The organism is Providencia sp. PROV201 (genome assembly GCF_028479545.1).
In the GTDB taxonomy this organism is placed as follows: Bacteria; Pseudomonadota; Gammaproteobacteria; order Enterobacterales; family Enterobacteriaceae; genus Providencia; species Providencia huaxiensis.
In genome coordinates this window covers 1-57,671 of sequence record NZ_JAMPNW010000008.1, presented here as the reverse complement: position 1 = coordinate 57,671, position 57,671 = coordinate 1, and the positions used below count along the sequence as shown (strand labels likewise).

Here is a 57,671-nt window from a genome sequence, read left to right as displayed (position 1 = left end):
AGAAGACAGTACTGGTAAACCAACTCGGTCTTCAATTAATTGTATTGAGGGTAGCGAAGGCATTTGTACACATGCAGAAGCCACAATTGCATCTACTTGGGTGTTGAGTTTTTTCGTAATTTCCACTGGTGCTAATGGGTTTTGCCGCCCCACGTCTAAATTATCTGGAATTTCCAATGAAATACTATCTACCACTTCGATGCCTTCGCTTTCAATATAATCAATCACTAACTGCGTCAACGGCTTCATATACGGCGTTAAAATAGACACTTTTTTAGCCCCTATCGCATGTAGGCCATCAACTAATGCCCCTGCACTCGTCACTACAGGTGCTGGATGGCCGTTATCTACCGTACGTTGAAATAAACGTTTTTCTGAAATGCGATGGTAACCTTTCCCCATGCTCATAATCGCAACTAAACAGGCATATCCCAGAACATCAACTGCAGCATCTGACAATTCAATAGCGCAGCGGTCACTATCGGAGTCCATTTTTGCCAACTCCTCTTTGGTAACTTTTTGCATACGCATACGGCTTGAATGAAAGGTAAAGCGCTCCGCAAACAGCGCTTCTCTTGCCCGTAATATAGCCGGAATTTCTGTTTCCATCGTGGTATTTGATGACGGGACAATCTGCCCGATACGATATGTACGTGCTAAACTCATATCTCGTTCTCCCCAAATGACTCACTTGATTCTGGAAATGTGTTTAAAGCTTCACTTTCTTGCCCATTACCGTGAAAACGTGCTGCCGTTAATGGTCGGCGGTTTACTTGTAAATCAAAGATATCAAAACGGTTATAATGCCCTGTAATATCATGCATTTGTCGTGGCTGAATACAGCGGTTCAAATCAATTTCACCGTAAACAATCCCTTCTTTGTCAATCAAAGGTTGGCCTACAACCCGCCCATCAGGACCGATGATCCCTGAGAAAGCACTGTTTGGTCGAGCCAGTAACTCACGTGCTTCTGGATGAGTTGCAGACATTGCATCAATAATTTCTTCTGACACTGTCGAACACGAAACAACCGTAAAGACTTTGCCTTCAAAACAGTGGGCTGAAGCACGTAAACGGATCGCCTCGGCCATGTCATAATCTTTTGGTGCAACGGGTAAGGCGATATAGCTCGCAATATGGACTAACTCGCCTTGCGCCAATAAGGCAAAGCGGGCCAATGTATTGGTATTTTCCCCACACGCCAACGCCCCAAGTGGCCCAATACTGGTTTGGTGAACTTTTAGTGAAGAGGCATCTCCATTTGCCCACGTCAATTTTTCTGCCCATGTTGGGACTAATTTACGATGACGTCCCAGAATTCTTCCTTCATCAGAAATTGTCACTAATGTATTATATAACGTAGCAATGCCATTAGGATTTCGCTCATTCACACCAATCACAACATTGATGTGATGGCGTGCGGCAGCTTGAGCAATTTTTTGTATTTCAGGCCCTGGGACTTCAATGGCAGATTTGCACAGTTTTTCAAACCATGGGCTGCCATCTATCGGGTTCATCACCCAACTCCAATAAGGGTAACCAGAAATAAAAACCTCTGGAAATGCCACCAATTTTGCTCCGTTATCAGCCGCCTCTTCAATTAAATGGCAAACTTTATCTACCGTCGCATTGGTATCAAGAAACACCGGAGCAGCTTGTACTGCAGCGGCTTTAAATGTCTGCAAATTAAGCATGCTTCCCCCTTAAACGGCGACAACTGGATGGCGCAATTCACCAATATTCTCAACATATGCTTCAATCACATCGCCTGGCCATACCCATTCTTGTGGCGTTCTCCCCGCGCCGACCCCTTCAGGGGTACCTGTGGCAATAATGTCACCGGGTTCTAATGTGATCCCTTGGCTAATATCTTCAATCAATGTATTCACATTAAATAGCATATGGCGTGTATTTGAGGATTGTTTGGTTACACCATTCACCTTCAAGCTTAGCTCTAAGGTGTGAGGATCTGGGATCTCATCAGCAGTCACAATGCAAGGCCCAAATGGCGCATAGGTATCTTGCCCTTTTGAGTAAATCCACTGCCCTGCACGGCGGCAATCACGCGCACTCATATCAATCATCAAGCTGTAGCCAAACACATAATTAAGCGCATCTTTTGCCGCGACACTTTTCGCACGCGTGCCGATAATCACTGCCAACTCGACTTCCCAGTCTAATTGTTGGGTAATTTTGGCATTATGTTCAATAGCATCTCCCGGTCCAATCACTGTGGTTGGTGGTTTAGAAAAAATAACGGGTTGTTTTGGAAGCTCTTTTGAAGTGTCTAGTGTGCGGCTGGACTCCGCCACGTGTTCAACATAGTTCAAGCCAATACCAAAAATATTTTTACGTGGACGGGGGATCGGTGCCAAGATTTTCACATTTTGTACCGGCCACGCAGTCCCTGCGGGGAATTGCCCTTGATATGTATTTAGAAGTTCTGTACCAACACGCACACCTTGTGGACCTAAATCGATAAAATCCAACATGTTGTCAGGCAAGTACAACCCTTGCTCTTGAGCAAGAAGAGCTAAATCAACTACTTGATGGTTAACAATTGCTCCTAAACGAGCTGCCGCGGTCACATCAGAACGATAAGTTATTAAGCGCATTCTCTTTCTCCTTGAATGAGGTGGTTGCCTCACTCACTTCTTCACGTAAATTGGAATAGTAAAATAATTAAATTAATCAATAAGAAACATGACATTCACCTAGGTAACGACTTTCTGGTGCCCCTCATTTTCGACTAGAGCTTCTTCATAGTAGAGCCCCAAAGAGTGCATTACGGGTAAGTCATTAAAGCAAAACAGACATGCATCTTCGGTTTGTGAGGTATTCACATGTTCATGGAACATCCACGATGGCACGCAGAAAATATCACGCTCTTGCCAATCAAAACGTTGTCCATTAATCACGGAGTACCCTTGCCCTTTCGCCACTTGATAAATAAAACTCCCCGTATGGCGATGAGCCTTACCTACAAATCCCGGACGCAGTAATTGCATGCTTGCCCCAATAGTTGGCATCACAGGTCCGCCAGTTAGTGGGTTGGTGTAGTGCATTAAAATGTCATCAAATACTGAGCCATCCGCTGCTTTCGCCGCACGGCATAATGCCTCGTAGGTTGGCCCCCATTGGTATTTAAATAACGGTGAATAAGGTTTATCCCAGCCAATATCGTGAGGGCGTAATGCGGTTCCACCCCACATGCCAACTGGGTAGTCGATAGGTCGTGTTTGCACTTGATGCAAGTCAGGATGCACTTTATAAAACCCAGCTTCCATGGCATTGACTAAGGGGATATCTAACCCATCTTGCCAGATACAGGGTAAGCCATCCTCCGCAACACCGTGTTCATGCCATGTCCCATTCGGTGTCAGTACAAAGTCATTGGCTTCTAGCATCATTTTTTGCCCTTCGACAATAGTGTATGCCCCACGCCCTTCCATAATAAACCGCAATGCAGAGGACGAATGGGCATGAGCCGAAGCGGCTTCTCCTGGGTGCATGACTTGTAGACCTGAATATAACCAACCGACTGCAGCAGCAACATCTTGGCGGCCTGGGTTATTTAAATAAATCACGCGACGCCCCGCTTTTTCTGGTGTCACCAGTTCAACTGAGCGCAACACATGTTCGCGTAAATCACGGTAGCGCCACAACACAGGAACTGAGCTTGATTTGGGCTGCCACGGTTCAATCTTGTTTGCAACCGTCCATAATGCACCTGTCTTCAACGCATCTAGTTCTTGGTAATACGCCACTAGCTCAGGGGTGTCTGCCACATCAGCGCGCCCTGCCACATTTTCTCGATATTGGTCATGGGAGTGTGTACTCATGCTGTTTTCCTCTTTGTTTGCCAAAGCCTTTAACGCGATTTCAAGGATTGAACGAGTTGCTGACGCCCATATTCATACGATGCCGGCCAACGAGTTTCCCACCCATAACGCGCACATTCATGTAGGACCCATGCAGAGTCAGAAAGTAATGGTCGAGATAAAGCACATAAATCCGCCCGTCCAGCGGCAATAATGCTGTTGACTTGGTCTGCATCAGTAATAGCCCCTACAGCAATAACCGGTATTCCAGCTTCATTACGAATACGGTCTGCCATTGGTGTTTGGTACATCCGACCATAAACTGGTTGCTGTTGCGGTGACACTTCACCTGAAGAGCAATCAATCATATCGGCCCCCGCTTGCTTTATTGCACGACCAATTTCTACTGCGTCATCAACTGTCGTCCCACCATCCACCCAGTCCGTCGATGAAATACGAACAGTCAAAGGTTTTGACCACACTTGACGCACAGCACTAATGACGGCTAACGAAAAACGTAAGCGGTTTTCCAACGTTCCACCGTAGTTATCTGTACGCTGATTAGTTAACGGCGAAATAAAGCTTGAGAGTAAATAACCATGCCCTGCTTGCAGTTCAAGCCAGTCAAAACCCGCCATTTCCGCTCGTTTTGCTGCAGCAACAAATTGGTCAATCACCGTAGTCATTTGCGCCTCGGATAGCTCTACCGGTGTTTGTGAAATATTCGGTAAATAAGGCAACGCTGAAGCAGAAACTAACGGCCAGTTATCTGCATCCAGTGGGTGGTTTTCTTTCTCCCACCCTCGCTGAGTTGAACCACGACGTCCCGCATGACCTAATTGAATGCCAATTTTGGCATCCGTTTTTTGATGAACGAAATCAGTCACTCGCTGCCAAGCAATAACTTGTTCGTCATTCCAAATACCGGCACAGCCTTTTGTCACACGGGCATCGGGGGCTATAGCCGTCATTTCAGTCATCACTAGACCCACACCGCCTAATGCACGGCTACCCAAATGTACCAAATGAAAATCGTCGGGTACGCCCTGACTAGCGCAATACAATAGTGTCGGTGATGCAACCACTCGGTTATTAAGCGTGACACCCCGTACGTGATAAGGCGTTAGCATAGGCGGTGTTTTTGCCGTTGAAGTGACACCGGTTTGTTCTGCAAACCACTGCTCATAGTTTTCCAACCATACAGCATCACGCACACGCAAATTCTCATGGGATATACGCTGTGAGCGTGTTAAGAGGGAATAAGCAAATTGCTCTGGTGCTAAGTTTTCATAACGACAGACATTTTCAAACCATTCTGTCGAATTGCGTGCCGCATTCTGAATTTTTAGTACTTCGACACTGCGAACCTTCTGGTAATGCTCAAGCCCTTTACGTAAATCACCCCCTGAAGTTTTCAAGCTTTCACACAGCTCGATAGCATCTTCTAGTGCTAATTTAGTTCCAGAGCCAATAGAGAAATGGGCGGTATGAGCGGCATCGCCCATCAATACTACGGGAACGTCTTTACCTTGTGTGGGCTGCGTCCAATGCACCCAATTTCCACAAATGACCCGAGGGAAGCGGATCCAAATTGCGGCACCACGTAAATGCGCTGCGTTAGCAATCAGTTTTTCACCATCAAGCCACGGCGCAAATAGTTTTTCACAATAAGCGATGCCATCCTCTTGGGACATTTGGTCAATACCAGCTTTAAGCCAGGTTTCTTCCGTCGTCTCCACAATAAAGGTCGATAACCCTTCTTGAAATTGATAGGCATGAACTTGAAACCATCCGTGCTCATTTTTAGCGAATAAGAAGGTAAAGGCGTCAAAAATCTTCTTTGTACCTAGCCAAACAAAACGGCAACGACGTTGGTCAATATCGGGGTTAAATACGGTTTCATAACGCGTACGTACCGCACTATTAATGCCATCAGAAGCGATAAGCAAATCAGCTTGGTACTCACGAGCAATCGCTTGGTCATCCGTTACTTGGGTTTCGAATACCAGCTCCACCCCCAATTCCACACAACGGTCTTGTAATATATTGAGTAATTTTTTACGCCCAATGCCGATAAACCCATGACCACCGCTGCGGTTACATACACCTTTAAAGTGCACATCAATATCATCCCAGTGACTAAATTCTGCAGAAATCGTTTTGGCAGAAACTGGGTCCGCTTGGCGCAAATTACTGAGCGTGGCATCAGAAAATACCACTCCCCAGCCGAAAGTGTCATAAGGACGATTACGTTCCACCACCACTACACGGTTCTTTGGGTTCTGTAATTTCATCAGCAACCCGAAATAAAGCCCTGCGGGACCACCGCCAATACACACAATATTCATGGAATTTCTCCTTTACTTACACTGGTTGCTGAGCGGTTAATGCCTGATACAAGGCGTCTGGAATGGGGATGGCTTGATGCGTTTCTAATGACGTCGTGACATAAGTTTGCGTCACTTGCATGCGCAGTACTCCATCAACACCGACACAGCGTTGATGTAACGTCAGAGACTTGCGACCAATACGCTCTACTTGCAGCTCTAGCATCACGTTATCCCCCATTTTGCTAATGGCCTTGAACTCCGCTTCTAGGTGTACCGTCGGCAAACCAAAGCGTTGTTCCATGATGTAACCCGCAAAGCCTTGAGGGACTAATTCATCAACCCAACGTTCAAGTAAATTGTTAAACATCACGAAATACTGGGGGTAAAACACAATCCCTGCGGGGTCACACTCCGAAAAATGAATTTTATGTGGCTTAGTAAATGTCAGTAAACTCATGATGTTATCCTTAATTCATCGCTAAACGTTGACGGCATTTTTCCAATTCTTTCCCATGTTCATCGGCCAATGCGGCTTCACGTAGTTCACGTAAATTAATGGGGGTGAGTTTGTTCCCTTGCTGCGCAACGATGTCCATTAAGATTTTAAAATTACGCAACCCTCTCGCATGAGTGTCGCTATACCCCTTAACCACGCGTTGGCATTGGGTAATTTCGGTTGCAAGTGCAGGGTTAGCTTTCGCTGCTTCAATTACAGCCGCTAGCCACTTTTCAATACGCTGCGTTTCTAGTTGATAACGTAATGTCGAACGCCGACCTTTTCGCCATGTGGCTAATACATACAACTGTAAAAAACCAAATAAAGAACTGGTAGTGATCGTGCGCCCTTTTTCGGTCATTTTGCGAAGCGCTTTGTGTAACCAATGTGGACGCATTAACCAACGACCTAAATTTTTGGGAAGCGTTTCGCAAATCTCTTCAATTCTTGGATGCATGAATTCATTGATATCCAACAATTGGTTATCTTTTGCCTGTACTTCATTACGAACGCGAGCAAAACGGCTATCACGAATTTTAAGATCAGCCACTCGGATAGTGTCTTCATAGGACATCCAAAGGGCTAAGTGGCGCGCAAGCGCACGTTGCAAACGCTCATCTTGCCCACCTTTTTGGGCAAAGAGGTTATTGAGGCGTTCCAAATACAAAGTGGCATAAGCAAGGTCTTGGTAATCGATAAGTCGTCGAGTCCCTTCAATCACGAGATACTGCACATGAGGAGAGAATTCATGTTGGATACGAGCTAATAATTGCGATACCTGTTTATTTTTTGGTGAATATATGATGTTCTTTGTGGATTCAGGCTGATATGCATCTTCGGGTTTAGCTGCTTTTTCTGCTCCTAATGTAAAAGCTCGCAAACTTGGTTTTACGCCAACGCCCCCACGTACAATCGTTTCTTCAAATTGTGCACGGCTAAATGGTAAAACACCGGAACCAAACAGCGCACCAAATAAAACAGCACTAATCACACTGCCACTTTCTTGTGCTGCTTGAGCCATATCAAAGTGAATAAACTGACGCGCAGATGCCGCAGTGTGGCGAATTAATGCTTGGCTATCGACTCGCCCATCGCCCATAGCGGATTTTTCCGCGATGGAGTAAACGCGGTGTGTTGAACTAATCAATGTTGTGCGCTCTGGGGTAACAAAACCGCGCTGTACTGCTCTGCCTGCTTCCATTAACTCAGAGGCCAAAACGACATCAACATCACCGGGCATCGGCATAAGCGCTAATACAGGAGAAGGCGTTTGTGGGTTGTCAGCACCTGGGAATAATTCCACATAATAAATTGTGGCCCCCGTGCGCTGTGCCACGCCAGGCACTGAAGTCGTTTGAGCAAAATAACCGTTTTCTTCACCTAGGTTGACAACCCAGTCGGCAAGTACTCCACCACCTTCGCCGCCCATGGCTAAAATGGCAATTTTAATCGGCTGTAATGTGACTTTTGTTGATGGTAATGCAGTTGATAACGAATTCATGCATCCCCCTTAGAAACTAAATTGTTCACGACGACGTGCGTCACGACGCTGTAAATAGCCAATAAACCAACCGCGTACACGATGGCGCAATTTGTCCCAACCATTAGGGTTAGTAATAATTTGAGCCTTAAAAAAAGAAGGGCACAAAACAGCAGCGTGAGAGACTTCGCCACATAGCCCACAACCAACACAGCTATCCATCACTGTTGCAACCGGGTCTGTTCTTAATGGGTCTTGGCTGGGTTTAATTGATAAAGACGGGCAACCAGATAAGCGAATACAAGAGTGATCGCCCGTACAGGTGTCAGGGTCGACACCAAAACGCTCACGTACCACTCGTTTGCCTGCGGCAACATCACTACGCACTTTTTTCTTTTCGCGGCGTTGTTTGTTCAACATACATTCGCTTTGCGCAATCAGAACCTTGGGCCCTTGCTCATCGGTTGTTAAAGCTTCACGTAACGTATTTGTCATGGTTTTTAAGTCATAGGTGTGTTTAATGGTTTTCACCCAATTAACACCCACGCCTTTCACTGCTTTTTCAATTTCATGACCAGTACTACGGGTTGGATTCAACGCCGTCGAAGAGAGAATATCTTGCCCTCCTGTCGCAGAGGTATAGCTGTTATCAACCACAATAGTTAAGTTATCACTGCGGTTAAAAACACTATTGGCAATACCACTGGTTAAACCGTTATGCCAAAAACCACCATCTCCCATCACTGAAATCGCGCGTTTCCCAGCTTTTGCATTCAAAGCCGCAGCCCCTGCGCCTCCTAACCCATAGCCCATAGTGGTATTCCCCAAATTAAAGGGCGGTAGAATAGAGAATAAATGACAGCCGATATCTGCACTGACATGGTGTTCACCTAATTCACGCTCCACCAACTTCATCGCAGTGAAAATAGGCCTTTCGGGGCAGCCTGTGCAAAACCCTGGTGGGCGCGCATGGACAGACTCGTCTAGCGTTGGCTCAGCTGCATTCACATATTCAGGAAAGGATCCTTCAGATTTTTGAGTGGCAATATTAATCGTTGGAATACGGATCTGTTTTGCAGCCGCCTTGACTTGTGGAGCTATCTTTCCATAGCATTCAAAAAACGAACGTAAACCCGCAAGCACTGTTGCAGTATTATATTCCCCCGCCATTGGCAGCATATCTTTGCCATGTAGGGCAATATCAATCTTGCGTTGACGTAAAATATTCGCCACATTTTGCTCAACAAAATTTGGCTGGCCTTCTTCCAAGACTAAAATGGCTTTTTTGTGGCGACAAAAACGTTCAAATTCATCATCAATCAATGGATAAGCCACATTCATCACATATAAAGGAATTTGGCTATTACCAAAAACATCCGCTAGCCCTAGCTGATTTAATGCGCGGATCAACGTGTTGTAACAACCGCCTTGTAGCGCAATTCCAACATCATCCGAGTCTTCTGCAAAAAATTCATTTAACTTATGTTGTTGAATAAATTTAATTGCAGCGGGCCAGCGAGCTTCAATTTTTTCTTTTTCATGTAAGAAACTAGCAGGGGGTAATACTATGCGACTGACGTCTCGAGTTGGGTTCTCGAGTGCATCTTTCACTGTAAATTTAGGGGGGTGATTATCTGCGCAAACAAATTGTCCGTGAACATGACAAGAACGAATACGCATTTGTAACATAACAGGTGTATTACTGGCTTCAGAGAGCTCAAAGCCGTCTTTCACCGCTTGAACAATGGACGGCAAGTTGGGCCGAGGGTCGAGTAACCACATCTGCGATTTCATTGCGAAAGCATGGCTGCGCTCCTGCATAATAGAAGAGCCTTCACCATAGTCTTCACCAACAATAATTAAAGCCCCACCTAACACGCCACCAGAAGCTAAGTTAGCTAAGGCATCAGATGCGACATTCGTTCCCACGGTTGCTTTAAACGTCACAGCGCCACGTAGTGGATAATTAACTGAGGCAGCCAAAGTTGCCGCTGCAGTTGCTTCACTTGCGCTATTTTCAAAACGAATACCATATTCGGATAAAATATCTTGTGCATCAGCAAGGACATCCATCAAATGGGAGATAGGAGCACCTTGATATCCCGCAACGTAAGATACACCAGACTCTAACAGCGCTTTTGTGACAGCAAGGATCCCTTCACCGCTGAAGGTTTCACCTTGCCCTTGCCGTAATTTTTGAACTTCTTGTACAAACGATCGCTCAGCCATTTTAACCTCACCAATCAACATCAGAACGTTTTTATCTTTTTTGTGTTTCTTATTTGTATATCTTTTGTTAACACAAGGTCAATCCATGATTAATCATGGAAATTAGATTTATGCAGAGAGTGGATAAGGCTTGCAGATTGGGGACAAAACGAATTGAAACAGCTAGAAGGTAATCTCTTTCACAAAAATAGAGAAGAAAAGTTACCCATAGAAAATAAGTGAAAAGCATTCAAAATTATAAAATAGTAAGGGCTATACCCTACAAAAATAAAGGTTTCAGTTATTAAAACCTACATAAGCAAATTAAATAAATTATTGATTCAAAATATAGGCGAGTGACTAGGCAAATAGAAGCAACAATATGATAAATCATGAATATTTTACTATTCAAAAAATAAAATAACTTTATTTTTTATATTGTTATCAATGTCACAATAACCATACAGTTTCTATTTTTTTGCATTATTTGGATAGTTTCTGCACACTTTTAGCTAGGTAACAAAAGTTGTTTATGTTATGTTCACCTCACATTAGGTTACACAATAATTAACAAAATGTTAAAAAACAAAGAGGGTTCTTAGATTATTTAGGCATCCCCTTACCTCTAACATAATCAGTCACTAAATTCTTTTCTACATATAATAATTATTTGAATTCATTGAGAAAACATATAATAAGCAATAAAGTCAGGCCAATACATGATCTTCTATGAAATAGGGCTGGCAAATAATTTTGGAGGTATCTCCGATGTTGAGCAACTCGTGGTCCCATTCAGCTGCACCTCAGATTGAAAATCAGCTCTGTTCTTCAGAGCGTTTACTATTTACATCGGCCGATCCTGAAGAGATAAAATCAATGGTTGGCCGAGTGATGAAACCACATCAGTTTAACTTACTCAATCCACACCAACGTCTCGATGCTCGGATGCACTATATTCCTATGGGGGATATTTCTCTAAGCCGTTTACGATACGGTGCTGATGTCTCTATTGCTCCGGGGCAATTACAAGATTTCTTTCTAGTTCAAATGCCGCTTTCAGGTAGCGCAATCATAGAAAGTGGTGGAAAATGCATAGAATCCACCCCACAAATGGCTTCATTACTCAGCCCTGAAGAGCCAACTACGATGCGTTGGAATAGCGATAATGATCAGTTGATGTTACGCATCTCTCGATCATTATTAGAGAGATCTTTAGTTGGCCAGCTTGGTCATACTTTAGATAAACCATTGGTTTTTGAACTTGGATTTGCATGGCAATCTTGTATTGCGTGGCGAACATTGATGAATTACCTCATTGAATGTGCTACTCGAACCCCCAGATCTTTTACAGCATAAATTGATCGCCACACAAGTAGAGCAACTGGTCTCGGTGACACTTCTTTCTACTCAAGGTCATAATTATACTGAAAATCCCAGTTTGAGGAGAGCCACTATCCGACCTCGCCATGTTCGACGAGTTCAAGAGTATTTAGAAGCTCACGCACATGAACCTATCACTGTAGAGCAGTTAGCTCTTATTGCTGGTGTCAGCTTGCGTAGTTTATATGCAGGATTTAAAGAGTTTTTAGATATTAGCCCAATGCAATATTTACGTGATTTACGGATGGAGCGAGTCCGTGCTGAGTTACTTTCAGGAGAAGCTACCAGTGTCACTGGCGTTGCACTACGTTGGGGCTTTACACATATGGGGCGTTTTAGTGCTGAATATAAACAACGTTATGGTGAAACGCCGAGTAAAAGCATGAAAAAAGCCTAATTAGATATAAGCCTAATTAGGTATAACAGTCATTTAACAACATAAAATTATTAATATCAAAAATACCATATATTATTTTCTATTTATAATATTAGTTTAAAAAACATCCCCCCCTTTCTAATTTATAGATTAAGGGGGGGATCTAAATGAAGGCCAAAAATGAAAAAAGACAACGTATATTCTTTATTTACTGGTATTATTACCTATATGAAATAGTCGTAATTGCAGAATTCATTGATATCTTAGATAAATTAATATCAGAGATTTTAACTGAATCAATCTTAGTTTCATTTTCATTTAATGAAGAAATTTGATAATAATGTTTTTTATTATTATCCCTCTCATTACAAGTTAATACTATATGGCTAACTGTTTTTTTATAATTACAAGGTTCTTCAAAGACATACCCACCGAAATAAACCTTCCCTCCACTACTTTCCATGCTGCATGTAAAAAAAGAAAACAAAAAAGAGAATAACATAACGATAACTTTCATTGTAACCCACTCTATTCATTGAATTAATTTTAAAAATTAGTTTGTAAAGGCCGTATACAATCACATATAAAATTAAAAAAATAAAATTCAATGGTTTGAAAAAAACATTGCTGTGAAATTAAATTAACCAACAACCAAAAACGTATTTAAAAACTAAGTAATAATACGCTTTAAAATAGATTATATTTGACCTTAGTTAAGGCGAGTGGAATGATACTAAGTTAAATTTTCATGTCAACACACTTTTTAATAAATAATTACACTCTGTCGATTTAATTTATTTTTCAGAAGTAAAAAACACATTTATATTCAAATTACTAGACAAAAAAACATGCCTAAAAATAATTAAAAAAAATGGTTCTCTAATAAAAAGCTAGAGAACCACTCTCATTTAATTAATATAGATATATTTACTATAGATATATTTACTAATCGTAAGAAATATTAAAAATCATCTTAGCTTGTATTTTCCCTGGTGTTATTTCTTTTTTATATTGATAATATTTAGCTATGTAATTAAGATTTATTGCTTTTTCTTGAAGTATTCCCACGCTTCCTACCAAATATTTTTTATCCCATTCCAATGGTTTATCTTCTTTAGTCAGAACCTGTACCCCGACCCCATCCGCAGCTTGAAGCTCTGTTGAACTATTTTCAAGTACACCTTGAGTTTTATTTGTATCTGGTGCAAGTTCCCCATTAAATGACATATAAATATTAGATGTATTGGACGCATTAACACCGCCACTACATAACATAGTAATCGCAAATGGTGTTAAACCTGCGGTTGATCCTAAACCTGTAAACTCACTTTTTTTCACTGATTTCATTATTACATTTTGGTTTACGCCAGAGGTTATTTTGCAGGAAGGAGAAACAATCGTGATAGCATCGGCATTCAAACGTGTAATCAATGCAGGAGATATCGAATCAGGTAAATAACCATAGCGGGTGTACTCTCCTTGATGGATTGACCCCGAGCCAGTGACATCTGCAATTTTAATCACTTGAATAGTAAACGTAGATCCCGCTAGTACAACATTTTTTGTACCTTCCCCAGGCACGGTATAATGGCCGGGATAAGTGATTTTTATCTTCCCGCCATCAGCATCACGAATAAACCGTAAGCCAATTCCAGGAACATTCGTTTCGATAATATTATCCCCAGACATAGGCTTACTTGCGACAACTTTCGCATCTAATACCGTACCGCCGCTACATTCGGCCCATACAGCTGTTGCCATATCCATATTCCATGTTCGCTCCCGAATTATAGTACCAACGGGTAATTCAGGGCTCACGACCACTCGACCTAACTCCATGTTAATATCTACGGGAGGCACTGAGGTACGAACACAGTCAGCCATCACAGGAGAGCTAATGCAAAAAATAGCGGAAAAATAATATAAATAAACTATTCGCATATTATGTTCCTATTCAATTCAATTTGTTTGTTAAGCAAGAATGAACACTCCCCCTCATGCCAAACAACCGTTGCCTTACCTTCATATTCATCATTAACAAATATATTACTACCTTGCCCAACACTGCCTATCGATGCACCCGAGTCCCCTTTGATTTCAGCACCAAATGGAAGCGGTTGATTGTTAATGCGTTTAACTTCAAATACTTTGCTCTTTTCAACTTTCGTACCAAAGCTGACTTTAACGATACTCCCTTCATAAGGGACTACGTTTTTAAGTGTATTTTGAAAAACAATATCTTCTGAGCTTCCTTTAGGATCGAGTTCAATAGTATTGACGCGATATGGGCGCATATAAGATGCGAGTGCATAGCCTTGACTATCGATATGAGTCCCCGGAGATCCTACAATTGAAGCTCCCTGAGCATCTTTCGCTTCTATCAAAGCCATCGTTTGGGATGTATTTGGCGAAAAAGTTACGCCATCAGCATGAAGCACCATTGAACCATTAGCCCCTAGGGCATACTGACGATAACGTTTTCCATGGCTATAACTTGCATTTAAAGAAGAGTAAGGGGTTCGATAAGCAGTATTTAATGCAATGTTATTATTACTATTATTTGAGAAAGAAGAGTTTATACCATAAACCCAATTGTTATCTTCATCGAGAGAGCCATTAATACCTAGTTGGGTTGCATCGAATGATGAGTTATTGAAGATAGTATTTGATGTCAATGAGATATGTTGGTTATCACCAAAATATAATGGATAACTAAGGTTAATACTTATCCTGTCGTCTTTACTGTTTTTATAATTGTCGGAATAAAGCCGTATAAAAGAAACGGAGTAAGATAACTTATCAAAATGATTATAATAGTTAAATTGGTATTGTTTTTCAGTGTCCCTATCATCCCAATAATCAACTATCCGCCCGGTAAAATAAAAACCGCCATAGCTTTCGGGAAGTTCTTGGTTAATTGTGTAATTGAGACTTTTCTTTTCATGCCGTAGTTGGCTAGTTGTTTGGCGCTTTTCATTATCAATAAGGTAAAGTGATTCATTCAGATCATAGTAAGACTCATTTGAGCGAATATTACCGCTAACAATAAAATTGGTTTTTGTATCTGAAAATAATTTATTTAGTGTTAATTGATGCTTAAAACCATTTTCTCGATGGTTTTGTGTTTTCACTCTTGCACTCGTAATGTCGTAAGCCAAAGCCCCGACTTGTGTATTAATAGCAGTACCCAGCATGTATGCTTGATAATCATCATACGCATTAACACCCGTATAGAATGTGAAATAATTATTGTAGCCATGCTGTAATGTCCCTTGAATAATATAGGGGCGATGGCGATAACTATTTTGATCTAACTTACCTGTTGCAACTTGGTAGCGGGTAAACTTAGGTCTTAAGAGTTGGGGTAATGAGGAATACGGAACAAAGAAAGAGCTTTCACTTCCATCCGCTTCTTTGATAGTCACTTCAAGGTCATTACCATAGCCTGACGGTGTCACATCTTGTAAATTAAATGGCCCGGGAGGAACAGTAGTTTGATAGATAACGGTGTTATTTTGTCGAACGGTGACTAGTGCATTACTTTGGGCTATTCCACGTATTTCCGGTGTATAATTTGTAACACCATCAAGGTACATACTGTCATCCGTTGTTATTTTCACCCCCCGTAAACTCACACTATCAAATAAGTTACCTTCGGTATAAAATTGCCCCACCGTCATGGTTGATTTCATAGAAACTAATGGCGCTTGGAGATAAGTTTGATTGCTATCCCATCGAAAACTGTCACCTTCCTGCCACGCGGCATTACCGATGTGTTTTAATTGCCAACCGTTATATGAAAAACCCGAATTAATGCCAAGATACATCGTGGAATAGCGTTCAATGGATGAGTCTGAAAGGTTATTACTATAAAAGTTAGCTTGATATGCTGTATTTAATGCAGGAATTCCTTTATCCCAGAATTCAGGCGGCACATAGCCAGCTTGCGACTGTATAATATAGAGTTGAGGTAGCGTTAAATCTAACCTGAGGCTGGTCGGGTCGAACGTTTCCTTAATATTTCTATCGTTGTTCCATTCCTTCAGAAAACCACACGACTGTTCACTACGACTAAGTGTTGGGTTCAATGCGGCAGTGTTAATTGACAAGCTCATTAGCAAAGTATTTGAATAACATGCTGCTATATTTTGCTTACCTCTTTTGCTTAATTGAATTTCATGTCGACCTTTCCAATAGCCATTAACATAAAAATCAATCGAGTAAACCCCTTCCCTTAATTCATTTTCATTAAAATGGGTAAGATCGATACTTTCCTGGCTGCCTACAATAAAACCACTATTGAACTCATATATTTCATCTGAACTTTGCTCTTCAGCATGAGCCTCACTGGTTACAACCAATATAGGTATAATCGACAATGTGAAAAAAATAGTTTTATTTTTTTTAAATCGCATATTCATCCTTGCATCCGATCATTTCACTTTTATTTTTGCTGGAACCTCTGCACCATAATCATTGATATTATTGATTATTATATTATCTCCTGGATTTACGACTCCATTAATCTTGATAGTTTGAGATTCTCCCGGTGCTAACATAAATGCTTCGGTATTAAGTGTTGTCTTTTCGTCATTGATAGCAGTGATTGTAATAAAAAAGGGAGTGGGGTTTTTAACTTGGATATTTTGTTTACCTGCAAAAATCTGTAACTGTTCAGGAGCTAACTCTCTACTACCCAAATTTTTCGGACGATACATAAATTTAAAGCGAGAGCGGATTGCTAGTTGCAGCATATTTTGTTCAGCGTTTTTTTCTGATTTTGTAATTGGTGGAATATCCAATAAATTCAGCCAATATAAAGTCTCCTTATCTGTCGACAATAATGTTCTATCAACCAATTTTATTCGAATTGTTTGCCCGCCACTTGCAGAGATTTTTGATATTGGCGGTGTTATTTGAAAAGGAGTTTTAATTGTTTCAGGAAGGGCCTTTGGGTCACCTTCATCAAGCCAAACTTGAGCAACCGCAGGTCTATTTGCTGTATTATTTAGCTGGACCGTAATTTCTTTGTCATTTTCAGCGTAAATAAACCGAGTACCATTAACAATAATATTATTGGCAAAAGAAAAGTGACAAACAAATAACAAAAAAACATTTAATAAACTCAGTACTTTCATTTTCACCTCTTTTAAAGGCGGTAGTAAAACTACCGCTTGTTATAACAAAAATGCAAAAATTACTTATACGTTATTTCATAAGTTGCATAGCTATTAACTAAACCCGTTGTCACAATCGCAGGGTTTGGTGCCGAATAACCAATAAAATAAGTAAATCGAGCACCATCTTTAATCGATGTTAAGTCTGTAACAACTTTTGCTTGATTTGGATCACCAGGGATAATTTTAGTGCTGGATAAAGAAGAATCACCTTTTGTTGCTAACACAAGCTGGATATTTTTAGCTCCTGTTGACTCTGTATTTGCTAAATACCCTTCAGCTCCTGTAGGCGGATTCTGTAATATATTACCGCCATTCCAATATACACCAATTCGTTTCATATCTAATTTAACATCAACGTCTGCACGTGTTGATGTTGCTGTTTGAGTACAGTTTGTTACATCAATAACAAATGATTTCGGTTTTAAATATGTCAAAGCTGCGGCTGCTTTCACTTCTTTAATTGAAACTGGCGCTAAATATACGCTAGCGTTACTTCCTTGACCATCGACTGAAATAGTACAAGAAATATCAGTGACTTTACCAAAGAAATTCACCTGACCACCACCAACAGTATCTGTTGCGGCAAATGAATTTAATGAAAAACAACTTGTTGTAATCATCGCAGCTAATAATAGTTTTTTCATGATATGTTCCTCTAATTAAAGAGCAGTATTTACATTAGATTTTAATTAAACAAACTGAAGCAGGGTGTTTAATTATTAATAAATGTTAGCAAATGTTTCTTTATTAATACTTTGAAAACTAATACTAGATATTACTTCATGATAAAAAACCAGATTTAAAATAACCAGCGTCTGGATGACATTAATCATAATACATAAAATTACATCAAATAAAATGTTTTATTTGATATTTAATATTTATTTAATAGAATTTAAAAAATAACCAGAATAAACATAAAGATAAAAACTTAATTATTTAAGAAAATTAAATAGCGGAGAAAAACCCAGACAATAAATACACTAAAAACGGGTATAAGTTTAATATATCATTTAAGTTTTTATACATATAAAACACGTATATATACTTTATATTTAAAATAAGAATAAAGGGGATTTAAAATGCGTAGAATTACTATAAATTTAAGTATTAATAAGCATAACGCCGTATAATATTAAAACTATAAGGCGTTATAGAAAAAAGGAGTGTCTATAATTAGTTAGAATGGAATTGATGCTTTCAAATAAATTTGTGAACCTTCAGGCCGGTTTCTAACTTCAAAATCTTTTTCCCATTTTGCAGTAAATAACCACCCCTGAGGGTTTGCATAACGAATCGAAGGCCCTACTGAGTATGCGCGAGCTTTGCCTTGAGCTGAATTCGGGCCGCTATCATCAGTCATTTGCAAAAATGCATAGCCACCAATACCTGCCACCCAACCATTTCCAAACCCCCACCCTAGTGCATAATCAGCGTGAAATGCTTGCCCTGAGCGGGTTTTCGTATCGTTATTACGGAAGTTAAAGTCATACATCATTTTCAAATCTGCATTTACACCAACAGGCGGTATATAACTGATTGCCCAAACCGGTTGCAGCGCCCAATAATTTTTACCTAAACTTGATGGGTCTGTCTTGCTGTATTTACCTGTTGGGGCATACGCATCTAGCCCAACTACATAGTGTAAATCCGCCGATGGATGAAACCCTAATGCAGGGCCAAATGTAATATCGCCGAGACCCCGACTAGTCTCTTTTTGGCCTGCTGCTTTTGCGGTTACATCTAGCAACGGCACAATGGTATGGAAAGCCAGATCACCACCGAAAACTTTTTGATCAGTCACCCAAATAAAACGCGGTGCCAATACGTTAACATTCACACTAAAACCTGGAACCGGTATTTTATCCCCTTTATTATCACGAACGCTGTCATAATGTGCATTTCCCCCATACATCAGTACATGTACCCCTTGCGGTGGCAGTGCCCCTGACATAAAGTTTTCTAGCCCATCGGGATATACCCCTAAACCGCCACCTTCAGTGGCAATCGCACCAAACGAAAGTACGCTGAGACACGAACCTGCTACAAGCTTACTGATTGTTATTTTTTTCATCATATTTCCTGCCATAGTGGGTTGTCTTACTGTGTGTGCTTTACCTGTTATGTCGCAAATCCTTTGTCGATTTATTATGTCCTGCGTTTGACTGCTAATTTTTGGGCAACAAGGTAACCTGAACCGCCACCCAAACCGGGGCCGGGGTGCGTTGAAGCGCCAATATGAAAAAGGTTTTTGACTGCAGTTTGATGTGTTTTTGTCTGGCCAGTCGCTGCGAAAGGCCGCAACCAGAAGAACTGATCGGGGGAGCACGTTCCTGAATAAGGATCGCCACCAACAAGGTTACAGTTGTCGTTTTCTAAGTCAGCGGGAGAGATTGCCTTACGTCCCACTATCAAATGAGAAAAGCCAGGCATTACCAGCTCTAAACGCTGTTGAATTCGATCGGCAACAGCCTCTCGCACTTGCTCATTCCAGCGTCCATCATCGGGTATTGAAATTTCACCAGCAGAATCCCCTTTTAAGACTCGAGGTAACTCTTGCATCTGGATCCATAAGATCCACCCACCATCGGGGGCTCGACTGGGATCAAGTGCGGTAGGTTGGCCAATACCAAATGTCGGTTTATCGGGTAAATAACCATTATTTGCCTGTGTCACCGACAAACACACCTGCTCCATGCTTTCAGTGAAATGCACCAGTGGTACATTTAACAGCTCAGGATTGCACCAAGGGAGAGGGGCGCTTAAAGCAAAATGAATTTGCATACCTGCACGCCCATAACGGTAACCTCTCGCTTTTTCCCTCACTTGTGGCGAAATATTTTCGAGTAATGAACCATACAACTGTGTTGGGGTAACGTTACAAACCACGCTTTCAGAGGCTGCAATGACTTGCCCATTCACCTTCACACCTGTTGCCCGTTGGTTTTTCCCCTCACCTGTGGTGATGATTTTTTCAACGTGCATACCCGTTTTTAACTGACCGCCGTGCGCTTCAATAACCTTTGCAAACGCTTCCACGATACGAGCGCTACCGCCTTTCACCACAGGCATGCCACCAGCGACCACCGCGGCAAAAGTCAATTTGCCAATTAATGCAGAACTGGCTTCATCCGGCCCAAGTCCGGTATGTAATACCCATGGCGCCATCAAAGCTCGGCTAAAATCGTGCTGTAATTCACGTTCTGACCAACGGCGAAAGCTTTCTATTCCGGCTTTTGCAAAATCAAGCAAGCCATCGACCCCACGTTTTCGCCATTCTGAAAATAATAATTTCAGCATATTGGCGCTGTATGGGTTTTGCCCTAATAAGCCAAATGTGAGCGCTGCATCTTGTGTAAATAGCTGTTCCGCCATCTTACGAAATGCAAGGCCATCCCCCGGAGCCAACTGGTCGAGCTGCTTGGCCGCTTCAGAAATATCGCGTTTTAGCGCTATTGATTGGCCATCCGGTTGCACTAGACCCGTTGAATAATCACATTGTGCAAATTCTAATCCATACTGCTTTAAATAGGGTTCGAGCTCTTGGTAGCCAGGGCTACCAACAAATAAGGAGTACCAACAAGAAAGGAGATCGTGGGTATAGCCCTCAAATAAATTCTCAGTGCGGATACAGCCCCCTAAGCGATCATTTCGCTCAAGAACGAGGACGGATTTTCCACGTACTGCCAACAAGGCAGCACACATCAAGGAGTTCATCCCACTGCCCACCACAATGACCTGAGGGGTTGAGTTTGTTGTCATACCTCACCCCACAAGTGCGAGTACACGTAATGGGCTGCCTGAGCCACCTTCAATTTTAAGTGGCGCAGCAACAATCACGACACCAGTCGCAGGCAGTTTGTCGAGGTTCGTCAAACATTGCAGGCCATATTTATTGTGACCATGCATTAAAGTATGGCAAGGGTAAGGTACTGGCCAACTATATGACTGCCCTGCATCCGTATTTATAGTTTCAACACCAAACCCTTTAACATCACGCTGGTGAATAAGCCATTCTACCGCTTCTTGAGATGGCCCCGGCGTGTGCGCACCATCTTCACGCATACTGACATAGGCAACTGGGTCATTCGCCTTTTTCGACCAATCAGTTCTAAAAAGTACCCAAGCGGCTTTAGGAATTGTGCCGTGCTTTTCTTCCCACTTTTGCAGAAACTCGACAGTTAATACCCAGTCAGGGTTTTGAGCCACTTCCGCACTGGCATCGACCACAACAGCTGGCGCTACAAAGTTTTCCACTGGAATGGTGTCCACCGTATTATTGATTTGGTCTTTACCGCTAATCCAATGAATTGGCGCATCAAAATGCGTCCCAGTATGTTCTCCGCAACTAAAATTATTCCAATACCATGCAGGGCCGTTATCATCGTAGCGAGAAATCTGTTCCATGCTAAATGACCAGACTTGCCCGAACTGTTCAGGCAATTGCAGAGCTGGAAATGAAGGCGATAACGTTTGTGTCAGGTCAATAACTTGAATGTTCCCTTCCTGCAATTGTGTTGCGAATGTCATTAATACTTGCTGGTTCATAGTCTCTTCCTCACTTAAGGCGCGTCATGTAATGCAGTAAAACTACCGCCATGGAACACTAGTGGCTTACCCGTTTCACTGCCGATACGGCGAACATGCCCCACCATCAATAAGTGGTCGCCAATCGTGTCTTGTTTATGGTTTTCACATACCAATGTCGCTATCGCTCCGTGCAATGCGGGAATACCTTCTGGTGTAAGGTGAATCGCCACATCTTCAAATTTATTTTCGATACGCGGGTTCGCAAAACGCATTGCAAGTTCTTGGTGCCCGTGACCTAAGATATTGATAGTGAAATGAGAGCAATCACGAAATACGGATAAGTTTGGTGAATGGTTAACTAAGCTCCATAGCACTAGCGGTGGGTCAAGTGATAGCGATGCAAACGAGTTGATAGTCAACCCAACATCACGGCCATCTGCAGTTCGAGTGGTAACAATCGCAACCCCTGTTGGATAGCACCCCAGCAGATTACGCAATATTTTTGATTCAAATTCGGTATCGCCCCATTCCCTATCACACATGAGTGTATCCTCTGCAATCATAGACATACTGATATCCCCCATTAAGCTCGAGCTTCTTCCATCATTTGCGATTGAATATAGGCCTCACAGGCAGCCCCATCTTTCCACCAAGGGAATAATACAGGCGGGTAATTAAAGGCATTGGCGATGGTGTGTGCTAAGGATGGCAACTGCTGGGCTGCATCTAATAAGTGTAAAATATGGGGCTCAGGAGGGGCGAGTAAGGAATTGGTCCATTCCACAACATGGCGGCCATACTTCCAGAACTGCTCAAATGTGTCATTCATCCACTCGGCAGTGTAAGGCTTGTCACCATGGGCTAAAATAGCGTCATAATAGACTTTACAAGCCTTGGTGGCATTATTTGAACCTTGCCCCGTTAGTGGGTCATTGGTTACTAATGCGTCTCCTAGACCAAACACAATGTTGCCTGATGGTAGAGTTAACACCGGTTTTCTCACTGTTGGTGCAAATCTTCCGGCTAAGATGCCATTATCATCAGTTAACTCAACATGATGACAGCGCTCTGCTTCCCAAGGTAAATAGGTATTGAGAATTTTTTTACTGTAAGCCAAGTGTTCCTGTGGAGTACGTGCGTCATTCCACTGATCCATCGGCCCGCCGGGGATCCCTTCAAACACCATAATGTGGCAATCACCGCTATTCGTCAGTGATGGGAATACAAAATACTCACCAACACCGGGGATCAAGTTGAAAGAAACTTGTGAGAACTCTGGCGTTGGTAACATGCCATGCACATAAGTCAATGCCAAGGCGCGTTGTGGTTTGTCATAAGGTGAGCGGCTAGCATCGCGCTCAAGCAGTTTAACAATTTCCCCTTTTCCACCCGCTAACACGACTAAATCATGCGTTTGCGCTAAGTGTTCCAGTTCTGCGACACCAACATCTTCAATACGTAAATTACCGCCACGAGCAGCAAATAACTCCATCCAGTAAGGCATTTTGATACGTTGGTCGACCGCTTGGGCATAATTATCGAGGCGCGAACGCCAAGAAATCACTTTTTCCCCTGCTTTTTCGGGATGAGGAACGGTAAAACCAATGCCTTCAACTGGAGGGCACTGTTCTTCCCAAAAATTAATCCCTAAATCACGTTCAAATTGCAGTGAAATATCGAACATGCACTGGCTCGACATCACTCGGCCATTTTTAACATCATCTGGAGTGCGGTTTGTTGCAACCGTGACTTCATAACCTTTATTGAGTAGGCCTAAAGCTAATGGCATACCCGCTTGACCACCACCGACGATAGCAATACGACGCATAGTATTTTCCTCTACAAAATAGTTAAAGTGGTGTCTTACTGTGCAAGACGGGGAATTGCGGGTTTAGCCTGTTCAGGCCCCATAGCGGAATAACCGCCATCGACAGCGTAATCTGCACCTGTAACAAAACTGGCCAAATCAGATAGCAGGAACGCGACAACTTGAGCGACTTCTTCCGGGTCACCGACGCGTTTTAATAAGTGGTAATCAGCGGCAACACGGTCTGTTTTTTGACGGTCACCCCCCGTGATTTCATCCATAACTCGGGACCAAGTCCACCCCGGAGAAACGGAATTCACACGAATTCCTTCAGCCGCATAATCCATTGCTTGGCTACGAGTTACCTCCAACATAGTGGCTTTAGAGGCGGGATAGAGCCAGCGGCCTGTTTGGGCGACAGAAGAAGAAATACTGGTAAAATTGACGATGGCGCCTTTGCCTGATTTTGCGAAATGCACTTTGGCAAACTGCGCTGCCATCACCGCACTCACCACATTAATATTCAACGCAGTAAGCCAATCCTGCCTTGTAGATAACTGGCCTTCATCAAGATAAGTGGCGGCCAGATTAACTAAAAAATCGAGTTGGCCATATTTTTGCGCAACACGGTCAATGCCTTGTTTAAGTTGTTGGTCGTCAGTGATATCGACAGGAAGAAAATCAATATTGGGCTCACTTTGAGCTACCTTTTCACCATTCAAGGTATCAATATCAAAAATCGTGACTTTAACGCCGTAGTCACTTAATACCTTCGCAACGGTTGCACCAATTTTGGTCGCTCCCCCAGTCACAATGGCAATCTTATTATTCAAGCCTTTCATCTTTGCTACCCTCTTTTCTTCTCACTTAGTTACAATGAGTTCACAAAAAATTAACACAACGAATAGTTACGCAAATATGTTGGAAAGGGGTAGCCGATGGACGCAAAAAATATCCACTATGTGCGGTAATTTAAATAGCAAGGTGATGATATAAATCGTTAAATAGCCACTTTCAGCAGTGGCTATCCAAATAATGAAAAGTATGATTAATCGCAGAAATTAATAAAGTAACTCATGGACGCTCTAAAATACGGGCACCGGGTCCTCTCCTACCAAGTACATCATCAGGGTTACGCAACGGGCAGTCACTGAGTGATAAGCAACCACAACCAATACAGTTATCCAATTCATTACGTAAACGAGTCAATTGCCGAATACGCTTATCTAAAGACTTACGCCACTGTGTCGACATCTCCTTCCATTGCTCTGAAGTTAGTGCGCTATTTGCAGGGAAACGCCCTAATGCCTCTTGAATTTCATGTAATGGGATCCCCGTACTTTGTGCAACTTTAATAATGGCGATATAACGAAGGACAACAGAATGAAATCGTCGCTGATTCCCTTGAGTGCGAGTACTTTGAATTAGCCCCTTTGATTCATAAAAATGGACTGTGGAGACAGGCACTCCAGCGCGTTTTGCCACCTCACCCACCGTTAATGCCCGCGTAAAATCAATTTTTCTCCCCTCATTTTTCTGAGGTTTTATCGTTTTTGTGTCTTTGTCCGCCATTTTAGCTCACCTTTGCTTGACCTCAACTTAACTTAAGGTTTTATAGTGCGACCCTGCTAGTTTGTCAATTGAGGTTATTTTTTAAAGGGGATAGGTTTATGCCATCGGTGATTACCAAAATGTTAGAAAGCAATAGCTTATGGCTTATTGCTCGCTTACTAATCTTGGTTTTATTTATTTCATCTGGTTTAGCCAAAGTTTTTGATTATGAAAATAGTCTGGCTGAAATGCGTGCTGCAGGTCTTCACCCAGATTGGTTTTTCAATATTGCTTCTGCTGCTGTCATGTTAGTTGGCTCCGTTCTTGTGCTATTTAATCGTCTTTTATGGCTTGGTACTGGGGCATTAGCCGTGTTTTTGTTCCTCACTATTGTGGTTGTCCACACCTTTTGGAGCTACACGGGAGAACAAGCTCAAATCGCGATGTTTTGGGCTGTTGAACATATCGCCGTTATTGGGGGCTTAATCGCTATCGCCATTGCAGGGCATTTTAGAGGTCTTTATTTCGCGCTAAAAGCGCAGAAATAGAAGGAAAATTTAATGAATAAAAAAACAATAATGACACTTTGTTCCGTTTTAGTTGCTGTTGGGGCGGGTAGCGCGATTTATTCGACCTATGCCCAAAATGAAGAAGACGAACAAGCAGCCTACCAGTATCCACCCGTAAAAGTGGCGTTGGCACCTGTTAGCTTAGATACCGCACCTCGCACTTTTTACGGTGTGGGTGAATTAGAAGCTGGCAGCCAAGTCTTAGTCGCGGCGGAAACCAATGGCCGTATTACGAAAATTGCATTTGAATCTGGCCAACAAGTCAAAAAAGGCCAATTATTAGTGCAACTCAATGATGCTGTTGAACAAGCTGATTTATCACGCTACCAAGCACAGTTGCGTAATGCGGCTCGCTTATACGAAAGAACCCGTTCATTATCTGCGCAACATTTAGTGGCAGAGGCTCAAGTAGATAGCACGCGTGCTGAACGTGATATTGCCCAAGGCCTGATCCGCCAAACCCAAGCATTGATTGCGCAAAAAACAATCCGCGCCCCGTTCGATGGGACAATCGGTATTCGCCAAGTTCATGAAGGGCAATATTTAAACCCCGGTGAAGCCATTGCCAGCTTGGTGGATACCCAAACCTTAAAGCTCAATTTCTCTTTAGATGAACAGGCCTCACCGGAACTGCATCAAGGACAAATTGTTGATATTACGGTGGATGCTTATCCCAATAAAACATTCCCAGCCCGTATTACGGCCATTGACCCACTCATCGGTAAGTCACGCACTATCGCCCTGCAAGCCACTCTAGAAAATAGTGATGGCACATTAAGAGCCGGGATGTACGCCAATGTGAATGTGGTTCGCCAAGCCAGTAATGAAGTCATTACGATCCCAGAAACCGCTGTTACATATACCGCCTATGGCGATACCGTGTTTATTACACAAGGTGAAGGGGATGCGATGACCGTCAAGCGCGTATCTGTGAAAACAGGGCAACGTTGGGATGGCAAAATTGAGATAGAGCATGGATTGAGTGCTAACGATAAAGTCGTTACCTCTGGGCAATTACGCTTAAATGACGGCTCTGCTGTCACCCCAGTTGCTCAAGATACATTGTCTGAACCTATCGCTAACATGGCTCAAGGTTCATAAGGAAGGCGCAATGAAATTTACTGATATTTTTGTTCGCCGACCTGTTCTGGCCCTCGTAGTCAGTGCGCTAATTGTGTTAATTGGCTTATTTGCGTTGAGTAAGTTGCCTATTCGCCAATATCCACAGCTAGAAAGCTCGACGATCACCATTGCTACGCAATACCCTGGCGCATCGGCTAAATTGATGCAAGGTTTTGTGACGCAACCCATCGCACAAGCGGTTTCCTCAGTGGAAGGCGTCGATTATCTGTCCTCATCTTCAGTACAAGGAAGCAGCCTTGTCACGGTACGAATGGAACTTAACCGAGACTCAACCCAAGCCCTTGCGCAAGTCATGGCGAAGGTGAACCAAGTTCGTTATAAATTACCGAAAGAAGCTTATGACCCTGTGATTGAGCTTTCCTCTGGAGAATCCACTGCGGTTGCTTATATCGGTTTTTCCAGTACCAATTTATCCATTCCAGCCCTGACAGACTATATTTCTCGCGTTATTGAACCAATGTATTCCTCAATTGACGGTGTCGCTAAAGTTCAAGTCTTTGGTGGCCAACAGTTAGCAATGCGTTTATGGCTGGATGCTGATAAATTAGCCGGCCGGGGGCTAACTGCGGCAGATGTTGCGCAAGCGGTTCGCCAAAACAACTACCAAGCAGCTCCCGGTAAAGTCAAAGGCGAGTTCGTAATTTCTAATGTTTATGTCAATACCGACCTCACTAATGTCGATGAGTTTCGTGATTTAGTGATCCGCAATGACGGTAACGGGTTAGTACGTTTAAAAGATGTGGGAACCATTGAATTAGGAGCCGCTTCCACTGAAACCAGCGGTTTAATGAATGGTGAACCCGCAATTTACCTTGGTTTATTTGCCACACCAACCGGTAACCCACTGGTAATCGTTGACGGCATGAATCAATTAATGCCAGACATCACCAAAACATTACCTCCCGGTGTTAAAGTCGAAATGGCATTTGAAACTTCGCGCTTTATTAAAGCGTCTATTGACCAAGTTATTAACACCTTAGTTGAAGCGTTACTAATTGTTATTGCCGTTATTTACCTGTGTTTAGGGTCAATTCGCAGCGTGATCATCCCAATTTTAGCTATTCCCCTATCAATGTTAGGTGCTGCTGCATTGATGATGGCATTTGGGTTTAGTATTAACTTACTCACGTTACTCGCCATGGTATTAGCGATTGGTCTCGTCGTCGATGATGCTATCGTGGTGGTTGAAAACGTCCATCGCCATATTGAAGAAGGGAAATCACCGGTTTTAGCGGCTTTAATTGGCGCTCGTGAAGTGGCAGGTCCCGTTATCGCGATGACGATCACCTTGGCAGCGGTATATGCCCCAATAGGGCTAATGTCTGGGTTAACGGGTGCTTTATTTAAAGAATTTGCGCTCACGTTGGCTGGTGCGGTGATTGTTTCCGGTATTGTAGCGTTAACCCTCTCCCCTGTTATGAGTTCCTTCATGTTAAACTCAAAACAGAATGAAGGACGTATGGCGCGTATGGCAGAAACTTTCTTTTCTACCTTAGCCCACTACTATACCATTGTATTGAATTTCTCTTTGAAAAACCGTTGGTTAACAGGTGTTATTGCCATTGGTGTATTCATTAGTTTACCACTGCTTTATCAATCTGCTCCTCGTGAATTAGCCCCTGTAGAAGACCAATCTAGCGTATTAACCGCTATCAAATCGCCTCAGCACGCTAACCTCGAGTACGTAGAACGTTTTTCACGTAAATTACATGATGTTTTCATGGAGTTACCGGAAACCGAGAGTACTTGGATTATTAACGGAACCGATGGCCCTTCCGCCAGCTTTGGGGGAACTAACTTGACATCATGGGAGCAACGCGACCGCGTCGCGTCTGAGATCCAAGGCGACTTACAAGGGCGTGTTGGTGATGTCGAAGGGAACAGCATTTTCGTTTTCCAATTGCCCGCATTACCTGGTTCAACCGGTGGCTTACCAATCCAAATGGTTCTCAGAAGCCCGCAGGACTATTCCGTACTCTATAAAACCATGGAAGAGATCAAGCAACAAGCACGTGAAAGTGGCCTGTTTATGGTGGTAGATAGTGATCTTGACTACAACAACCCAGTAGTAGAAATCCGCATCAACCGTTCAAAAGCGAATAGCTTAGGCATTCGTATGCAAGATGTCGGTGAATCGCTGACCTTATTAGTGGGAGAAAACTATATTAACCGCTTTGGGATGGATGGCCGTTCCTATGATGTGATCCCGCAAAGTATCCGTAGCCAACGCCTGACACCGGAAGCCCTTTCTCGCCATTATGTAAAATCGGAAGCGGGAACGATGATCCCACTCTCAACCGTGGTCGATATCAACACCCAAGTGGAGCCAAATAAACTCACACAATTTAATCAGCAAAATGCTGCCATTTTCCAAGCAATACCGGCTCCTGGCGTCACGTTAGGCCAAGCTGTTGCCTACTTAGACGAGATAGCCAATGAGCTACCCGCCGGTTTTAGCCATGACTGGCAATCAGATTCGCGCCAATATAAACAAGAAGGAAACACCCTCGCCTTTGCCTTTATGGCGGCGCTCATCATTATTTACTTAGTCTTAGCCGCACAGTATGAAAGTTTAGTCGACCCATTGATTATCTTGATTACTGTTCCACTTTCAATTTGTGGTGCGTTAATTCCATTGGCACTTGGCTATGCGACATTGAATATTTACACCCAAATCGGCTTAGTCACATTGATTGGCTTAATCAGTAAACATGGGATATTGATGGTTGAATTTGCCAATGAATTACAAACCAATGAAGGATTAGACAGGCGACATGCCATTCTCAAAGCGGCACAAATTCGTTTACGCCCAATATTAATGACAACCGCAGCAATGGTGATAGGTTTAGTTCCACTACTCTTCGCCACTGGAGCGGGAGCGAATAGCCGCTTTGGTTTAGGCTTAGTAATAGTCACCGGGATGTTAGTTGGCACACTATTTACCCTGTTTGTTTTACCGACCATTTATACCTTACTCGCCCGTAATCACAGTGCAACCGCGCTAACACCAAGGCGCTATGAGCTTGCCGAAGCGAATCGCCTAATCAAAGAAACTGAGGAGACGTCCCAATGAGAAATACGTTAACTAGCCGTCATCAACGTAACAACCGTACAATCGACGAAGTGGAAGTGAATGCGATGAGCAATAGCATGGCGATGCTATTAATTTATCATGGTCTCCCCGCGGGTCTGGAAAAACCCCATTCCACCTCAAACTCGAACACCTTAAATAAGCCTACGCGCTAAATGTAAATAGCCGCCAAACCTAAATGGTATGGCGGCTATTATCAAACAACATCCCAACCTACTATCGCTATTGGCCTTCATAAAAGGCTAAAACAAGATTACCTTCCCGAATAATAATTGGGTTGCCGGGTAATGCGTCCAACAATTCACGTTGGGAATTTTCTACGACAACCGCCACATCTTTATAATGATAATTTTTTAATAAATCAGGTAGCTGTTTTAAGCTATAAAACCGATTAGCGGCATCTGGGTATTTTAACCCGTAGCCTAACTCCCCAGTTTGGTGAAGCATCGTAATATCACTGCGTTTAAGTACCCATGCTAATGCCGTACCTAACCCGACATTATTGGTTAACAGTATAGGTTTATCCGCTAACTGACGATGATACTTCGCAATCACCTCTTGCGGGGTATTATTACTGGCAATACGCGATGGGATGATATGACCCACCGTTAAACTAATTGCCACCGTACACATTGCAGCTAAATACCAAAACCGTTGTTTGAAAGAGACCAAGGCAACCAATAACCAAAAAATAAACGCGCCCGCGGCTAACCATAACTTCCCACTTTCATCGGCCTGAAACACGCTCAATTTAGGGTAATAAGCAGAAGCAATAATTCCCCCAGCAATAACGAAACCTATCAATGAGTTAATCAATGCATTCAAACGAATAGGCCGTGTTTTTTTCTCCGTAAGTATTTTTTCAATGTAGGCAGCCATAAGAACCGCAATCGGTGCAATACATGGCAAAATATAGGTCAGTAATTTCCCTTTAGTAATACTGAAGAAAACAAATGGCACAAGAAACCACAATAGAAAATAAATATGTAACCCTTTTTGTTGCCATGCATGGCGTAGCGCACCAAAAAGGTAACCTAACCAAGGTAATACCGCGGCGAGCAAAATAGGAATATAAAACCAAAATGGGGATTTATTTTGCGCATTATTCGCCATAAAACGTTGAATATGCTCAACCCAGAAGAAATAATTCCAGAAATCAGGCTCACGGCTGGCAATAACAAAAGCCCAAGGCAAGCACACGACAAAAGCAGTAAATAGCGAGACAAATGAAAAAATAAACACTTCTTTGAATTGCTTAAAGTAAATAGCGGCAACCGAACAAACAAGCACAGGCAGCACTAACACAAGAAAGCCTTTTGTTAATACCCCTAACCCACAGGCTACCCCCATCATGATAAAAGCGAGCAATTGATGAGAGAAGGATTTTGTTGTTAACCCCCATTGGAAAAAGAAAATTACCATTGTGATAAATGCTGTCACGATGGGGTCAAGAATATTGTAGGTGCCGATAGTAAAAACCATCAACATGGAAAGATAAATAAACACCGCATTGAAAGCGAGCCGTGAGTTTTTCCAAGCCATTTTGGCACTGAGGTAAACAAATAGCCCACTGACTAATGTGCTAAATACCACGCCAAGGCGAACCGAAACGTTGTTTTCACCAAATAACATTTGGAAAATAGCCCCGACCCAATAACCAAAAATAGGTTTTTCAAAATAGCGGATATCTAAAAGTTCAGGAACGCTCCAATTATAACTAATAATCAATTCCCGGCTAATTTCTGCATACCGTAGTTCATCCGGTTGCCACAATAACCTACCGTTTAACGGTAAAAAATAGGTTACTAGAACAAAAGCAAATAACAGACACCATTTTAGGTAGGCAACTTTATTGTTTGCCATAATCATCTCATCTCAACCATTCTTGTTATTGATATTTAATAATTTTATTTCATCTGAACAAACATACTCTTTTTATGTAGCTATTATCGTTATGCCAATTAAACCCCATTTAAACAAGTCAAAAGTTGATTGGTATAAATATCGCTGTATATAAACAATTAATAAATGGAAACTCCATTTTATCGATAAAGAGATAAGAATTGCAGATTAAGACTAAATATATAAAGAATAGTTCAGTCTTTAAAAATAAGGTAAACATTAATGTGTTCTTAATATTAACCATTAATACAGAAACGTGCACCGCGGTCTATAAACAACAAAACCGGCCAGGGCATTCACCATAACCGGTTATTATTCATACCAAATAGTTCTATTTAGCCGCGACGAGTGCTTGTTCAAGGTCGGCTAGAATATCATCGATATGCTCTATCCCAATTGATAAGCGGATCATGTCTCGGGAAACCCCTGCTTGTGCTAACTCTGCATCATTAAGTTGACGATGCGTCGTTGATGCAGGGTGGCAAGCGAGTGATTTAGCATCACCAATATTCACCAACCGCACAATCAGTTTCAAAGCATCAATAAATCGCGCCCCCGCTTCTTGTCCACCTTTAATACCGAACGACATAATACTGGCTGGTTTACCGTTCATATATTTTTGCGCCAAACCATGTTCAGGGTTACTCGGTAGCCCTGCATATTTTACCCACTCTACTTGTGGATGATTTTCGAGGTAGTTCGCCACTTTTAGCGCATTTTCGGTATGCCTATCCATTCTTAGCGCGAGGGTTTCTAAACCTTGTAAAATCAGGAATGCATTAAACGGTGATAATGCAGCACCCGTTCCGCGCAATGGCGCAACACGGCAACGAGCAATAAAGGCCGCTGCGCCAAAATGTTCGGTATAACTGACGCCATGATAAGCCACATCCGGCTCTATCAATAACGAAAAGCGATTCGGGTATTTTGTCCATGGGAACTTACCTGAATCAATAACCATTCCACCAAGTGATGTGCCGTGACCACCGATATATTTGGTCAATGAATGAACCACGATATCTGCGCCATGTTCAAATGGACGACATAAATACGGTGTCGCCACCGTGTTATCGACAATCAAAGGAATACCATGGCGGTGCGCAACTTCAGCGAGTGCTGCAATATCAACAATAAAGCCCGCAGGGTTTGAAATCGACTCACAAAAAATAGCCCGCGTCTTATCATCAATCAGCGCATCAAATGCAGCGAGATCGTCATGCTCCGCAAACCGTGTTTCAATGCCTAAGCGCGGCAGAGCATGGGCAAATAAGTTATAGGTTCCACCATACAATTTAGCGACAGAAACAATGTTGTCCCCTGCTTGTGCGATAGTTTGAATCGCATAAGTAATTGCCGCCATACCGGAAGCAACAGCTAAACCAGCGACACCACCTTCAAGCGCAGCAACACGTTGCTCTAGAACATCATTCGTTGGGTTCATAATTCGCGTGTAAATATTACCCGCGACTTTTAAATCAAAGAGATCGGCACCGTGCTGAGTATCGTCAAAAGCATAAGAGGTGGTTTGGTAGATTGGCACGGCAACGGACTTAGTGGTAGGGTCAGGAGAGTAACCGGCGTGAATCGATAATGTTTCTAATTTCATTAGTTATCCTTGTTACGACGCACTGGAATAGGTACAGCCAGAGGTAGTGATTACGTTATTATGATGCTGTGATAACCTTAGATATTACCTAAGCCGCTACACCGAGCAACTACTTGCACTTGAAATTATTTCACATTGATAGATGTGGTGAGGGTGATTATCACACTCTTCAGCTTAAAAATTAGTTATATCAATGTCTATCCTTATAACCTATTTCATATTGATATAAAAAAAGCCACAACCTTTACAGGTCATGGCTCTGCGTCTTATAAAACTTTATTTATAATTATAGAAAAGCACCATAAATAACTGAAGTAATAGAAGCTAGCCCACAAATAAAGGTGAATATTTGGGCAGGCTTTGACGTACTGTATTTCTTCATTGCAGGAACAATATTCATCGACACAACAGGTAGAATGAATAGGATAGCGGCAATCATTGGTGCCCCCATCGTTTCAATCATGCCTAAAATACTTGGGTTACGAATAGTCACAATCCAGGTTGTAATCACAATAAACAACATGGATGCCATTTCAATTTTCTTCACAGAGAAAGAAGAACGAGATTTAATTAACCCAACTAAACCTTCGTGAGCCCCTAAGAAGTGACCAAAGTAACTCGATACAATCGCAGCAAAAGCAACAATTGGCCCTAAATAAGACAAGATTGGCGATGGATTGATATTCGCGATATGTGATAACACACTGATATTTTGTTCTTTCGCAACGGCAAGCTCTGCTGGGCTTAGTGATAACACCACAGAGAAAACGAAAAACATCACAAAGCCTGTCAGCATTAATGCAGCACCACCCGTGATCATATCTGTTTTCACAATAGCATTATTACCAAACTGCTGACGTTGGTCTTTAGTGAATTGACTGATGATTGGGCTATGGTTAAATGAGAATACGATTAGTGGGATCGCCATCCAAACAACCACAGGCATTGCACTCCAATCAGGAGCCACCTCTAACATTGACGTATTCCATTCAGGAATTAAATATAATGATAAAGCTAATAAAATGAACACCAGAGGGTAAACCATTAGAGAAGTAAGCTTTAACATAAGCTCACGACCAAACACCACCCCAGCAGTCATTGCAGCAATCAGGACCCCAGACAGCAACCATCGTGGCAGTGGTTCTATTTCGAGTTGATTTACCAAGAACGAATCAACGGTATTTGTGATACCTACACCGTAAATCAATACGATAGGGTAAATAGCGAAGAAATAAGCAAACGTAATAATATTTGCGCCTACTTTACCAAAGTGCTCTTCTACCGTATCTGTAATATCAGCATTTGGATTTTTTGAAGATAAAACAAAGCGTGCTAGCCCTTTATGAGCTAACCAAATCATTGGAGTTGCAATTATTGCCAATATTACTAATGGCCAAAACCCCCCGGCCCCTGCTTTAATTGGTAGAAATAAAACACCAGCCCCCACTGCGGTACCGAATAAAGAAAGTACCCAAGTAAAATCCTTATAGGTCCACTTACTAACAGGTTTATCTGCTGTATCTACTGTTTTTTCAATTGTGCTCATCTTGTGTTCTTCATCATTAACGTTATTAAAATAAGATGTGCAGATTTTGCATTAAATAAGCAACAGTGCCTAATTTAATTACGCTATTTTTTTCAACTTTTTGGCGTAGATCTCGTTAATAACGTAAAAAAAATAAATACCACGTAATTATTCTGTGAATAAATAATTTCGCAATTAATTAAAAAAGTAAATTTTAGATATAAAGTATTTAATTTTTAATTTGAAAAATGGCTGAGCCATTTGCTCAGCCATTTTTTTACCTGAAAAACTGAAGTTTTATAGGTAGACTGGAACTAATATTTCTGTCGCAATCACCACCACAACCAATCCAACTAATACTGGAATTGACGTTCTTTTTACCACTTCAAAAGGAGAGATTTTTGCCATACCAGATACGGCCACGACCACACCTGATACAGGCGATAAAGTCCGTCCTAAGTTAGAGGCTTGCAACATTGGGATCACTAAATAAGCAGGATTGACGCCCATTTGTTTTGCTAAATGAGGGATTAGCTCAACAAACGCATAGAACGGTGCATTCCCCGAGCCCGTTGTCATCGCAGCTAACATCGTAATCACGACCAAGGCAATCATCATCACAATTGCACCTGAACCAAATGATTGTGCGAGGTCAATTAGCCCTTTGATGAAACCAATGGTGCTTAAACCCTGAGCAAAGACCCCAGCGGCGACTAACAACATCACAACCGTTGCAAATGCATCGGCCATTCCTCTATAACAAACTTCTAAACCACCATAGACGTGTTTAGCGCTGAAGCTGCGTAAGAACTCAATGACTGCCGCTAAAATAATGCAGCCAACAATAATAGTTACAATATGCAATTCAGGCGCCCATTTACCATCAAACACTAAAACACCGATAATTGGCGTAAAAGGTAAGATAGCGTAAAAAGCAGGTGCGTGTGTTTTGATTTCATTGACGTCTAACATTTCTGTTTTGACATTCTCTTTTCTGTCTAAATAACGTTGCCAGAAGAAGTGTGCAATTGACATTGCCACAATTGCCGCAATAGAAATCGGTAAGGTTGTTTTAAACGCAAAATCAATTAATGGCATTTCAGCTGCTTTTGCCGCCAAAATAACGTCACCGGATGTTGGCGCTAAAATAATTGCCGCTGGCGATGCACAAATTGCCGCTGCTGCACCACGACTGATCCCAACATTCACCATGACAGGGAATAACGTCGCCATCAGTAATACACCAAGGCCTGTCGCAGAGGAAACCGCTAACGACATCAAGCATGCCACAATATAAGCGGCAACCATCAACAAATAGGGGGAGTTGATCATTTTTAATGGCTTAGAAGCAATTTTTACCACAACATCATTTGCCCCAATGTGAGTCATATAAGATGCAAACCCACATAACACCATGATCATCATACCAAGGTCGCCACCTCGGCTCATTAATAGGAATTTTATGTATTCCAGAATATCTGTTACGCGCCACCCCGTCGTCGGAACAGAACCTGGTAAAATACTTTTGCCCATAATCGCAGTAATGATCAGAAGTAAAATACCCCCTGTCATTAGCACACCCGTTGCGGAATATCCTTTTATGATATAACGCCCAACTCCAATGGCGACAATAACGCCGATTAAGAGCTCAATCATTTATTTCTCCTGCCTGTCTTATTTTGTAATTATAAAAAATCACTCTGCCTAATCATTAAGCAAAATTCACTGACTATGATCATATCAACAGATGATTTTTAATATAGAAATACGTTAAAACACAAGAGGAATAAATAAAAAATCTTTTTTAGGCGGCAGTTTACAGTCGATATCCCCATATATTAATAAAGAATAGGAAGATCAGCTTAGTTTAGCTATGTCATGTTTTTCACATTAAGGAGAGAAATTGATTAACTAAATAACTCATAAATCATATCACCAAAAAAACCGCGATATTGCAGATAACGAATTTGCTTACTTTTTTCTTTAAAGTCTTTAGGAATACTATCCCCAAATTTCTTACTGCGTACCAGTGCGGCCTTTTCAAACCAATCTACATCTATAGTGGCAAAATGTTTTTCCACAATCGTTTCAGTAAAACCTTTCTGTCGCATTTCTTGTTTTATCCGCAATGGCCCATATCCCTTGCGCAGATAACCTTGCATTAATAGCCCTGCGACACGGTCGTCATCAAGAAAATGTTGCTCACTTAATCTTTCAAGCACCAATTCAATTAAAGGCTCATCGATAATACCTTCATTTTTCTCATACATACGCCGTTTCATACGCGCAAATAGCTCAGCTTTCCCATAATCACGGCGGGAAAGCATAAACAAGGCATATTGGTAAAGCTCGGTTTCATTCATGGCGTTAAACTTTCATCATTAAATTGGGCGCATTGCGCGCCCAGTCTAACATAAACCTTTGTACTCTAGCTTGAATAAGTATGTGATTCGGCTGGCTGAGCGCAGTCAACACCCATGCAGTTTGAATCGTGACGCGTATATACTCTAAATAATTCAAGTTGCATGTAGGCGACAAACGAAGACAGACCGATGAGCATACATAAGTATGTGATTCGGCTGGCTGAGCGCAGTCAACACCCATGCAGCTTGAAGTATGACGAGTATGACGCGTTAGTGAACTTGAGCACCACTCAACAATTTATATATCGTATCAGGAGTATAACTGCCATCTTGGAAATAAATTGTCCAATCCGTAATATCGTCGCGCGTTAATGGATAAACTTCCCCTTCTTGCATATTTTTCACATAAAAAGGATGGTTAATTAAACGCCCTTCAAACTGGTCACCATTCCAAGAAACGGGTTCAAACCACATATGTTCATGACCATCGAAGTCTTCTTCTGCGTCATGATAGCCAATACCGCATTTCACCAAAAAGCGCCATTCTGAATCTTCAGCTTCCTCGTTTTTACCGAGGAATTTGGCAAAGAAACCTTTCTTCTGAGCCACTGGCTTTGGCCCGTAGTTATCTAACATATGCGTGAAATATTCCCAACGTAATTTGGCTTTACGGGACATATCAGCGGTTTCTTCATCTGTACGCATAAACATCATCGCGTTTTGGTCTTCAAAGCCTTCAAAGAAACTTTCTAATACAGGGTTTTCTTGTGTCACACGGAACAACATCGCGGATGGGTGCTGATGAGATTCATCTCTATCATGCCAATCTCCCATAAAGCGCTCTGATGACGCATCTCCAAACTCGAAATTCATCTCTTCAAGTGGCTTCAAGTCATCAATTGGCGTTGATTTACCCACGTGCAACAGACCTTCTTCGAACGGTACTGCAACTAAATACTCATAGCCTGCTTGGGTTTGACCAATAAAAATAGGTTCATTAAACACGATTTTTCCGTGAGTAATACTGTTATTTACGAAGCTCCAAAACAGTTCGGGAATACCATAATAAGAAGCGATCGGGTGAGGTATAATAATTTCCGCTTCAGATAAACCACAGCGAGCCAAACCGTGCGTATGGAACCAATACATGGTCGGGGCGCGCTCTTCTTCTGGCTTGTCTTCATTATCTTCTTGGTCATAAATGGCATGAACAACATATAAAGAATCAATACTTGGCATTAAGTCATCAATGAGTTGGAAATTAAGCCACTCACGAGTAAACACTTTCCCTGCGGCAGAAATATCCAGGCCCAGTAATAAATCGGGTACCAAGATTTGAATGACCTTCAGCTGCTGAAGGTAATTAACCAATGGTTGCCCTTGAAATAAGCACTCAACAATCACCGCTTGAGGGGCTGCGCTTGCCTCTGCGTACAGTTCGGGGCTGATTGGGTCAGTGGCAAAATAAGGGTTGATAGTATATTCCGGGTCGCTATCCACTAAAGCGATATAAAAACGTAATTCTTCTTCATCTTTTTTGCAGCTAAAGAAAAAGCCGCCGTCCTCTGGAATATAATCTATTTCACCATCAGTAAAATACGTTTGCTCTTCTAAACGCTGCTCAAGTAATAAAGACGTCAGCTCAGAGCCTGGGACAGCAACCATCATAGATGCTTCTTTCTCGCCCTCACCTGCTGCGGTATCAAGGTAATATTGTCTATTATTCATTTTCAGACCTATTAATAAGTGACTCTGGCGAGGATATCAGCTTATATTCATTAAGAATATTGTGATTATTCTTAACAAACAGAGATTGTGATTTGATCCTTCATATTGTAACTAAGTTAATAAATAATCATTATTCGACAATCAGTTATTCTACTTTTCATACTGTATTGACTGAGGCACAATAATGCTCTTTCTTTAGTTTGCTTTAAATTGATAAAGCAAAAAGTTCTATTTCAATAAAGGTAATTCAAATATGGCTGATTTAACCAAAGCACAAAAAGAATATGTCGATGACCTCGCAATGCAACGTGTTTTCGATATGAACAGCGATGAAGTGTTGGTCAACGCCTTAGAACAAAAAATTCACCAAATGGAAGACCATTTGAAAGCCTATTTTCATGAGCGTGTTAAGTTTCATCAGCAAACTAAAAAATAGCCTTTTCCCCGCTCAGTGCCGATGCTGTTTATGATATCGGCACCTGTTTTGCCCCTTTTGAGCGGCTATTCTTAAATAAACAATAAACGCATAATTATTTGGTTCTATTTATCAACAAAAAAGCATTAAGCGCCATCTAAAAATGGGCCTCTAATGATAGAATTATCATCATCACTGTACGACTAATAACAATTTATCTATTACACTTCTTTTTTGTCCAAATATTGAGCCAATTTTATGAAACGCATTCAATTCAGTACTGCACTGATCCTTTCTTCTATTATGAGCATGCCTGTGAGCTTTGCTGATAGCGATCGCCCATTATTTTCAGTCTCTGTAAGTGAATCTGGAGTACCCCAAAATAACAGCGAAGGCGGCATTACTCGTTCTTCTACCTCAGAGTCACGAGTACTGCCGATTTGGGGCGATGAAGCCCGTGCTCGAGGGTATGATTTACCGGAACCATTTGGGGCAAGTTATGGTTATATGAATATGCGCCAAGATATTGTGGTGGATAGAATCGGGTTTATTATGCCTAAAAACCCAGATACCGCAGCTGCGCTGAGTATTGATGCTGGCCACACACGACAAAAAAGTGAAACTCACACTCTAAAGATAGACTCTTGGATTTTTCCTTTTTTAAATGTTTACGGCTTATATGGCCACACTAAAGGTAAATCACATACTACATTAAATGGTGGTAGTTTAGGTGGCTTATCCTTAGATTTTTTACTTAAAGATCAACCTTTCGATTTAGATTTTAAAGGGAAAACTTATGGTGCTGGTTTTACTTTAGCCGGAGGTTATAACGACTTTTTCACAACATTAGATTTAAACTACACCAAAACCAACCTTGATGTTTTAGATGGTGACATTAAAGCTTTAATAATTTCCCCTCGTATTGGTTATCAATTCACTTTTGATCCACTAATTGATGGGCAAGGTGATACAAAAATTCAAATTTGGACTGGTGCCATGTACCAAGATATCACCCAACGTTTTAAAGGGAATGTAAATAAACTTGATTTACCTCCTGCATTTCAAGGTTTTATTAATGCCCTAGATGATCCAGGCATGAAATTCGATGTAAAACAACATCTTGCTCATAAATGGAATAATACTGTCGGTGCTCGTGTCGAATTTACGCGTAATTTTAATGTGCTCACTGAATTCGGTTTTAATAACCGTAATACCTTCTTTGTGTCTGGAGAATTCCGTTTTTAATGTGGCATTCGGCAATTATTCAAAGGCTGGCCTTGCTCAGCCTTTTTATTATTTTTCCCGCTAAAGCTGATTTCCTTCCCGATCGCCAGCAAATCGATGGCTGGCTAAACGATCTCGGGGGGGAAAATAGCTTTGATGAAAGTAAAACTGTTGATTGGGGCATATTGCCAGGGCCATTTTATACCCCCGAAATGGGCATTGGTATTGGTACCGCTCTGGTTGGTTTATATCGAATAGATAAAGAAGATAAACAAACCCAGCCATCGTCTATTGGCTTAAGCGGTTTTGCGTCGTCTACAGGTGCATTTGGCTTAAATTTTACCAATTATAATTTTATTGATAACGACCAGTGGAGATTATTTATTTCCGGCACAATTAACAATATTCCCACTTATTATTGGGGTAAGGGATATTCTGCAGGGAAAAACGATCACAATAAAGAAAAGTACCATTCCCAAGAGTTCCAAATAACCCCAAGAGCCTTATACCAACTGGCTGATTCTACTTATGTTGGGCTCGGTTGGAACTTTTCGTCAATCAACGCCAGCGATCCTGATGATGGCGCCAAACACTATTTCTCCAATTCAATTGGGGGTCGCTCGGTATTAAATTCAGGCATCAGTGCATATTACAGTTATGATACTCGTGATTTTTTGCCTAATGCCTACCAAGGACAAGCTTTCGAAGTGGTTTATACCTATTTTGCCCCAAATCTAGGGAGTGACACTCGTTTTCAAACCACCCAATTGCAATATGCGTACTATCATCAGTTAGCCGAAGAGACTGTTATTGCGTTCGACAATTATGCAAGGTTTTCAAGCGGAAATGTACCGTGGAACCAGCTATCATTACTCGGTAATGGTAACCGTATGCGCGGGTATTACGAAGGCCGCTATCGTGATAACAATATATTCACCAGCCAAATTGAGCTTCGCCATAAACTCGATTGGCGCCATGGTATTGTGGGTTGGTTAGGAACAGGAACCATGAGTGATACGGCGTCCGAATTAGGCCAAGGGCATTGGTTACCTACCGTAGGTGTAGGCTATCGTTTTGAATTTAAACCAAGAATGAATGTCCGTTTGGATTTAGGTGTCGGCCGCAACAGTACAGGGATCTATTTTCAGGTTGGGGAGGCATTCTAATGTCCAAATGGGTTACACCAATAGGGATTGCGCTTTTATTAGCCGCCTGCCAAAACCATGACAAACTAGAATTGCCCACTATTGAGCCAGTCGTTACCCCTTATACCGTTGAGGAGGCCTCACAAGCTTGGCCTGTTATTGCTTCTTTAGCCCCTCCACAAGGTTTACGGGCTTGCTGCGCTTTCGGCTACAACTTGCAAGCTGAACTATGGGGACTACCTGTCCCGTTTTACACTATCGATAATATCGTTGAAGCAGATAGCCTCGGTGAACATCATTATAATGACAGCTTTTTAGGTGCCTCTGCGGCATTAATGGGGCTCAGTAATGAAAAAATAGGCTTACTCTATACGGATAAAAGCGGGTTTATTGATATTTCCCATGTCAGAGATACTGCAGATTATACTTTTTACTTATTTAGCCAAATTTATCCACGCCTTGGTCAACAATGGTCGCTATCTCTTAGTGAGGAGCTAGCGGATAGACAAATACATTTCAGCGCATTTGAACCGCCACAATCTGCTGAGCAGCGCTATACCCTTAGTGCCTATTTAGCCGCAAAATTAGCTTTTCAACTCGCTGTATGGCATGAAATTGCGCAGTGGTATGGTTACCAATCTGTACCAGGGTTTTCTGAAGGGATTTCCGCATTTTCCCCTGAAGACCTGTACTCCAATTTACTCGGTTCTCGTCTGGCCTTAACCCTGATACTACAAGGCCGAGCTGGCTCTTTAGCTACTTACTCTCAATCAATGGAAAATATTCTCCCACTGGCTCTTCACCAGCTAGGCAGCAAAGATAGAAAAACCACACGGAAAACATTTGATAGCGTTGATGGTTTGTGGTGGAACAGTTACCGTAGAGTACCGGAGAAATTTCTTGTTTTAACAAGAGATTACCATACAAATGACCAACGTTATCCTTTGATGCCCCCACAAATTATGCCATCTGAAGGTTTACTTTTAACCTTGCCCGAACGCTACCTCAAATATGATTTGTCATTACTCGCGCAACTGCGCTTGCTCCCTACTGACAATATGAAGCAACTTCCCAAGCCTGTCTCTTATTGGACGGTGGCAGATTTTCCAAAGTTGGCGGAAGATGCGAAGCAACAAGATTTACTGCAACAAGTTTTAAAGCCTTAATCAGCAGATTTGTGATATTCATGTAAACCGCTTTATCGGACTTTGTCCTGTCATTACCGCACTTAGAATTTTAAGTTAAATGTCACTTTTTACTCATTTGCAGATAATAATGTTATTTCACTTTTACCGCCTCGATAGACTTTAATAAAACGATGAAGATCTCATTTTGGTTAAAAAATAGACATTCAATCGCTTATTTTTCAGACAAAATAACCCTATAATAACTGAATGAATAGTATGAATTTTAATCAAATTTAACTTAAGTTAACGCTAAGCGCCACGAGAATAAACAGTTTAATTTATCATTCATCACATGAAAATATACCAATAGAAACATTCAACCATGCAAAAACAGCAAGATCATAATAATTGAAAAAAGTCTACAAAATAATACAGAAATTTCCCTAATGTCACCCGGATAAATGTAGCTCGTAAAAAATTAATCTGCTAATATTCGCTCGAATTTTGTTCAGAGATACTTAGGAGAAGCAAATGCCCTCTCGAACGATGAGGACAAACGCCGTCTTCGCTTTCTTATTTTTACTTTTATTTTCGAGCCTGAGTATGGGCTCCACCAGTACCAGCACAATGCTCAATAAAGAGTATACTAATAAAACTGTGCAGCAGAATGTAAGTCAGGCTAAAACCTCACTCCCTGATTTACGTAAATACCCTTCTGGTACGCCTCGAAAGAAAGCATTTTTGAAAACGGTTGTCCCTGTTATAGAAAAAGTGAATAAGCAGATTATGGCTGAACGTACTTGGTTGTTATCAGTACGAGCTAACAAGAAGTGGAGCGCCCAAGAGTTGCGCCGTCTTGAACAAATCTGTAATAGCTATGGTATGAAATGTAGTAATCCAAAACGTTTAAATTGGAACAAACTATTGAGTCGAGTCGACATCATGCCAACACACTTAGTTGCAACACAAGCAGCAACAGAGTCTGGTTGGGGTACATCACAACTCGCTCTGCAAAACGGTAACTTATTTGGTATGCGCTGCGGTAGTGGCTGCCAGACCAAACAAGGAAAGATTAAAGGCTATTCTACATATTCTTCTGTAGAAGATACCGTTACTGCTTATATGAAAAACATGAATACCCATAACGCTTATGAATCTCTACGAACTTCACGAGCAAAGCAGCGTTTATCAAAAGATGAGCTGGATACGAAAAAGCTAATCAATGATATGAAGGGGTACTCAGAGTTAGGTTCAACCTATAACCGCTATTTACAAGAGATGTACGCGAGTAATGAAGAATTGATTACACAAGCTCAACAAAGAGCAGCCACTCGCATTTAATGTTGTATCACCAGGTACAAGACATGAAAAATCCACTTAACTAAGTGGATTTTTTTTATCCCTCACAAACCGCATTGAACTTATTTTACTCATTCAACCAATTCAGTTTTTTAGATTTACTCTATTGCTCTAAATAGTTCGAGTGGTGGCGAGGCGGCAAGAGAGGATATCCCTAGGAGCATACATAAGTATGTGACTAGGGTAGCTGAACGTAGCCAACAAAGTCACCGCTCGAAATATGACGAGCAATATGACAAGCAATATTCTGATTGCATAGAAAAAGAGATCAAATATCATATACCCTAACCTTCTAACAAAATAATTAACATCTTTGAGTCTAATATGAATTTCTTCTCTTTTGAGTTTCTTGGCTCTTTCTTGATTTTTTTTCTTATTTATTGGGGTTGTCAGCCCAGTGCAAAGTTACAAAATGGCTTATTAATCACTGCTAGCTATTTTTTTGTTTATTCATTTAGCCCTGACTTTGCTTATATCTTATTTAGCTACACACTGATTATTTATTTGCTTACCAATGTGGCAACTAATTGGCTTTCGAGTAGATGGATATACGGTATTCTTACCGCGGTCATTGTTGGATTCTTTACCACCTTTAAATATTATTCATTCTTCCAAGAGACCATTCAGCAAACTCTCGATAAATTTGGTTTTAGTGTTGGTCTTCCTATATTGGAAATACTCGCACCACTTGGGCTGTCCTTTTATGTATTCCACTCGGTTAGCTATACAGTATCGGTTTGTCGCAAAGAAATTCCTAAAGCCGATTTCTTTGATGTAACACTGTATCTTGCATTTTTTCCGAGCATCGTCGCAGGGCCAATCAACCGCGCAAAGAACTTTCTTCCCCAAATACAAGCGGAAAGCCGTGAGATTTTAGATCCTCGAAAAGCCATATTGCTTATTTCATTAGCACTAGTGAAATTGTTTTTATTTAGCTCATACTTGTCTGAAAATTTTGTCAATCCAGTCTTTGACACTCCCGTGGGTTACAGTGCAGGGGAGATCCTAGTAGCAACCTATGCCTATGCTTGGAATATTTACTTTAACTTCTCAGGTTATACCAATCTGGTGACGGGCATCGCGTTATTATTAGGATTTAGAGTCCCTGTTAACTTTAATGCGCCTTATTTAGCTGCAAATTTAAAAGAGTTTTGGGCCCGTTGGCATATCAGCTTATCGACCTTTATTCGCGACTATGTTTATATTCCTCTTGGCGGTAACCGTAAAGGTTTTAGCCGTATGAACACCAATGTATTCCTTGCGATGGTCATTTCAGGATTATGGCACGGCGCAGCAATGACATTTGTCGTTTGGGGAGCCATTCATGGACTAGGAATTGTGCTACTCAATCTTAAGAGTTTATGCATGGAAAAACTAGGGTGGACCCAAGTAATCCCAAATAAGACATTATCAGTTTGGGTATCACGAATTATAACTTTCCATTTCGTTTGTTTTGCGTGGATTTTCTTCCGTAGTGCCTCATTTGATGATGCACTGTTAATGGTCAATCAAATCATTGCCCCTGGTTTTATCGCTTCTATTAATGCAAGCTTAGGGTTATTAGTCGCGTTTTGGCTACTGTTGATTGCCTACCCTTATTTTGTACAAGGCTACCATTATGTGGCAAAAAAATACCAAACCATTCCTTGGTATTATTATCCTATTCCGCTCGCGATTATTCTAACCATTATGTTTATGCTTTCTCCTTCAGGTATGCCGGGGTTTATTTATGCTAACTTCTGAGTTTAAAAATACCCTAATCAAAGTTGGACAGATTTTATTTATTGTCCTAATTGCTGGCCTATTATTAATTTGGTTGAATCAAAGCTCGCTAGAACGATTTTGGCAACAGAAATATCACCAAGATACCCCATGGGCGAAAATGGCAGGTAATCCTATCTGGGATTATGGCGCTTACTTACATGATGGCGCGCTTGAGGCAGGAAGCCTATTCACTTACTACGCATCAGGACAAAAAGCGCAGGAAGACAAACAGGCCGCGGCGCTCGCACTGGCCAATAAAGATAAAAAACTCAATTTCCCCAAAGAGTTTCAAATTGGTCTTCACTTCGTAAATGGCTACATTTATCCGGCTGAAAGCTTATCGGTTACCTTCCCTGAACGGCTGAAACGACCACAAGCTTGGGAGAAAAACCAGAAAATTAGCTTTGGCGGTTTCACAATCAAGAAAGATCAGCCAATCGTGGCAAAACATATTGCCAATATCGAAAAAGGCCAACAAGTTCTGTTTGCGGGGGACTCCATGATGCAAGGCGTCGCTCCACATGTTAAAAACATGCTCTTGAAAAAATATAATATCGATAGCATTAATCTAAGTAAGCAAAGCACAGGGCTGGCATATCCACGCTTTTTTAATTGGCCCCAAACCATTGCCAAGGCATTGAATGATAACCCCAACATTAAGGTTTTAGTGATTTTTTTAGGGCCTAACGACCCTTGGGACATGCCACCACAAACGGGTTATAAATACGTCAAATTTAAAAGTGAAGATTGGGAAAAAGTGTACCGTGAGCGGATTAGTGATATAATATCGACCGCTCGCCAGCACAATGTTGATGTTATTTGGGTTGGCCCACCTAATATGCGTAAAAATACGCTCTCCGATGGTATGAAATTCTTAAGTAGCCTCTATCAATCTGAAATTGAGGATAACGGTGAAATTTACTTTTCGGTCAATGACGTCTTTAAATATCAAGGCGATACCTATTCTGACTATATCGGTGATGCAAGCAGTACCATTAAATTGCGAAGTGGTGACGGGATCCATTTCAGCGGAAAAGGCCAACAACTGATTGCTGAAAAAGTATTCTCACTCATTCATTTCGAAGAAGAGGAAGAAAAGGAACCTCATGAAACTGAACAAACTGTGTCAAGCTAAGTCCAAAATATTAGCGGGTAGCGTGATTGCGCTTTTGTCGCTGGGATTATTGTCTTGCCAGAACACATCAGACAAAACTCGCACAACTAGCTTGCCTAAAAACCAGCCTGCGGTTGCACAAGGGCAGATGGTCAATAACGCAGAGCCTAATTTACCACAGTTGGCGAATAAATTGCGCCAAGGCAACCAGCAAGTGCACATTGTCCAAATTGGTGACTCACACACCGCTGCTGACTTTTTCAGTGGCAATTTAAGGTCATTATTTCAGCAACGCTATGGGGATGCAGGCCCAGGCTTCATTCCGCCTATATCAGTGCCGGGGCAGCGTACTGCAACCATTAACCGCACGAGCGAGAAGAAAGAGTGGTCGCTGGCTTCAAGTCGTAAAGATGAACGCTTTGATTACCCACTTGGTGGGCTAATCGCTGAGCCGCAAGCAGCCAACAGTAAAGTGGTGCTCAAGCCTTTACAGCCTGCGCTAGGGGCTTATCAGCTACAAACTCTATACCAAAGCACAGGTGATTCACAAATGCGTGTTGCTCCTGCGGTTTCCCCCAATGTTGCATTGCCAGCCACAGGCAACCAGTGGGTATTTTCGTCCCCTGTCAATACCCAACTTCCGGCTCAGGTTACTGTTAATAAAGGTAATGGGTTAAAAATTGGCGGGTGGTTAGTGCGTTCGCAAAAACCAGGAGTCATGCTTTCAGCTCTTGGGCTCAATGGTGCAACATTGAGTATGACAGATAAATGGCAGCCACAATGGAGCGAAACCTTAGCGCAAATGTCCCCTGATATGGTGATTTTAGCCTATGGTACCAATGAGGCTTTTAACGATACGTTAGATTTAGCCGCTTACGAGCAAAATTTGCGCGCTAAAATTCGCTTAATTCGCCAACAAATGCCAAATAGCGTTATTTTACTTATCGGCCCGAATGATTCACTTAAATTTAATGATGCGGCGAGTTGCCAAGCTCAAATGCCAGTGAATTTAACGAGTGTGATTCAAATTCAAAAGGCGGTGGCCGCTCAGGAAAATACGCTATTTTGGGACTGGCAAGCCTTTATGGGAGGCCCTTGTTCAATTCGTACATGGGCAGCACAAGATTTAGCACGACCTGACAATGTGCATCTCTCCGTCGAGGGTTATAAGAAGAGTGCACAAGGGCTATATAATCAGTTAAGCCAAGTATTAAATTAATTACGGACTTAACACACAATGAGGCAGAGGTATTTTCAATATCCTCTGCCTTTTGATTTGTGACTATTTTTAATATTTAGCGCCTGAGCGTTGCCATTTCACTTTGGCTTTTTTCTTACTTATCTTTTTGTCACCCTAGAAATTCAATTCCAACATTAAAGTTAAAATAATTATTTCAAATAAAAACAATACATTAAGAACACTAAATTTGGAATAGTACGGACTAATTGCGAATTTATTGCTCCCTCTAAAAAATATAAAAAATCGTGACCATTAATTAAATCAATATACCCCACATAAAATTAGTATCCCTACGTTCCTTTTAGTAAACCACATCGCTGTACGTTGAAGTTTATTAAGTAAGGAGGTAATAACAAATCGTTTTTCAGCTTATCCAAGCACATGGTTTGTTGTTAAAAATATGGAAACCGTGAACAATTCTTTGACACAACCAGAATAATTTTACGGTAGAAATCGTAGGTAATATTTATTTAGGTTCAAAAAATGTCGACTAATTTCTGTGTAAAATCGTTTCATTCTTATATTGAAAACCTATCCAATAAAATAAAAAATAGCTTTTATCTAACTCACTCTCTACTGTTTAAAGTGAGCTCAGGTGAAATTGAAATGCGGATAGAAGAAGGCCAATGGCAAAAGCTGACAACATCAGATATCTGTTTGCTTCCTAAAGGATCTTCAATTGAGATAATTAATCGTGATAGTCACAACCCGCTGGCTGCAGATATACTTCCCATGACCTCAGATATGTTAAAATCCTTTTACCAACAACATGCTGCATTATTTGTTGATAAGAAAATTGTTAATAAGAAAAAAACTCCCTCAATAAGTCAAATTTGCTGTACTAGCTTACAAGAAAACCCGATTATTGAAGATGTATTTCACGCTGCAATTAAAGAAGTTAACGCCCCTTCCAGCCATAATGTTATTCATATTCATTTAAGTTTTATTCTGTCCTTTTTTTTATTAGTGAATGAATTTACCTCTACACTATATGCATCAATCAATATCTCGATAAAAGACAAAGTGTATGACTTAATTTTTCATAGCGCTGGAAAACAGTGCCATACCCTAGATACTATTGCGAAAAAGCTCCATATGAGTTCCTCAACCCTTAAACGAAGACTTGCCAGTGAATATACGAGTTTTTCCAAAATTAGCTTAATGTCCCGAATGAATAAAGCGATGATATTATCGAGAACAGAAAATATGCCGATGACGCGTATTGCTCAAGAAGTCGGCTATGATGATGTTCCTTATTTTTTACTGGCATTTAAAAGTTTTCATTCCCAGCCAAATCTCACCTACCCTCTGTTTTAATACGCGATATCCCTTTTAATCATCTTCTATAAATACTTGAGCCTCACCATTTTCATGGTAGGGCTCTTATTTAACTAAAAATAGTGATTATCAATATCTATTGGTATCAACGTAGAATCTATTGTAGGAATATCAACCTGAGTCACTTCGCTGTTATCTACTGGTTTTGGGGTTACGGTCGCATCGGGTAAATCGGAATAAATAGTAATACGACTTTTAACCTGTGCCTGATTTCCTGCCTGATCATATACATTGACTTCATAGTCATAAATGCCATCTTTTAAGGGGCTATTCATAGAGATTTCCCATTGGCCCACTTCATTTGATTTTTGCTTATAGGTTTGATTATCAATAGTCAAAAATACCATGGTGTCAGCCTCTGTTACACCACTGAACTTTGGCGTGTTGATACTGGTGATCTCATCCTGTTTATCCGCTGTATTCGTTGAGTCATCTAAATTCCCACTCAATTCAGGTGCCTTAGTATCAATGATGACTTTCCCTGTCTTTTCCGCGCTATGGCCTACTTTATCCTTTACCTTAATAAGATAATCATAGGAACCATCGTTCAGAGCTTCTGTTACAGGAATTGTCCATACTCCTTTTTCATTGGCGCTCTCTTGGTACGTTTTTTGATTGATAGTGAACTCAACCAATGCATTCGGTTCTGTTACTCCACTGAATGTTGGGTGATTATGGTTAGTCACGGCATCATTTAATAGACCGGAGTCAGTCATCACATCTAGGCTGCATTCCGTAATTTCAGGGGGTGTCGCGTCAACGGTCACTGTGCCGGTTAAACGTTGTACTCCTATGTTACCCGCAATATCAATTGCCTCAATTAGATAGTTATAATCAGCGTCTTTAAGTGAATGAGGTAAAGTAAACGCCCACTCACCACCTTCATTCACCTTAATATCTTTATAAACCTGTTGGCCAATCGTTAGCCGTACATAAGTTTCAGGCTCTGCAATTCCTGCAAAAGTCAGGACAGAAACATCGGTTAAAATATCCTGTTGAGTGGTAAAGCTTACAGGGTCCACAACACCACCAATAAGGTAGTCAGGCGCTGATGTATCAATCACCAATTGCCCTGAAACTTGGCCTTTAATCCCCTGAATCTTATCATTTGCAAAAATCACATAGTCATGAAGACCATCACTCAATTCAATATCAACAGGGAGCGTCCATTCGCCTTTCTCATTGGCGATAGTTTCAAAAGTTGAAGAGACTTTGTTATCAAAAACCAATCGAATTTCCGCATTTGGTTCAGTAATTCCGCTAAATGTCGGCGTATTTACATTTGTGTGGTTATCGTCCTGAATCCCCGAATCTGAATCTGATGTTAACCCTCCCGCCGCTAAAGCGATGGTTTTTACTTTAAAATCGCCCAATATGGGTTGCAAACTAATTTGGCCCAAAATGTCTCGGGCTTCGATTTCATAAGAGTAAGCCCCCTCAGCAAGCGCCTCTGTATCAGATAATTTAATTTGCCAGTTACCATCGTGACCCGCAGTTGTATGATAAGTCTTTCCATTTATCGTCAAGCGTACTTCCGAATTAACTTTGGTTGTTCCACTAAATGTTGGTTGGCTAACATGGATAATACCTCCACTCGATAGCGGATCATCTAATTCCGCAGTTAATTCAGGAGGAGAGATGTCATAGACTAAATCAAACTCAAACTGCGTTTCACGATTAACTAAATCCTTTGCTGTAACTGATAATTTAATATTTTCACCATCCTGAATACCGACAGGGACGATGTCATTGGGTAATTGTATTTGCCAAATCCCCTGATTATTTGCTTTTGCCGCACCCAGTATTTTTCCATTTATGTCTTTGATGGTAACTAGGCTTGCGACACTCGTCGTCCCCGTGAGTGTTAAGTCATTTTGGTTGAAAAGTAATTTACCGTCCTTTTCAGAAATTAATTGTTTATCATTCACACCAAATTCAATACTTGGAGCGGTCTTACCGGACTCGTCACTGAGCACTTTAATAACCACTTCATGCTCTGTTTTATTTCCAGCAATATCAAATGCAGTTATCTTTGCTACATGTTCACCGTCAGGTAAGGCGAGCTCATTAGCAAACACCGTTTTAGAACCATTATATTTAGTTTGTAGCTTATTATGTCGAGTGGTTTTCCCATTCACGTTTATTAGGTAATAATCCATGTTTCCACGATAAGTGAAAACCAGTTTAGGATTGGTTACATTCGCAACTTGCGTACCTGCATGAAATTGCTTATCAACAAAACCAAAGCCATTAAACACCGGTTCTGTGGTGAGGATATTGAGTGTTGTTTGCCCTACTGAAACTGTACCGTCATCTTGGATAAAGCTAATATGGTAGGCTCCATCCCCTTTAATAGGAACTTCGAAACGCCACTCTCCCTTATCATTTGCTTGTATAGGATAATTATGGCCATTTACTTTCGCTGAAATCGTACCACCGGCTGTTATTTGTCCTTTATAAACGGGTTTTTTATGATTGGTATAGTGGTTACCGATTTCACCTGAATCCGTATCGGGGTCAAGGTAAAATTTAAAATCACTGATTATTACGGAAGAAGAAAACTCCCTTACCGAGCCATAAACGTCTTTAAATGTAAGAGTATAGGGGACTTCCCCTAGAGGGAGTTGAATATCTGCTGGAACCTTAAAATCCCAATTTTTTCGACCATTAGTCAAATTAACCGAATACGTTTTACCACATATCAGTATAGTTGCACTGAGTTCATCTCTATCCGTCGCTCCTGAAATCACGCCCTGTAACTTCGGTGAACGACTTGAACTCAATGAGTTATCAATTTCCCCCGTACTACTCGACTCTGCCGCCACTTCAAATGTTACATTTAAAACACAATCCTTTATTTGAATACCTTTTTCTTCAATCACCTTTTCTGTCTTCAACCCAGCAGGGGACGTGGCAATTAATGACATATTATCAAGGTCATAACGGCAGTCTACTCGAAGAAGACCTGAAGGCAAACTAAAAGACCAATTCCCATCTTTATCAATGTCGGTAATGGAAAACGCATGCTCATCTGTATTACTCAATCTAAATTTAAATTGTAAACTTGAACCAGGGGTTACCTTGCCTGTAAAAGTTGCCTCTAAGTCATTAGTCGATTTATCATCATGGAATTTACCTTTCGTCCAAGGTGAAGCCAGAGCAGCATCGGTTATCTCTGGGGGATTAGAATTAATTATCAGTGTATCTATTTTTTCAAATTGATTATCTGCCGCATCCGTAACAGTAATTTTATAATCACCAATAAAGTTTTTCGGTAATTCATTGGAAAGCTTTAAGCTCCACTTGCCATTATTATCGGCAGTCGTTGGAACTAACTCATTATTTAATTGCAATATAACTTTACACCCCGGCTCCCCTCTTCCCGTAAATACAGGGTTGCGATGTGCGGTAATAAAATTTCCTTTGGTTCCTGTATCCGTTTCTGCACTTAATTCAATCGTGGATACAGGGGCGGTGGTATCAATAAATATATTTCCAGAAACATCCGTTGTTTGTCCATTTGCCGGGTGCTCAGCCGTCACAAGGTACTGGCTATTTCCTTCCTCGAGTTCTTTAACGTTAAGTTCCCAGTTTCCTGTCACTTTATCTGCCACAGTAGGAAAACTTTCATTCCCGATTACCAGTGTAATTTTAGCCCCTGGAGTCGCAATCCCAGTAAACTTAGGCGCTTTGATATTGGTGATATAATCACCTTTATTTCCACTATCACATGCCGCATCTAATGTGACTATAAGCGCCGGAAGCTCCGCATTCCCACCCTCTAATGATGGGGGCAGGTACGTAAAGCTCTGACTAATGGTATTTTGATTACCCGCGGTATCTTCTGCGACAACCTTATAGTGGTTATCCTTACCGACATTCGCATCGACATCAAAAATCAGAGACCATTTTCCTTGGTGATCCGCATAAACTATTTTAGTTTGTCCTTTAAATTCCGCAGTGATTTTACTTTCAGGATCCGATGTGCCACTGATTTGAGGGCGTTTTAGGTAAGTTATTAAAGCATTCGAATTCTCTTGGCTTGCAGGATCTAAGCCTGCGGTCAGGGTAATATGGCTATCTACAGTGAATTGCCCTTTAGACGTCCCGACATTTCCAATGATATCGGTCACTTTCACCTGATAATCATACACACCGTCTTGCTTCACTGCGGGTAGTGGTATTTGCCAATACCCGTCTTTATCCGCAGTAGCGCTGTACTCCTGCCCCGCAAACTGGACCACGACCGTTGATTGCGGTTTGGTTTCGCCTTCCAATATTACGACTTTTTGTTGGGTGATATTGTCACCTTTGATACCTGAATCACAACTCTCGGTCAAATTCGCTTGCGCAACAGGTGGCGTGGTATCTACCCATACTGTCTCGCTGATTTTCTCGCTATTTCCTGCAATATCGGTAACGAGCACTTTGAGTGGGTAACTTCCCGACGTGACTAATGAGGTGGCCATAAATGACCAAGCACCCTGTTCATCGGCCACCATTGAGTATTTTTGTCCGCTCAAAGAAATCTCTATCTTTGCATGGGGCTCAGATTGCCCTGACAGGGTGGGAGTCAATTGGTTAGTGACAAAATCAGACTGATTATTAAGTTGCAAAGTTGTCGGCTGCAATGTGGTTTTGATCTGCACGGACTCAGTAACTATAGTGGTGTTGCCTGCCACATCCATTACCGCTACTTCGTAATGATAGATACCGTCGGCTAATGCTTTTTGAGCCGCCACGGCCCAATCCCCATGGCTGTCAGCAAAGGTTTTTAACTGTTGCCCATCAATCGTCAGCTCAATACGGCTACCCGCTTCTGCTTTGCCAGTAAAGTGTGGACGCGTCTCTTTGGTGATATTATCACCGATATTGCCACTATCAGACTGCGCTTCAAGGTAAACAGATAAGCGATCAACCTTAGTATCTACGGTGAACTGCCCTTCAGATGCCCCAATGTTTCCGAGGGTGTCTATCACTTTCACGTGGAAATCATATACACCATCTTGCTTCACTGCGGGTAATGGTACTTGCCAGTGCCCGTCTTTATCCGCAATAACGCTATATTCCTGCCCCGCAAACTGGACCACGACCGTCGATTGCGGTTTGGTTTCGCCTTCCAATATTACAGCTTCTTGTTGGGTGATATTGTCACCTTTGACACCCGAATCGCAGCTCTCTCTGAGCTTAGCTTGTGCAGGGGGTGGAGTGGTGTCTACTAGTAGGCTTTGGATAAATATGCCCTGATTCCCTACACTGTCTGTGACCTTAACCTTTAATACATATGAGCCATCCGTTAGATTATTATTGATGGTGAGTGACCAATCACCTTGCGCATTAGCTTTGGTGAAGTACTCTTTTTCAGCGACCTTAACGACGATACTGGCATTAGGATCTGTTTTCCCAGTAAGCGTTGGCGTCACTTTATTGGTCAAAAAAACTGCCGAGTTATCAAGCAGTACGCTTGCATCGGGCAGGGAGGTTTTAATAGTCACGGTCTCAGTGATGGTTTTTTGATTACCCGCTGCATCCACTGCAGTGACTTGATAGTCAGATACCCCATCAGCCAATGGTTTCTCGACAGTAATTCGCCACCCGCCTTTATCATCAGCAACTGTCGATAAAATTTGTCCTGCAATTGTTAGCGTGACTGAACTACCGGCTTCGGCTTTCCCAGCAAAAGTAGGAACCTGATTATTCGTTTGTCTCCCACCCAATGTTTCGATATCCGAATGCCCATCAAGGCTAACAGAGAGGTTATCAAGCTGAGTGTCCACTTCAAATTGACCATTCACCGTCACTGGCTTACCGCCAACGGAAGAAGCCACTAATGAATATTCATATATTTTATCGTCTAACGGTTCTGTGATTTTTAATAACCACTTCCCGTCTTTATCTGCGGTGATCGGATATTTTTTATCATTAATCGTCAGATAAGCCTGACTATCAGGAGAAACAACCCCAGTAAATGTCGGTGTATTAATATGGGTAATATTATCGCCCTTTTTCCCTGAGTCAGACTCTTCGCTTAGTTTCCCCTGAATAAAAACCTGTGTTATCGGTTTATCTATTTGGGAAGCTGCGGGTGGCTTATTTGCAGACTGAGTAGATGATGACGAGGCGCTTATTGGCATAGCCACAGGTGCGGGTGGTGGAGAAAAACTTAAGTCATTATCTTCTACCGGTGCTTTCTCCGATTTATTTTTCTGATTTAGCTGTTTTTTCGCTTCTGTAAGCTTTGTTAAAGACGAGCTTAGTAATGCTTCCTTTTCGTCTTTTTCAGAAGACAAAGTCTGAAGCGTCTTTTCTAGTTGCTGATTTTTTTGATTTAACTCCGCTAGTTTTTTGTTGAAACTTTGCTCATCGTCTTGCCGATTACCATCTTGCTGCTCCTCACCTTCAATTTGCTCACTATTATTTTTTGAGGCTTGGTTATCAGTATATTCGACGATATCACTCGTTAATTGCTCTTTGATATAAACGGCATCGGCTCCCACGTTTAAGGTTATTGATGATAGGATTTCATCTTGTGAAATAATCGTTCCTTGCTCAGTCAATAATGTCATGTTTCCTAAGATAACTTCAGACAACCCATTTTTAATGTTCTCAATAGAACCATCGGGTTTAGTTACAATTAAATCAAACCCTTGAACTTTAAACTTTTGAATTTCTATGCTTTTTAATTTATCGGTGATAGTTTTATCGGTCATATTCTATGTCATTATATTAATAAATGGATTTATCAGCTAATACTCACGCGCTGCCGTCAATAAAAACAATTATATCCATTTAATTAAAAATAAAACGTCATTTAATATAATGTGGTCTGACAACCTTTTTTTTTGAGCTCAAATTCAAGTGAGTTCATTTCAATAGCGATTATAATAAAAGAATGAATTAACAAAGTTGTTTCTAAAATGAAAGAATAAAATAATGGAAGAAGATGATGATAACTCTGATGAAGAACTAGCCCCAATGGTTGATGGGTTAAGTGGAACACTATGCATAATTATTTTAGTTTCTATGGTGTTTATTTTTAGTGGTATGAAAGCCGCAGAAACCCATATCAATTATGGCCAGTTAAACTTTGAAAAAATAAAGATGGATATACCAAACAAACGTCTTTTCTTTAAAGGTGGCATTCATTTATCAAACAATGAAATTTCTTTAATAAAGAAAGAAATCATTAAAAACGAGAGTAATAAAATCATTATCAGTGGTTACATTAATGATAAGGTCAGCCACAGTAAAGAAAAAAACACCTATAACCTTCTTTATATGGCATCACTAATTAAGAATATGGGCATTAATAAAGAGATTGTTCTAAAACAAGGGACAAGTGAACATTGCCCAGGTTGGAACTCATGTATTTATTGGGGTTACAAATAACATGTATTATATTGGATTATTTTTTTATGCAGCAACGTTTATCGCTTGTTTTTTATTACAATCGGTACGTGAAATGGTTCAGCAATGTCTATTGCTTGCTCCTGAAATCAGCTACACCATGATTGGGATTTATATTTATCCTTTAATTATATTTTTATTTCACCGAGTATTTAATAAAAACAAACAAAGCAACTATACATTGCTTTCAAACCAAACTAAATTATCTGCATCCGTCACTGTATCATTAGGGTTAATCGGAACATTTATTGGGTTAACAGGGATGATCACCGCGATCTCAGCATCGCTTGGGGGAGAAGGTGATATCTCAGAAAAAATGAATGCCATGATTTCATCCATTTCAATGGCACTTAATTCAATGTCTTTTGCATTCTTAACCTCCATTCTGGGAGTGTCTATTTCAGTTTTATTGTTAGTTAGTTTGAATTTCTTTCACTTCTTTTATCAAAAAG

43 protein-coding genes and 1 pseudogene (1 of these 44 running past the window's edge) are annotated in these 57,671 nt (G+C 41.4%); 17 read left to right on the top strand and 27 right to left on the bottom strand.

Going from position 1 to position 57,671, the window contains the following annotated elements:
- From PR809_RS08725 to PR809_RS08690, 8 genes are all read right to left on the bottom strand, one after another.
- Positions 1 to 666, bottom strand: partial view of a maleate cis-trans isomerase family protein gene (locus tag PR809_RS08725; RefSeq protein ID WP_272524509.1) — the 5' portion only. Its footprint begins 90 nt before the window's first position; the window shows 666 of its 756 coding nt (coding positions 1-666); the start codon lies at positions 664 to 666; its stop codon lies beyond the left edge, outside the window.
- On the bottom strand, positions 663 to 1,694 hold the full coding sequence (locus PR809_RS08720) for a carbon-nitrogen hydrolase family protein (RefSeq protein WP_102139146.1): 1,032 nt from the start codon (positions 1,692 to 1,694) through the stop codon (positions 663 to 665). The genes PR809_RS08725 and PR809_RS08720 overlap by 4 nt, the downstream gene beginning before the upstream one ends.
- A 9-nt stretch (positions 1,695 to 1,703) precedes the next feature.
- Entirely contained in the window at positions 1,704 to 2,615 is a 912-nt protein-coding gene (locus PR809_RS08715) for a fumarylacetoacetate hydrolase family protein (protein WP_102139147.1), read from the bottom strand.
- 99 nt (positions 2,616 to 2,714) lie between these two features.
- Positions 2,715 to 3,842 (bottom strand): cupin domain-containing protein, encoded by a 1,128-nt coding sequence (locus PR809_RS08710; protein WP_102139148.1) that lies wholly within the window; start codon positions 3,840 to 3,842, stop codon positions 2,715 to 2,717.
- Positions 3,843 to 3,871: 29 nt separating this feature from the next.
- A complete protein-coding gene (locus PR809_RS08705) occupies positions 3,872 to 6,169 on the bottom strand; it encodes a bifunctional salicylyl-CoA 5-hydroxylase/oxidoreductase (RefSeq protein ID WP_206275872.1) in 2,298 nt (765 codons plus the stop codon).
- Positions 6,170 to 6,185: 16 nt separating this feature from the next.
- Positions 6,186 to 6,608: an acyl-CoA thioesterase gene (locus PR809_RS08700; protein WP_206275871.1), complete on the bottom strand. Its 423-nt coding sequence runs from the start codon at positions 6,606 to 6,608 to the stop codon at positions 6,186 to 6,188.
- Positions 6,609 to 6,618: 10 nt separating this feature from the next.
- Positions 6,619 to 8,148: an indolepyruvate oxidoreductase subunit beta family protein gene (locus tag PR809_RS08695; protein ID WP_206275870.1), complete on the bottom strand. Its 1,530-nt coding sequence runs from the start codon at positions 8,146 to 8,148 to the stop codon at positions 6,619 to 6,621.
- Positions 8,149 to 8,157: 9 nt separating this feature from the next.
- On the bottom strand, positions 8,158 to 10,356 hold the full coding sequence (locus tag PR809_RS08690; protein ID WP_206275869.1) for a thiamine pyrophosphate-dependent enzyme: 2,199 nt from the start codon (positions 10,354 to 10,356) through the stop codon (positions 8,158 to 8,160).
- A gap of 747 nt (positions 10,357 to 11,103) precedes the next feature.
- Between PR809_RS08690 and PR809_RS08685 the strand changes: the two genes are divergently transcribed.
- Both PR809_RS08685 and PR809_RS08680 read left to right on the top strand, forming a co-directional pair.
- Positions 11,104 to 11,691, top strand: coding sequence for a cupin domain-containing protein (locus tag PR809_RS08685; protein WP_241098598.1), 588 nt, complete (start codon positions 11,104 to 11,106; stop codon positions 11,689 to 11,691).
- Positions 11,657 to 12,112 (top strand): helix-turn-helix transcriptional regulator, encoded by a 456-nt coding sequence (locus PR809_RS08680; RefSeq protein ID WP_272524508.1) that lies wholly within the window; start codon positions 11,657 to 11,659, stop codon positions 12,110 to 12,112. Before PR809_RS08685 ends, PR809_RS08680 begins: the two co-directional genes overlap by 35 nt.
- A gap of 199 nt (positions 12,113 to 12,311) precedes the next feature.
- Here PR809_RS08680 and PR809_RS08675 read toward each other — a convergent pair whose 3' ends face one another.
- The 12 genes from PR809_RS08675 to soxR form a co-directional block, all read right to left on the bottom strand.
- Complete coding sequence (locus PR809_RS08675; protein ID WP_166267239.1) at positions 12,312 to 12,608, bottom strand: hypothetical protein; 297 nt, start codon at positions 12,606 to 12,608, stop codon at positions 12,312 to 12,314.
- A 428-nt stretch (positions 12,609 to 13,036) separates the two neighbouring features.
- A complete protein-coding gene (locus tag PR809_RS08670; RefSeq protein ID WP_166267237.1) occupies positions 13,037 to 14,032 on the bottom strand; it encodes a fimbrial protein in 996 nt (331 codons plus the stop codon).
- On the bottom strand, positions 14,023 to 16,506 hold the full coding sequence (locus PR809_RS08665) for a fimbria/pilus outer membrane usher protein (protein ID WP_206277099.1): 2,484 nt from the start codon (positions 16,504 to 16,506) through the stop codon (positions 14,023 to 14,025). Before PR809_RS08665 ends, PR809_RS08670 begins: the two co-directional genes overlap by 10 nt.
- A gap of 18 nt (positions 16,507 to 16,524) precedes the next feature.
- Positions 16,525 to 17,229 (bottom strand): fimbrial biogenesis chaperone, encoded by a 705-nt coding sequence (locus PR809_RS08660; RefSeq protein ID WP_166267233.1) that lies wholly within the window; start codon positions 17,227 to 17,229, stop codon positions 16,525 to 16,527.
- A gap of 59 nt (positions 17,230 to 17,288) precedes the next feature.
- Positions 17,289 to 17,915: a fimbrial protein gene (locus PR809_RS08655; RefSeq protein ID WP_102139157.1), complete on the bottom strand. Its 627-nt coding sequence runs from the start codon at positions 17,913 to 17,915 to the stop codon at positions 17,289 to 17,291.
- Positions 17,916 to 18,451: 536 nt separating this feature from the next.
- The gene (locus PR809_RS08650; RefSeq protein ID WP_229597521.1) at positions 18,452 to 19,345 is read right to left on the bottom strand and encodes a SphA family protein; all 894 of its coding nucleotides are present in this window, start codon (positions 19,343 to 19,345) and stop codon (positions 18,452 to 18,454) included.
- A gap of 74 nt (positions 19,346 to 19,419) precedes the next feature.
- Complete coding sequence (locus PR809_RS08645; protein ID WP_272524507.1) at positions 19,420 to 21,033, bottom strand: phytoene desaturase family protein; 1,614 nt, start codon at positions 21,031 to 21,033, stop codon at positions 19,420 to 19,422.
- Between the two features lie 3 nt (positions 21,034 to 21,036).
- Complete coding sequence (locus PR809_RS08640) at positions 21,037 to 21,819, bottom strand: cyclase family protein (RefSeq protein WP_102139160.1); 783 nt, start codon at positions 21,817 to 21,819, stop codon at positions 21,037 to 21,039.
- Positions 21,820 to 21,833: 14 nt separating this feature from the next.
- Positions 21,834 to 22,370 (bottom strand): flavin reductase family protein, encoded by a 537-nt coding sequence (locus PR809_RS08635; protein ID WP_229597520.1) that lies wholly within the window; start codon positions 22,368 to 22,370, stop codon positions 21,834 to 21,836.
- A 14-nt stretch (positions 22,371 to 22,384) separates the two neighbouring features.
- The gene (locus PR809_RS08630; RefSeq protein WP_166267227.1) at positions 22,385 to 23,629 is read right to left on the bottom strand and encodes a styrene monooxygenase/indole monooxygenase family protein; all 1,245 of its coding nucleotides are present in this window, start codon (positions 23,627 to 23,629) and stop codon (positions 22,385 to 22,387) included.
- 35 nt (positions 23,630 to 23,664) lie between these two features.
- Complete coding sequence (locus PR809_RS08625; protein WP_102139162.1) at positions 23,665 to 24,450, bottom strand: SDR family oxidoreductase; 786 nt, start codon at positions 24,448 to 24,450, stop codon at positions 23,665 to 23,667.
- Positions 24,451 to 24,682: 232 nt separating this feature from the next.
- Positions 24,683 to 25,180 carry a redox-sensitive transcriptional activator SoxR gene (soxR, locus tag PR809_RS08620; RefSeq protein WP_102139163.1) on the bottom strand — a complete coding sequence of 166 codons (498 nt, stop codon included), beginning with the start codon at positions 25,178 to 25,180 and terminating at the stop codon, positions 24,683 to 24,685.
- A gap of 98 nt (positions 25,181 to 25,278) precedes the next feature.
- Here soxR and PR809_RS08615 point away from each other — a divergent pair, with 98 nt between their 5' ends.
- Genes PR809_RS08615 through PR809_RS08600 form a run of 4 tightly spaced genes read left to right on the top strand, consistent with a single transcriptional unit; the run spans position 25,279 to position 30,117 of the window.
- The gene (locus PR809_RS08615) at positions 25,279 to 25,707 is read left to right on the top strand and encodes a DoxX family protein (protein ID WP_102139164.1); all 429 of its coding nucleotides are present in this window, start codon (positions 25,279 to 25,281) and stop codon (positions 25,705 to 25,707) included.
- 12 nt (positions 25,708 to 25,719) lie between these two features.
- Positions 25,720 to 26,829 carry an efflux RND transporter periplasmic adaptor subunit gene (locus PR809_RS08610; protein ID WP_206276109.1) on the top strand — a complete coding sequence of 370 codons (1,110 nt, stop codon included), beginning with the start codon at positions 25,720 to 25,722 and terminating at the stop codon, positions 26,827 to 26,829.
- A gap of 10 nt (positions 26,830 to 26,839) precedes the next feature.
- Positions 26,840 to 29,944: a MexW/MexI family multidrug efflux RND transporter permease subunit gene (locus tag PR809_RS08605; RefSeq protein WP_102139166.1), complete on the top strand. Its 3,105-nt coding sequence runs from the start codon at positions 26,840 to 26,842 to the stop codon at positions 29,942 to 29,944.
- Positions 29,941 to 30,117 (top strand): hypothetical protein, encoded by a 177-nt coding sequence (locus PR809_RS08600; protein WP_195698127.1) that lies wholly within the window; start codon positions 29,941 to 29,943, stop codon positions 30,115 to 30,117. Before PR809_RS08605 ends, PR809_RS08600 begins: the two co-directional genes overlap by 4 nt.
- A 67-nt stretch (positions 30,118 to 30,184) precedes the next feature.
- On the opposite strand, the gene arnT is transcribed toward PR809_RS08600, so the two are convergent.
- From arnT to PR809_RS08570, 6 genes are all read right to left on the bottom strand, one after another.
- Positions 30,185 to 31,831 (bottom strand): lipid IV(A) 4-amino-4-deoxy-L-arabinosyltransferase, encoded by a 1,647-nt coding sequence (gene arnT, locus PR809_RS08595; protein WP_206276110.1) that lies wholly within the window; start codon positions 31,829 to 31,831, stop codon positions 30,185 to 30,187.
- A 364-nt stretch (positions 31,832 to 32,195) separates the two neighbouring features.
- On the bottom strand, positions 32,196 to 33,470 hold the full coding sequence (locus PR809_RS08590) for a bifunctional O-acetylhomoserine aminocarboxypropyltransferase/cysteine synthase (protein ID WP_102139168.1): 1,275 nt from the start codon (positions 33,468 to 33,470) through the stop codon (positions 32,196 to 32,198).
- 286 nt (positions 33,471 to 33,756) lie between these two features.
- The gene (locus PR809_RS08585) at positions 33,757 to 35,016 is read right to left on the bottom strand and encodes an aromatic amino acid transport family protein (protein ID WP_102139169.1); all 1,260 of its coding nucleotides are present in this window, start codon (positions 35,014 to 35,016) and stop codon (positions 33,757 to 33,759) included.
- A gap of 276 nt (positions 35,017 to 35,292) precedes the next feature.
- Complete coding sequence (dcuC, locus tag PR809_RS08580; RefSeq protein ID WP_102139170.1) at positions 35,293 to 36,651, bottom strand: anaerobic C4-dicarboxylate transporter DcuC; 1,359 nt, start codon at positions 36,649 to 36,651, stop codon at positions 35,293 to 35,295.
- Between the two features lie 251 nt (positions 36,652 to 36,902).
- Positions 36,903 to 37,358: a regulatory protein RecX gene (locus PR809_RS08575; RefSeq protein WP_102139171.1), complete on the bottom strand. Its 456-nt coding sequence runs from the start codon at positions 37,356 to 37,358 to the stop codon at positions 36,903 to 36,905.
- 270 nt (positions 37,359 to 37,628) lie between these two features.
- The gene (locus PR809_RS08570; protein WP_206276111.1) at positions 37,629 to 39,086 is read right to left on the bottom strand and encodes a DUF4026 domain-containing protein; all 1,458 of its coding nucleotides are present in this window, start codon (positions 39,084 to 39,086) and stop codon (positions 37,629 to 37,631) included.
- Between the two features lie 253 nt (positions 39,087 to 39,339).
- Here PR809_RS08570 and PR809_RS08565 point away from each other — a divergent pair, with 253 nt between their 5' ends.
- From PR809_RS08565 to PR809_RS08525, 9 genes are all read left to right on the top strand, one after another.
- Positions 39,340 to 39,522 carry a hypothetical protein gene (locus tag PR809_RS08565; protein ID WP_102139173.1) on the top strand — a complete coding sequence of 61 codons (183 nt, stop codon included), beginning with the start codon at positions 39,340 to 39,342 and terminating at the stop codon, positions 39,520 to 39,522.
- A gap of 237 nt (positions 39,523 to 39,759) precedes the next feature.
- A complete protein-coding gene (locus PR809_RS08560) occupies positions 39,760 to 40,746 on the top strand; it encodes a hypothetical protein (protein WP_206276112.1) in 987 nt (328 codons plus the stop codon).
- Positions 40,746 to 41,891: a BamA/TamA family outer membrane protein gene (locus tag PR809_RS08555; protein WP_102139175.1), complete on the top strand. Its 1,146-nt coding sequence runs from the start codon at positions 40,746 to 40,748 to the stop codon at positions 41,889 to 41,891. The genes PR809_RS08560 and PR809_RS08555 overlap by 1 nt, the downstream gene beginning before the upstream one ends.
- Positions 41,891 to 43,036, top strand: coding sequence for a DUF4056 domain-containing protein (locus PR809_RS08550; RefSeq protein ID WP_206276113.1), 1,146 nt, complete (start codon positions 41,891 to 41,893; stop codon positions 43,034 to 43,036). The genes PR809_RS08555 and PR809_RS08550 overlap by 1 nt, the downstream gene beginning before the upstream one ends.
- 492 nt (positions 43,037 to 43,528) lie before the next feature.
- Positions 43,529 to 44,338 (top strand): protein bax, encoded by an 810-nt coding sequence (locus tag PR809_RS08545; RefSeq protein ID WP_102139177.1) that lies wholly within the window; start codon positions 43,529 to 43,531, stop codon positions 44,336 to 44,338.
- A 342-nt stretch (positions 44,339 to 44,680) separates the two neighbouring features.
- Positions 44,681 to 46,099 carry an MBOAT family O-acyltransferase gene (locus tag PR809_RS08540; RefSeq protein WP_102139195.1) on the top strand — a complete coding sequence of 473 codons (1,419 nt, stop codon included), beginning with the start codon at positions 44,681 to 44,683 and terminating at the stop codon, positions 46,097 to 46,099.
- The gene (locus PR809_RS08535; RefSeq protein ID WP_102139178.1) at positions 46,086 to 47,255 is read left to right on the top strand and encodes an SGNH/GDSL hydrolase family protein; all 1,170 of its coding nucleotides are present in this window, start codon (positions 46,086 to 46,088) and stop codon (positions 47,253 to 47,255) included. Before PR809_RS08540 ends, PR809_RS08535 begins: the two co-directional genes overlap by 14 nt.
- A complete protein-coding gene (locus tag PR809_RS08530) occupies positions 47,227 to 48,453 on the top strand; it encodes an SGNH/GDSL hydrolase family protein (protein ID WP_206276114.1) in 1,227 nt (408 codons plus the stop codon). The genes PR809_RS08535 and PR809_RS08530 overlap by 29 nt, the downstream gene beginning before the upstream one ends.
- 627 nt (positions 48,454 to 49,080) lie before the next feature.
- Positions 49,081 to 49,791: a helix-turn-helix domain-containing protein gene (locus PR809_RS08525; RefSeq protein ID WP_241098632.1), complete on the top strand. Its 711-nt coding sequence runs from the start codon at positions 49,081 to 49,083 to the stop codon at positions 49,789 to 49,791.
- Positions 49,792 to 49,865: 74 nt separating this feature from the next.
- On the opposite strand, the gene PR809_RS08520 is transcribed toward PR809_RS08525, so the two are convergent.
- The gene (locus tag PR809_RS08520; RefSeq protein ID WP_272524506.1) at positions 49,866 to 56,522 is read right to left on the bottom strand and encodes an Ig-like domain-containing protein; all 6,657 of its coding nucleotides are present in this window, start codon (positions 56,520 to 56,522) and stop codon (positions 49,866 to 49,868) included.
- A 223-nt stretch (positions 56,523 to 56,745) separates the two neighbouring features.
- Between PR809_RS08520 and PR809_RS08515 the strand changes: the two genes are divergently transcribed.
- Both PR809_RS08515 and PR809_RS08510 read left to right on the top strand, forming a co-directional pair.
- On the top strand, positions 56,746 to 57,201 hold the full coding sequence (locus PR809_RS08515; RefSeq protein WP_166267829.1) for a hypothetical protein: 456 nt from the start codon (positions 56,746 to 56,748) through the stop codon (positions 57,199 to 57,201).
- Position 57,202: 1 nt separating this feature from the next.
- A pseudogene (locus PR809_RS08510) lies at positions 57,203 to 57,671 on the top strand (hypothetical protein); the annotation flags it as partial.

Bases quoted from the DNA above. Each gene is read 5' to 3' on its own strand.
- PR809_RS08720 (WP_102139146.1), bottom strand. From the start codon at position 1,694: ATGCTTAATTTGCAGACATTTAAAGCCGCTGCAGTACAAGCTGCTCCG.
- PR809_RS08715 (WP_102139147.1), bottom strand. From the start codon at position 2,615: ATGCGCTTAATAACTTATCGTTCTGATGTGACCGCGGCAGCTCGTTTA.
- PR809_RS08710 (WP_102139148.1), bottom strand. From the start codon at position 3,842: ATGAGTACACACTCCCATGACCAATATCGAGAAAATGTGGCAGGGCGC.
- PR809_RS08705 (WP_206275872.1), bottom strand. From the start codon at position 6,169: ATGAATATTGTGTGTATTGGCGGTGGTCCCGCAGGGCTTTATTTCGGG.
- PR809_RS08700 (WP_206275871.1), bottom strand. From the start codon at position 6,608: ATGAGTTTACTGACATTTACTAAGCCACATAAAATTCATTTTTCGGAG.
- PR809_RS08695 (WP_206275870.1), bottom strand. From the start codon at position 8,148: ATGAATTCGTTATCAACTGCATTACCATCAACAAAAGTCACATTACAG.
- PR809_RS08690 (WP_206275869.1), bottom strand. From the start codon at position 10,356: ATGGCTGAGCGATCGTTTGTACAAGAAGTTCAAAAATTACGGCAAGGG.
- PR809_RS08685 (WP_241098598.1), top strand. From the start codon at position 11,104: ATGTTGAGCAACTCGTGGTCCCATTCAGCTGCACCTCAGATTGAAAAT.
- PR809_RS08675 (WP_166267239.1), bottom strand. From the start codon at position 12,608: ATGAAAGTTATCGTTATGTTATTCTCTTTTTTGTTTTCTTTTTTTACA.
- PR809_RS08670 (WP_166267237.1), bottom strand. From the start codon at position 14,032: ATGCGAATAGTTTATTTATATTATTTTTCCGCTATTTTTTGCATTAGC.
- PR809_RS08665 (WP_206277099.1), bottom strand. From the start codon at position 16,506: ATGCGATTTAAAAAAAATAAAACTATTTTTTTCACATTGTCGATTATA.
- PR809_RS08660 (WP_166267233.1), bottom strand. From the start codon at position 17,229: ATGAAAGTACTGAGTTTATTAAATGTTTTTTTGTTATTTGTTTGTCAC.
- PR809_RS08655 (WP_102139157.1), bottom strand. From the start codon at position 17,915: ATGAAAAAACTATTATTAGCTGCGATGATTACAACAAGTTGTTTTTCA.
- PR809_RS08650 (WP_229597521.1), bottom strand. From the start codon at position 19,345: ATGAAAAAAATAACAATCAGTAAGCTTGTAGCAGGTTCGTGTCTCAGC.
- PR809_RS08645 (WP_272524507.1), bottom strand. From the start codon at position 21,033: ATGACAACAAACTCAACCCCTCAGGTCATTGTGGTGGGCAGTGGGATG.
- PR809_RS08640 (WP_102139160.1), bottom strand. From the start codon at position 21,819: ATGAACCAGCAAGTATTAATGACATTCGCAACACAATTGCAGGAAGGG.
- PR809_RS08635 (WP_229597520.1), bottom strand. From the start codon at position 22,370: ATGTCTATGATTGCAGAGGATACACTCATGTGTGATAGGGAATGGGGC.
- PR809_RS08630 (WP_166267227.1), bottom strand. From the start codon at position 23,629: ATGCGTCGTATTGCTATCGTCGGTGGTGGTCAAGCGGGTATGCCATTA.
- PR809_RS08625 (WP_102139162.1), bottom strand. From the start codon at position 24,450: ATGAAAGGCTTGAATAATAAGATTGCCATTGTGACTGGGGGAGCGACC.
- soxR (WP_102139163.1), bottom strand. From the start codon at position 25,180: ATGGCGGACAAAGACACAAAAACGATAAAACCTCAGAAAAATGAGGGG.
- PR809_RS08615 (WP_102139164.1), top strand. From the start codon at position 25,279: ATGCCATCGGTGATTACCAAAATGTTAGAAAGCAATAGCTTATGGCTT.
- PR809_RS08610 (WP_206276109.1), top strand. From the start codon at position 25,720: ATGAATAAAAAAACAATAATGACACTTTGTTCCGTTTTAGTTGCTGTT.
- PR809_RS08605 (WP_102139166.1), top strand. From the start codon at position 26,840: ATGAAATTTACTGATATTTTTGTTCGCCGACCTGTTCTGGCCCTCGTA.
- PR809_RS08600 (WP_195698127.1), top strand. From the start codon at position 29,941: ATGAGAAATACGTTAACTAGCCGTCATCAACGTAACAACCGTACAATC.
- arnT (WP_206276110.1), bottom strand. From the start codon at position 31,831: ATGATTATGGCAAACAATAAAGTTGCCTACCTAAAATGGTGTCTGTTA.
- PR809_RS08590 (WP_102139168.1), bottom strand. From the start codon at position 33,470: ATGAAATTAGAAACATTATCGATTCACGCCGGTTACTCTCCTGACCCT.
- PR809_RS08585 (WP_102139169.1), bottom strand. From the start codon at position 35,016: ATGAGCACAATTGAAAAAACAGTAGATACAGCAGATAAACCTGTTAGT.
- dcuC (WP_102139170.1), bottom strand. From the start codon at position 36,651: ATGATTGAGCTCTTAATCGGCGTTATTGTCGCCATTGGAGTTGGGCGT.
- PR809_RS08575 (WP_102139171.1), bottom strand. From the start codon at position 37,358: ATGAATGAAACCGAGCTTTACCAATATGCCTTGTTTATGCTTTCCCGC.
- PR809_RS08570 (WP_206276111.1), bottom strand. From the start codon at position 39,086: ATGAATAATAGACAATATTACCTTGATACCGCAGCAGGTGAGGGCGAG.
- PR809_RS08565 (WP_102139173.1), top strand. From the start codon at position 39,340: ATGGCTGATTTAACCAAAGCACAAAAAGAATATGTCGATGACCTCGCA.
- PR809_RS08560 (WP_206276112.1), top strand. From the start codon at position 39,760: ATGAAACGCATTCAATTCAGTACTGCACTGATCCTTTCTTCTATTATG.
- PR809_RS08555 (WP_102139175.1), top strand. From the start codon at position 40,746: ATGTGGCATTCGGCAATTATTCAAAGGCTGGCCTTGCTCAGCCTTTTT.
- PR809_RS08550 (WP_206276113.1), top strand. From the start codon at position 41,891: ATGTCCAAATGGGTTACACCAATAGGGATTGCGCTTTTATTAGCCGCC.
- PR809_RS08545 (WP_102139177.1), top strand. From the start codon at position 43,529: ATGCCCTCTCGAACGATGAGGACAAACGCCGTCTTCGCTTTCTTATTT.
- PR809_RS08540 (WP_102139195.1), top strand. From the start codon at position 44,681: ATGAATTTCTTCTCTTTTGAGTTTCTTGGCTCTTTCTTGATTTTTTTT.
- PR809_RS08535 (WP_102139178.1), top strand. From the start codon at position 46,086: ATGCTAACTTCTGAGTTTAAAAATACCCTAATCAAAGTTGGACAGATT.
- PR809_RS08530 (WP_206276114.1), top strand. From the start codon at position 47,227: ATGAAACTGAACAAACTGTGTCAAGCTAAGTCCAAAATATTAGCGGGT.
- PR809_RS08525 (WP_241098632.1), top strand. From the start codon at position 49,081: ATGCGGATAGAAGAAGGCCAATGGCAAAAGCTGACAACATCAGATATC.
- PR809_RS08520 (WP_272524506.1), bottom strand. From the start codon at position 56,522: ATGACCGATAAAACTATCACCGATAAATTAAAAAGCATAGAAATTCAA.
- PR809_RS08515 (WP_166267829.1), top strand. From the start codon at position 56,746: ATGGAAGAAGATGATGATAACTCTGATGAAGAACTAGCCCCAATGGTT.